General features: G+C 72.9%; 51 protein-coding genes, 1 pseudogene and 1 riboswitch (2 of these 53 cut by a window edge). Of the genes and pseudogenes, 28 read left to right on the top strand and 24 right to left on the bottom strand.

The window, feature by feature from the left end; all coding sequences use genetic code 11:
- Nucleotides 1-1,004, top strand: a pseudogene (locus ACWDUZ_RS21875) (M1 family metallopeptidase); it begins 407 nt to the left of the window's first position.
- Nucleotides 1,005-1,166: 162 nt separating this feature from the next.
- Here the strand turns inward: ACWDUZ_RS21875 and ACWDUZ_RS21870 are convergent.
- Nucleotides 1,167-1,697, bottom strand: coding sequence for a GNAT family N-acetyltransferase (locus tag ACWDUZ_RS21870; RefSeq protein WP_451633457.1), 531 nt, complete (start codon nt 1,695-1,697; stop codon nt 1,167-1,169).
- A 133-nt stretch (nt 1,698-1,830) separates the two neighbouring features.
- Nucleotides 1,831-2,406, bottom strand: coding sequence for a TerD family protein (locus ACWDUZ_RS21865; RefSeq protein WP_030164923.1), 576 nt, complete (start codon nt 2,404-2,406; stop codon nt 1,831-1,833).
- A gap of 175 nt (nt 2,407-2,581) precedes the next feature.
- On the opposite strand from ACWDUZ_RS21865, the gene arfB reads away from it, so the two are divergent.
- Nucleotides 2,582-3,019, top strand: coding sequence for an alternative ribosome rescue aminoacyl-tRNA hydrolase ArfB (gene arfB, locus ACWDUZ_RS21860; protein ID WP_451633456.1), 438 nt, complete (start codon nt 2,582-2,584; stop codon nt 3,017-3,019).
- A 142-nt stretch (nt 3,020-3,161) separates the two neighbouring features.
- Here arfB and ACWDUZ_RS21855 read toward each other — a convergent pair whose 3' ends face one another.
- Nucleotides 3,162-3,758, bottom strand: coding sequence for a flavin reductase family protein (locus ACWDUZ_RS21855; protein WP_451633455.1), 597 nt, complete (start codon nt 3,756-3,758; stop codon nt 3,162-3,164).
- A 380-nt stretch (nt 3,759-4,138) separates the two neighbouring features.
- Between ACWDUZ_RS21855 and cdgB the strand changes: the two genes are divergently transcribed.
- Together cdgB and ACWDUZ_RS21845 are read left to right on the top strand one after the other, a co-directional pair.
- A complete protein-coding gene (cdgB, locus tag ACWDUZ_RS21850; RefSeq protein ID WP_451633454.1) occupies nt 4,139-5,794 on the top strand; it encodes a diguanylate cyclase CdgB in 1,656 nt (551 codons plus the stop codon).
- Between the two features lie 119 nt (nt 5,795-5,913).
- Nucleotides 5,914-6,894 carry a carbohydrate-binding protein gene (locus ACWDUZ_RS21845; RefSeq protein ID WP_451633453.1) on the top strand — a complete coding sequence of 327 codons (981 nt, stop codon included), beginning with the start codon at nt 5,914-5,916 and terminating at the stop codon, nt 6,892-6,894.
- A 4-nt stretch (nt 6,895-6,898) separates the two neighbouring features.
- On the opposite strand, the gene ACWDUZ_RS21840 is transcribed toward ACWDUZ_RS21845, so the two are convergent.
- The 3 genes from ACWDUZ_RS21840 to ACWDUZ_RS21830 form a co-directional block, all read right to left on the bottom strand.
- Nucleotides 6,899-7,828 (bottom strand): 1-phosphofructokinase family hexose kinase, encoded by a 930-nt coding sequence (locus ACWDUZ_RS21840; protein WP_451633452.1) that lies wholly within the window; start codon nt 7,826-7,828, stop codon nt 6,899-6,901.
- 185 nt (nt 7,829-8,013) lie between these two features.
- Nucleotides 8,014-9,156 (bottom strand): N-acetylglucosamine-6-phosphate deacetylase, encoded by a 1,143-nt coding sequence (gene nagA / locus ACWDUZ_RS21835; RefSeq protein WP_451633451.1) that lies wholly within the window; start codon nt 9,154-9,156, stop codon nt 8,014-8,016.
- A gap of 7 nt (nt 9,157-9,163) precedes the next feature.
- On the bottom strand, nt 9,164-10,099 hold the full coding sequence (locus ACWDUZ_RS21830) for an ROK family protein (protein ID WP_451633450.1): 936 nt from the start codon (nt 10,097-10,099) through the stop codon (nt 9,164-9,166).
- Nucleotides 10,100-10,207: 108 nt separating this feature from the next.
- On the opposite strand from ACWDUZ_RS21830, the gene ACWDUZ_RS21825 reads away from it, so the two are divergent.
- From ACWDUZ_RS21825 to otsB, 3 genes are read left to right on the top strand one after another with little or no spacing between them, the layout of a single operon-like run.
- The gene (locus tag ACWDUZ_RS21825; protein ID WP_451633449.1) at nt 10,208-11,524 is read left to right on the top strand and encodes an ABC transporter substrate-binding protein; all 1,317 of its coding nucleotides are present in this window, start codon (nt 10,208-10,210) and stop codon (nt 11,522-11,524) included.
- Between the two features lie 52 nt (nt 11,525-11,576).
- Nucleotides 11,577-11,837 (top strand): DUF3263 domain-containing protein, encoded by a 261-nt coding sequence (locus tag ACWDUZ_RS21820; RefSeq protein WP_451633448.1) that lies wholly within the window; start codon nt 11,577-11,579, stop codon nt 11,835-11,837.
- Between the two features lie 36 nt (nt 11,838-11,873).
- The gene (gene otsB / locus ACWDUZ_RS21815) at nt 11,874-12,746 is read left to right on the top strand and encodes a trehalose-phosphatase (protein ID WP_451633447.1); all 873 of its coding nucleotides are present in this window, start codon (nt 11,874-11,876) and stop codon (nt 12,744-12,746) included.
- A gap of 151 nt (nt 12,747-12,897) precedes the next feature.
- Here otsB and ACWDUZ_RS21810 read toward each other — a convergent pair whose 3' ends face one another.
- The gene (locus tag ACWDUZ_RS21810; protein WP_451633446.1) at nt 12,898-14,334 is read right to left on the bottom strand and encodes an alpha,alpha-trehalose-phosphate synthase (UDP-forming); all 1,437 of its coding nucleotides are present in this window, start codon (nt 14,332-14,334) and stop codon (nt 12,898-12,900) included.
- A 172-nt stretch (nt 14,335-14,506) separates the two neighbouring features.
- On the opposite strand from ACWDUZ_RS21810, the gene ACWDUZ_RS21805 reads away from it, so the two are divergent.
- Nucleotides 14,507-15,178, top strand: coding sequence for a hypothetical protein (locus ACWDUZ_RS21805; protein ID WP_451633445.1), 672 nt, complete (start codon nt 14,507-14,509; stop codon nt 15,176-15,178).
- A 26-nt stretch (nt 15,179-15,204) separates the two neighbouring features.
- Here ACWDUZ_RS21805 and ACWDUZ_RS21800 read toward each other — a convergent pair whose 3' ends face one another.
- Nucleotides 15,205-16,167: a glucosyl-3-phosphoglycerate synthase gene (locus ACWDUZ_RS21800; RefSeq protein ID WP_451633444.1), complete on the bottom strand. Its 963-nt coding sequence runs from the start codon at nt 16,165-16,167 to the stop codon at nt 15,205-15,207.
- A 201-nt stretch (nt 16,168-16,368) separates the two neighbouring features.
- A riboswitch (SAM riboswitch) is annotated at nt 16,369-16,509 on the top strand.
- 18 nt (nt 16,510-16,527) lie between these two features.
- Here ACWDUZ_RS21800 and thrC point away from each other — a divergent pair.
- From thrC to ACWDUZ_RS21770, 6 genes are all read left to right on the top strand, one after another.
- Nucleotides 16,528-17,814, top strand: coding sequence for a threonine synthase (gene thrC, locus ACWDUZ_RS21795; RefSeq protein ID WP_451633443.1), 1,287 nt, complete (start codon nt 16,528-16,530; stop codon nt 17,812-17,814).
- Nucleotides 17,811-18,086 (top strand): MoaD/ThiS family protein, encoded by a 276-nt coding sequence (locus ACWDUZ_RS21790; protein ID WP_361031487.1) that lies wholly within the window; start codon nt 17,811-17,813, stop codon nt 18,084-18,086. The genes thrC and ACWDUZ_RS21790 overlap by 4 nt, the downstream gene beginning before the upstream one ends.
- 428 nt (nt 18,087-18,514) lie before the next feature.
- Complete coding sequence (locus ACWDUZ_RS21785; protein WP_009189266.1) at nt 18,515-18,718, top strand: cold-shock protein; 204 nt, start codon at nt 18,515-18,517, stop codon at nt 18,716-18,718.
- A 329-nt stretch (nt 18,719-19,047) separates the two neighbouring features.
- A complete protein-coding gene (gene groL / locus ACWDUZ_RS21780; RefSeq protein ID WP_451633442.1) occupies nt 19,048-20,670 on the top strand; it encodes a chaperonin GroEL in 1,623 nt (540 codons plus the stop codon).
- 213 nt (nt 20,671-20,883) lie between these two features.
- Entirely contained in the window at nt 20,884-22,047 is a 1,164-nt protein-coding gene (locus ACWDUZ_RS21775; protein WP_451633441.1) for an NADH:flavin oxidoreductase, read from the top strand.
- A gap of 197 nt (nt 22,048-22,244) precedes the next feature.
- On the top strand, nt 22,245-23,714 hold the full coding sequence (locus ACWDUZ_RS21770; RefSeq protein WP_451633440.1) for an MFS transporter: 1,470 nt from the start codon (nt 22,245-22,247) through the stop codon (nt 23,712-23,714).
- Nucleotides 23,715-23,723: 9 nt separating this feature from the next.
- Here ACWDUZ_RS21770 and ACWDUZ_RS21765 read toward each other — a convergent pair whose 3' ends face one another.
- The 3 genes from ACWDUZ_RS21765 to ACWDUZ_RS21755 all read right to left on the bottom strand — a co-directional run bounded on the left by ACWDUZ_RS21765 (nt 23,724) and on the right by ACWDUZ_RS21755 (nt 26,347).
- The gene (locus ACWDUZ_RS21765) at nt 23,724-24,308 is read right to left on the bottom strand and encodes a hypothetical protein (protein WP_451633439.1); all 585 of its coding nucleotides are present in this window, start codon (nt 24,306-24,308) and stop codon (nt 23,724-23,726) included.
- 38 nt (nt 24,309-24,346) lie between these two features.
- Nucleotides 24,347-25,282: an N-acetylmuramic acid 6-phosphate etherase gene (gene murQ, locus ACWDUZ_RS21760; protein ID WP_451633438.1), complete on the bottom strand. Its 936-nt coding sequence runs from the start codon at nt 25,280-25,282 to the stop codon at nt 24,347-24,349.
- Between the two features lie 117 nt (nt 25,283-25,399).
- On the bottom strand, nt 25,400-26,347 hold the full coding sequence (locus ACWDUZ_RS21755; RefSeq protein WP_451633437.1) for a MurR/RpiR family transcriptional regulator: 948 nt from the start codon (nt 26,345-26,347) through the stop codon (nt 25,400-25,402).
- A gap of 56 nt (nt 26,348-26,403) precedes the next feature.
- Here ACWDUZ_RS21755 and ACWDUZ_RS21750 point away from each other — a divergent pair, with 56 nt between their 5' ends.
- Both ACWDUZ_RS21750 and ACWDUZ_RS21745 read left to right on the top strand, forming a co-directional pair.
- Nucleotides 26,404-26,787, top strand: a complete 384-nt coding sequence (locus ACWDUZ_RS21750; RefSeq protein ID WP_451633436.1) for a hypothetical protein — start codon at nt 26,404-26,406, stop codon at nt 26,785-26,787.
- Nucleotides 26,788-26,824: 37 nt separating this feature from the next.
- Nucleotides 26,825-27,100 carry a DUF4031 domain-containing protein gene (locus ACWDUZ_RS21745; RefSeq protein ID WP_451633435.1) on the top strand — a complete coding sequence of 92 codons (276 nt, stop codon included), beginning with the start codon at nt 26,825-26,827 and terminating at the stop codon, nt 27,098-27,100.
- On the opposite strand, the gene ACWDUZ_RS21740 is transcribed toward ACWDUZ_RS21745, so the two are convergent.
- A complete protein-coding gene (locus ACWDUZ_RS21740) occupies nt 27,082-28,149 on the bottom strand; it encodes a GNAT family N-acetyltransferase (RefSeq protein WP_451633434.1) in 1,068 nt (355 codons plus the stop codon). The genes ACWDUZ_RS21745 and ACWDUZ_RS21740 overlap by 19 nt on opposite strands.
- Before the next feature lie 28 nt (nt 28,150-28,177).
- Entirely contained in the window at nt 28,178-28,831 is a 654-nt protein-coding gene (locus ACWDUZ_RS21735; RefSeq protein ID WP_451633433.1) for an HD domain-containing protein, read from the bottom strand.
- Nucleotides 28,832-28,878: 47 nt separating this feature from the next.
- On the opposite strand from ACWDUZ_RS21735, the gene ACWDUZ_RS21730 reads away from it, so the two are divergent.
- Nucleotides 28,879-29,565 (top strand): maleylpyruvate isomerase family mycothiol-dependent enzyme, encoded by a 687-nt coding sequence (locus ACWDUZ_RS21730; protein WP_451633432.1) that lies wholly within the window; start codon nt 28,879-28,881, stop codon nt 29,563-29,565.
- Nucleotides 29,566-29,653: 88 nt separating this feature from the next.
- Nucleotides 29,654-30,373 carry a copper homeostasis protein CutC gene (locus tag ACWDUZ_RS21725; RefSeq protein ID WP_451633431.1) on the top strand — a complete coding sequence of 240 codons (720 nt, stop codon included), beginning with the start codon at nt 29,654-29,656 and terminating at the stop codon, nt 30,371-30,373.
- 25 nt (nt 30,374-30,398) lie between these two features.
- Here the strand turns inward: ACWDUZ_RS21725 and ACWDUZ_RS21720 are convergent, their stop codons facing one another.
- Nucleotides 30,399-32,498, bottom strand: coding sequence for a HelD family protein (locus tag ACWDUZ_RS21720; protein WP_451633430.1), 2,100 nt, complete (start codon nt 32,496-32,498; stop codon nt 30,399-30,401).
- A 316-nt stretch (nt 32,499-32,814) separates the two neighbouring features.
- Between ACWDUZ_RS21720 and ACWDUZ_RS21715 the strand changes: the two genes are divergently transcribed.
- Nucleotides 32,815-33,009, top strand: a complete 195-nt coding sequence (locus tag ACWDUZ_RS21715; protein WP_451633429.1) for a hypothetical protein — start codon at nt 32,815-32,817, stop codon at nt 33,007-33,009.
- 32 nt (nt 33,010-33,041) lie between these two features.
- Nucleotides 33,042-34,211, top strand: coding sequence for a glycosyltransferase 87 family protein (locus tag ACWDUZ_RS21710; protein ID WP_451633478.1), 1,170 nt, complete (start codon nt 33,042-33,044; stop codon nt 34,209-34,211).
- Here ACWDUZ_RS21710 and ACWDUZ_RS21705 read toward each other — a convergent pair.
- On the bottom strand, nt 34,177-35,820 hold the full coding sequence (locus tag ACWDUZ_RS21705; RefSeq protein ID WP_451633428.1) for a DNA repair helicase XPB: 1,644 nt from the start codon (nt 35,818-35,820) through the stop codon (nt 34,177-34,179). The genes ACWDUZ_RS21710 and ACWDUZ_RS21705 overlap by 35 nt on opposite strands.
- An 87-nt stretch (nt 35,821-35,907) precedes the next feature.
- Nucleotides 35,908-38,583, bottom strand: coding sequence for a helicase-associated domain-containing protein (locus ACWDUZ_RS21700; RefSeq protein WP_451633427.1), 2,676 nt, complete (start codon nt 38,581-38,583; stop codon nt 35,908-35,910).
- Between the two features lie 163 nt (nt 38,584-38,746).
- Between ACWDUZ_RS21700 and ACWDUZ_RS21695 the strand changes: the two genes are divergently transcribed.
- Nucleotides 38,747-39,787: a hypothetical protein gene (locus ACWDUZ_RS21695; protein ID WP_451633426.1), complete on the top strand. Its 1,041-nt coding sequence runs from the start codon at nt 38,747-38,749 to the stop codon at nt 39,785-39,787.
- Between the two features lie 158 nt (nt 39,788-39,945).
- On the top strand, nt 39,946-40,635 hold the full coding sequence (locus tag ACWDUZ_RS21690) for an HAD family hydrolase (protein WP_451633425.1): 690 nt from the start codon (nt 39,946-39,948) through the stop codon (nt 40,633-40,635).
- Here ACWDUZ_RS21690 and ACWDUZ_RS21685 read toward each other — a convergent pair.
- Nucleotides 40,593-40,862 carry a hypothetical protein gene (locus ACWDUZ_RS21685; RefSeq protein ID WP_451633424.1) on the bottom strand — a complete coding sequence of 90 codons (270 nt, stop codon included), beginning with the start codon at nt 40,860-40,862 and terminating at the stop codon, nt 40,593-40,595. The genes ACWDUZ_RS21690 and ACWDUZ_RS21685 overlap by 43 nt on opposite strands.
- A gap of 165 nt (nt 40,863-41,027) precedes the next feature.
- Here ACWDUZ_RS21685 and ACWDUZ_RS21680 point away from each other — a divergent pair, with 165 nt between their 5' ends.
- On the top strand, nt 41,028-41,411 hold the full coding sequence (locus ACWDUZ_RS21680) for a cold-shock protein (protein WP_451633423.1): 384 nt from the start codon (nt 41,028-41,030) through the stop codon (nt 41,409-41,411).
- 42 nt (nt 41,412-41,453) lie between these two features.
- Here ACWDUZ_RS21680 and ACWDUZ_RS21675 read toward each other — a convergent pair whose 3' ends face one another.
- From ACWDUZ_RS21675 to ACWDUZ_RS21660, 4 genes are all read right to left on the bottom strand, one after another.
- Nucleotides 41,454-42,308 carry a 1,4-dihydroxy-6-naphthoate synthase gene (locus ACWDUZ_RS21675; RefSeq protein WP_451633422.1) on the bottom strand — a complete coding sequence of 285 codons (855 nt, stop codon included), beginning with the start codon at nt 42,306-42,308 and terminating at the stop codon, nt 41,454-41,456.
- Nucleotides 42,298-43,068, bottom strand: a complete 771-nt coding sequence (locus ACWDUZ_RS21670; RefSeq protein WP_451633421.1) for a futalosine hydrolase — start codon at nt 43,066-43,068, stop codon at nt 42,298-42,300. The genes ACWDUZ_RS21675 and ACWDUZ_RS21670 overlap by 11 nt, the downstream gene beginning before the upstream one ends.
- 16 nt (nt 43,069-43,084) lie before the next feature.
- Complete coding sequence (locus ACWDUZ_RS21665; RefSeq protein ID WP_451633420.1) at nt 43,085-43,552, bottom strand: DUF2771 domain-containing protein; 468 nt, start codon at nt 43,550-43,552, stop codon at nt 43,085-43,087.
- Nucleotides 43,553-43,816: 264 nt separating this feature from the next.
- Entirely contained in the window at nt 43,817-45,253 is a 1,437-nt protein-coding gene (locus tag ACWDUZ_RS21660; protein WP_451633419.1) for an MFS transporter, read from the bottom strand.
- A gap of 345 nt (nt 45,254-45,598) precedes the next feature.
- Between ACWDUZ_RS21660 and ACWDUZ_RS21655 the strand changes: the two genes are divergently transcribed.
- Together ACWDUZ_RS21655 and ACWDUZ_RS21650 are read left to right on the top strand one after the other, a co-directional pair.
- Nucleotides 45,599-46,525 carry a DUF3027 domain-containing protein gene (locus tag ACWDUZ_RS21655; protein ID WP_451633418.1) on the top strand — a complete coding sequence of 309 codons (927 nt, stop codon included), beginning with the start codon at nt 45,599-45,601 and terminating at the stop codon, nt 46,523-46,525.
- Nucleotides 46,526-46,678: 153 nt separating this feature from the next.
- Nucleotides 46,679-49,801 (top strand): sacsin N-terminal ATP-binding-like domain-containing protein, encoded by a 3,123-nt coding sequence (locus tag ACWDUZ_RS21650; protein WP_451633477.1) that lies wholly within the window; start codon nt 46,679-46,681, stop codon nt 49,799-49,801.
- Nucleotides 49,802-50,056: 255 nt separating this feature from the next.
- Here ACWDUZ_RS21650 and ACWDUZ_RS21645 read toward each other — a convergent pair whose 3' ends face one another.
- Entirely contained in the window at nt 50,057-52,471 is a 2,415-nt protein-coding gene (locus ACWDUZ_RS21645) for a cation-translocating P-type ATPase (protein WP_451633417.1), read from the bottom strand.
- Nucleotides 52,472-52,614: 143 nt separating this feature from the next.
- Nucleotides 52,615-52,902, bottom strand: a complete 288-nt coding sequence (locus ACWDUZ_RS21640; protein WP_451633416.1) for a DUF2530 domain-containing protein — start codon at nt 52,900-52,902, stop codon at nt 52,615-52,617.
- Between the two features lie 342 nt (nt 52,903-53,244).
- Here ACWDUZ_RS21640 and ACWDUZ_RS21635 point away from each other — a divergent pair, with 342 nt between their 5' ends.
- Nucleotides 53,245-54,696 (top strand): NCS2 family permease, encoded by a 1,452-nt coding sequence (locus ACWDUZ_RS21635; protein ID WP_451633415.1) that lies wholly within the window; start codon nt 53,245-53,247, stop codon nt 54,694-54,696.
- A gap of 88 nt (nt 54,697-54,784) precedes the next feature.
- Here the strand turns inward: ACWDUZ_RS21635 and ACWDUZ_RS21630 are convergent, their stop codons facing one another.
- The gene (locus ACWDUZ_RS21630) at nt 54,785-54,967 is read right to left on the bottom strand and encodes a ribbon-helix-helix protein, CopG family (RefSeq protein WP_358863641.1); all 183 of its coding nucleotides are present in this window, start codon (nt 54,965-54,967) and stop codon (nt 54,785-54,787) included.
- 157 nt (nt 54,968-55,124) lie between these two features.
- Between ACWDUZ_RS21630 and ACWDUZ_RS21625 the strand changes: the two genes are divergently transcribed.
- Together ACWDUZ_RS21625 and ACWDUZ_RS21620 are read left to right on the top strand one after the other, a co-directional pair.
- A complete protein-coding gene (locus ACWDUZ_RS21625; RefSeq protein ID WP_451633414.1) occupies nt 55,125-55,562 on the top strand; it encodes a MarR family winged helix-turn-helix transcriptional regulator in 438 nt (145 codons plus the stop codon).
- Nucleotides 55,563-55,647: 85 nt separating this feature from the next.
- Nucleotides 55,648-56,165: the start of an MFS transporter gene (locus ACWDUZ_RS21620; protein WP_451633413.1), read on the top strand. 853 nt of this gene lie beyond the right edge of the window; the window shows 518 of its 1,371 coding nt (coding positions 1-518); the start codon lies at nt 55,648-55,650; its stop codon lies off the right edge, out of view.

Below are 56,165 nucleotides of genomic sequence, written 5' to 3'. Positions count from 1 at the left end.
GCACCCCGCGGACCCTCACCGATGCCGACGGCAGCGAGGAGGGCTGGCTGTACTCCGCCGACGGCGCGCTGGCCCTCGGCGAACCGGTCGGATCGATGGCCTGGTTCCCCGGCAACGACCATCCCTCGGACAAGGCCGCGTACGACGTCGCCGTCACCGTGCCCAAGGGGCTCCAGGCCGTCTCCAACGGCGAGTTGCAGTCCACGACGACCGACGGGGACCGCACGACGTACCGCTGGCACACCGCCGAGCCGATGGCGAGCTACCTCGCCATGGTCGCGATCGGCCACTACCGGATCACTCGCTCGGTGCTGAAGGGCCACCTGCCGGTGTACTCCGCCGTGGACCCGAGCCAGGAGGCGGCGAGCCGCACGGTGCTCGCGCAGCTCCCCGAGATCCTCGAGTGGTCGCAGGACAACTTCGGTCCGTACCCCTTCTCCTCCACCGGCGTGGTCGTCGGGCGCGGCGAGGACGCCGGCTACGCCCTGGAGACCCAGACCCGACCCGTCTTCCCCGGCGCCCCCGACACCGGCACCCTCGTGCACGAACTGGCCCACCAGTGGTACGGCGACTCCGTCACCCCGGCGTCGTGGCGGGACATGTGGCTCAACGAGGGCTTCGCGACGTACGCGGAGTGGCTGTGGGAGGAGGACCACGGCGGCCCCAGCGCGCAGCAGACCTTCGACGCGCTCTACCGGGGCGAGGACGAGAACGTGGCTCCCGAGGAGCTGTGGGCCTTTCCGCCGGCCGGACCGAGCGACGCCGCGCACATCTCCGCCCACCCGGTCTACGAACGCGGCGCGATGGTCCTGCACAAGATCCGTCAGAAGGCCGGCGACGACGCCTTCTACGAGATCATCCAGGGCTGGGCCGCCGCCCACCGCCACGGCAACGCCACCACCGCCGACTTCACCGCCTACGTCGAGAAGAAGGTCCCGGCGAAGGACTTCGGCGAGATATGGAAGGACTGGCTGCTCGGCGACGGCAGACCGGCCCACCCCTGAGCCGGGCCCGCAGCCGTCACACCCGCCGCAGGTCCCGCCGCAGCGCCGCAGGGGCGGCCCACACGGCCCGTGCGTGTCTCAGCCGCGGCTCCCGGAGGCCGGCGGAGTCGGGCGGCGGGCCGCCGGTGGCGAAGGTCTCCAGCAAATCCGGCCGCGGCGCGGTCAGGCCGACTCGGGTCGGCCCAGTTCCTTGCGCAACACCGCACAGGGGCGGTGCAGTTCCCGGTCCGGCCGGTGGTCGATGACCTCGTAGCCGAGGGCCGTCCAGAAGGCGAGGGCGCGCGGGTTGTTCTCCAGCACGGCGAGGCGCACGGCGGTGCGGCCCGCGGCGCGGAAGCGGTCCTCGATCACGCCCGCCAGCCGCTTGCCGTGGCCTTGTCGTCGAGCCGTCGCGTCGACCATCAGCAGTCCGATCCACGGGTCCGGGTCGGCCGGGTCGGGGTGGTGGGCGAGAGTGATCGCGACGGCCACCGGACGGCCCTCGCTGCGGGCCAGCAGCACCTCCGCGTCCGGGTTGGCCAGATCGTCCGCCAGGGCGGCCGCCACCTGTTCCGGGCGGATGTCGTCCGGGTCCGGGAACTCGCCGCTGAGGGCGTGGAAGTCGCGATCGGACGCGTACAGCGCGGTGAGTTCGGTCAGCAGTTCGCCGGGCAGGCCGTGGTCCGGGGGGAGGGACAGGGACTCGATGATCACCCGCGCAACGTATCGCGGACCGTGCGGACGGGCGAGGCGTTCGGGCGCCCTCGTGGGAGGAGACGGGCGTGGGTACGGAGCGGGGCCCCGGCCTTTCGAAGGCCGGGGCCCCGCCGCCGCACATGGGCCGGTGTCAGACGTTGACGCCGAAGTCCTGGGCGATGCCCACCAGGCCCGAGGCGTAGCCCTGGCCGACCGCGCGGAACTTCCACTCCGCGCCGTTGCGGTACAGCTCGCCGAAGACCATGGCCGTCTCGGTGGCCGCGTCCTCCGAGAGGTCGTAGCGGGCGATCTCCGCGCCGCCGGCCTGGTTGACGATGCGGATGTAGGCGTTGCGGACCTGGCCGAAGTTCTGGCTGCGGTTCTCGGCGTCGTAGATCGAGACCGGGAAGACGACCTTGTCGATGTCGGCCGGGAGCGCGGCGAGGTTGACGTTGATCGCCTCGTCGTCGCCGGAGCCCTCGCCGGTGCGGTTGTCACCGGTGTGGACGATGGTGTTGTCCGGGGTCTGCTTGTTGTTGAAGAACACGAAGTGGGCGTCGGAGTACACCTTGCCCTGCGCGTTCACCGCGATCGCGGAGGCGTCCAGGTCGAAGTCCGTGCCGGTGGTCGTGCGGACGTCCCAGCCGAGGCCCACGGTGACGGCGGTCAGGCCCGGGGCCTCCTTGGTGAGCGAAACGTTGCCGCCCTTGGACAGGCTTACAGCCATGGTGGGGGAGTCCCTTCCCTCGTTGCGTGTGCGGATGAAGCTACCGCCACCCTAGGAACGCCGAGAGGGGTCCCCATGGTTCCGGATGTCTTTACCTTTTTTACCAAGCCGGTTCGAACGTCCCCCGGGCGGCCCCGTGAAAATCCGGTGACGTGACCGGGACGGGCGCGGGAACATGGACGGCATGTCCGGTCCCTATGTCATCCGCGGCTCCGTCGCGCTCCCCGAGGCCGAACTGGCCTGGCGCTTCTCGCGGTCCTCGGGGCCCGGCGGACAGCACGTCAACACCAGCGACACGCAGGTCGAACTGCGTTTCGACCTGGCGAACACCGAGTCCCTGCCCGAGGTGTGGAAGCAGCGCGCCCTGGACCGGCTGGCGGGCCGGCTCGTGGACGGGGTGGTCACCGTCCGCGCATCCGAGCACCGTTCCCAGTGGCGCAACCGCGAGGCCGCCGCCGTGCGGCTCGCCGCCCTGCTCGCCGAGGCGACCGCGCCCCCGCCCAGGACCCGCAGACCGACCCGTATCCCGCGCGGCATCAACGAGCGCCGCCTGCGGGAGAAGAAGCAGCGGTCGGAGACCAAGCGCGGCCGCTCCGGACGGGACTGGACTTGACGTGCTCCCTGGCCTGAAGTCGACAGCCTCGAGGGCGTCGTAGAAGCCCTGCGGACCGTCCGGCCCAGGCGCCGGATCATCCCCGTGGGCTCGCCCGACGCATCGGCCCGTCCCCCGTGGGATCGCCGCGTGCCCCGCCGGCTCACCTCAGTTGCCGGTACCTTCCCCGGAAGTACATCAGCGGGCCGCCGTCGGCGCTGGGGAGGCGGGCCGTGAGGACCCGGCCGACGACCAGGGTGTGGTCGCCGGCCGGCACCCGCTGCTCGGTGCGCAGTTCCAGGGTGGCCAGGGCGCCGCCCACCAGCGGGGCGCCGGAGACCTCGCCGCGGACGTAGGGGATGTCCTCGAACAGCAGCCGGTCGCTGATACGGCCCTTCATGGCGAAGCGGCCGGCGATGTGGCGCTGGCTCTCCGTCAGCACCGACACCGCCCACAGGGGCTGCTCGGCGAGCAGATCGTCCATGCGGCAACCCTCGCGCAGGCTGACCAGCACCAGCGGGGGGTCCAGCGACACCGAGACGAACGCCGTGGCGGTCATCCCCACGTCCTCGCCCCCGGGTGCCAGCGGATCGTCCGGGTCCAGCGGCGGTTCCTGCGCGGTCACCAGGACCACGCCCGCGGCCAGCCGGGTCATCGCGGCCCGGAACTCGTCGTTGCTCACCCCCTCAGCATGCCCGGCGGCGGTGACCGTGGCAGAGGCGGACGGCGAGGAGGACGGCGAGGGGAAGGTGTTCAGCACGCACCCCACGCTAATCACCGGCTCACGGCCCCCGCATCGGGCCTTGGCCCGAGCCCGGACCTAGGACCCGAGGACCACCGGAAGCCGGTGCCCGGTCTCTTTCCGCAGGGTGGAAGCTTCGATTCCAGCCCGCCCGGCAGGGCGCTGGTGCATCATGTGCACACACCCACAAAGTTTGCGTTCGGTAAACGTGCAGGGAAAATGCGGAAACTGCGCTCAATTGCTCACGTTCGGCTGTGACTTGAGTCACAAGAGGCTCGAATTGTTGACCCTGTGTACCGGGTGGGCTTCGCGCTGTGATTCAGTGGCGGAGACCGCACGGAACGATACGCCGAAGAGAACCCTTTGACGCACTGCGAGGTATCGGGGGGAGGGCGAGCATGGAGACCGAGTCGGAGCCCTACGTCCGTCTTGCGACCCTGCGACAACTGCACCAGGTCATGGCGGACATGAACACCGCACGAAGCCTGGCGGACACGCTGCAGACCGTCGCCGACGGCGTTGTGACCGGCCTCGGCTACGAGCTCGCGTGCGTCAACCTCGTGCGCTCCGACGGCGACCTCGTGGTGGCCGCGTTCTCCGGCAACCCCGCCGCCGAGGCCCTGATCACCGGCCGGGTCGGCTCCCGCGTGTCCTGGGAGCGCCGGCTGAACATGGGCGAGCAGTGGGGCGACCTGGTGTTCATACCCCACACCGAGGGCTGGGTCCTCGACGACGACGACGTCCCGCAGTGGTACACCGACGGGCCCGCCCCGCGCTTCGAGGACGAGTGGCACCCCTCCGACCGGCTCTTCGCGCCCATGTACTCGCCCGGCGGCCCCGGCGGCTCGGGCGAGCTGCTCGGCGTGCTCTCCGTGGACCGCCCGCGCAACGGCCGCCGCCCCGGCGCCTGGGGCCGCGAGGCTTTGCAGGTGTACGCGTTCCAGGCGGCCATCGCGATCAGCAACGCCCGGCTGCGCGCCAACATGCAGCGCGCCCTGGTCCGCCTGGAGCGTGAACAGCAGGCCCTGCGCGCCAGCGAGGAGAGCTTCCGCCAGGCGTTCGAGTACGCCCCCTCCGGCATGGCCATCGCCGAGATGGGCGGCGACCAGCACGGCCGGATCCTGCGCACCAACGACGCCCTGTGCCGGCTGCTCGGCCGTCCCGCCTCCGCGATGCGCCGCTACTCCTTCTCCGACCTGGTCCACCCCGAGGACATCGGCACACTGCTGCGGACCTCCGCCGAGGGCGGGCGGGCGGAGCTGCGCCTGGCCCGCCGCGACGGCACCTACGTCTGGGTGTCCCTGCGCAACTCCGTGGTCGCCGACGCCGCCGACGGGCCCCGCTTCCTGCTCACCCACGTCGAGGACATCGAGGAGCGCAAGCGCCGCGAGCTGCATCTCGCGCACCGCGCCTCCCACGACTCCCTCACCGGCCTGCCGAACTCCGCCGAACTGCGCTCCCGGCTCTCGGCCCGCCTGTGCCGTCGCCCCCAGTCGGCCGGCGAGCTGGACTCGCTGGACGCCGCCCACGGCCACCCCGCCTACGCCGCCGGCGGCAGCGGTCACGGCTTCGACTTCGCGCCCGGCCCCGCGGCCTACGACGCCTACGACCACCATGTGCACATCGTCGCCCCCGAGAACGACCGGGACGACGGCACCAAGGGGCTCGCGGTGCTCTTCTGCGACCTCGACGGCTTCAAGTCGATCAACGACCGGTTCGGGCACAACGCGGGCGACGCGGTCCTCATCGAGGTGGCCCGGCGGCTGTCGAACGGCGTGCGCGACGGCGACACGGTCGCCCGGCTCGGCGGCGACGAGTTCGTGATCCTCGCCGACGGGCTCGGCCGGGCCGACGCCCAGGACCTCGCCGTACGGCTGCGCAACGAGATCATCCAGCCGATCCGCGCCGAGGGCCGCGCCGTCCGGGTCGGTGCCAGCTTCGGCATCGGCTGGGCACATTGCGGCATGACGGCGGACGAAGTTCTGAAGTCCGCCGACGAACGGATGTACGTCGAGAAACGATCTCGTCCCAAACAACATCGCCGAGCGGGATGATCCGCAGGTCAGCGACTTGATACCGGTTGAGTCACCTGTTTGGGGCCACGGGAGCGGGTAGGCTCGCCATCCTGACGACGTACTGCACCCGACCCGCACCTGTTGAGGAGTACCTAGGGATGACGCCCGGCAACAACGGCGCGAGCACGCCCGAGGACGACGACCCGTTCGGCTACCTCTACGCCGACGGTCAGGCCAACGGAGCCCAGCCGCCGTCCGGCGGTTACGGCTACCCGAACTCGGTCAGCCGGGTCCGCACGGTCGGCCAGCGGCAGTACGGCCAGCAGCCCCCCACGGCGCCCTACGGCCAGGTCCCGCAGCAGCAGGGCCAGCAGGGCCAGCAGGGCTACGGTCAGCAGCAGGGCGCGTACGGCCAGCCGAGCGCCCACTACGCCGCGCCCGAGACCCTTCCCGGTGGCGCCCCGCCCGCCGGTCGCCGGCCCGCCCAGGGCGGCGGCACCGGCCGCCGCGGGCCGAACACCAAGGGCCTGCTGATCGGCGCCGTCGCCGTGGTCGCCGCCGTCGTCATCGGCATCAGCGTGGCCATGCTCGGCGACAAGGGCGACGACAAGGGCGGCGACAAGGCCGGCGGCGCCACGCCCGCGGCCTCCCAGAGCTCCCAGCCGTCCCCGTCCGCCAGCAGCAGCGTCGCGCCGGACGGCGAGCTGCCGAAGATCGACGCCAAGGCCCTGCTGCTGGGCGGCGGCGCCACCACCGCCTCCGACGTCAAGGGCGCCCAGGCCGACGGCGGCGTCTACGTGACGAACTTCAACAACGTCGGAGCCTCGGTCACCTGGACCGTCAACGGCATCCCCGAGGACGGCAAGTACACCGTCTTCGTCGGCTACGGCGTCCCCGGCAAGGACGGCACCGCCACCCTCACCGTGAACGGCACGGCGTCCACCACACCCGTCAACCTGAAGAACTACGCGGGTGCCCCCGCGGGCGACTACGAGAAGGGCTGGACCCACACCTTCAACTACGTCCAGCTCAACAAGGGCACGAACACCATCAAGATCTCGTGCGAGCAGGGCAACCAGTGCGACGCCAACCTCGATCAGCTCTGGCTGAAGAAGGGATGGGTCAAGTCCGGGGACTGACCCCTCAGGCCGCGGTGGCCTCTCCGGTCACCGCCACCCGTTCCAGCAGCTCCACGTAGGCCGTGCGGTCGAACTCGCCGGCCGCCTCGGACAGCACCGTCGCCGTGGACAGGGCGACCGCGCGGGCCAGCCGGTCCGGCCAGGGCAGGTGCTCCACCAGGCCGGAGAGCAGGCCCGCCACCGCCGAGTCACCGGCGCCGGTCGGGTTGCCGTGGACACGTGCGGGCGGGACGGCCCGCCACAGGCCCTCCGCCGTGTGCGCCAGGAGGCCGTCGACGCCCAGGGAGGCGACGACCGCGCGGGCGCCGCGCCGGCGGGCGGCCTGAGTGGCGCGCAGCGGCTCGTGCGCGCCGGTGAGTTCGGCCAGTTCGTCGGCGTTCGGCTTGATGATGTCGGGGCGGGCCGCTATACCGCGTCGCAGGGCCTCGCCGCTGGTGTCCAGCAGCACGGGCACGTCCGCGGCGCGCGCGGTGCGCACCAGGCCGGCGTAGGCGCCCACCGGCAGTCCGGGCGGCAGGCTGCCGCACAGCGCGACCGCCGAGACCGAGCCGAGCAGATCCTCGTAGACGTCCTGGAAGGCGGACCACTCGGGCGGGGTGATGACCGGGCCCGGCTCGTTGAGCTGGGTGGTGTCGCCGGTGCGCTCGTCGACGACCGCGACCGTGCGCCGGGTCGTGCCGGACACCGGGACCAGCGCGTCCACCACACCGGGCGTCGCCGCGAGCCGCTCGTGCACCTCGCGCCCGGTGGGGCCGCCCGCGAAGCCGGTGACGGTCACCTGGTGACCGAGGGCGGCCAGCACCCGGGCCACGTTGACGCCCTTGCCGCCGGGCCGCTCGGTCACCTCCGTCACCCGGTGGGAGACGTGGGGCTTCAAGGACGGCACCCGATAGGTGATGTCGAGAGCGGTGTTCAGCGTGACCGTGAGGATCACGTGGGCCGGACCTCCCCCGAGTAGGTGCGCCTGTCACGGCGTACGCACGCCTGTCATGACCTCCCGGACGTCCGCCGGGACTTCGATCATGCCAAACGGACGGCGCACCGCCCAGCCCTCGGACCGGCCATCCGGCCGACGGCCGGCCGGAGGGCGTCCGAAGGCCGGGGCGCAGGCCGGACGGATCAGCCCAGTCGGGGATCGACCACCCATTCGCCGCGCCGCATCACGCCCTTGAGCGCGAAGTCCTCGTCCAGCAGCACCAGATCCGCGTCCTTGCCGGGCTCCAGGGAGCCCACCCGGTCGTCCATCCCGAGCAGCCGGGCCGGATTGGCGGACAGGGCCCGTACGACGTCCTCGACCGGCAGCCGGTCGACCGTCACCGCACGCCGGAACGCCCGGTCCAGGGTGAGCGTCGAACCCGCGATCGAGCCGCCCTCCACCAGCCGCGCCACGCCGTCCGCGACCTCGACCTCCAGCGGGCCGAGCATGTAGCGGCCGTCACCGTTGCCGGCGGCGTCCATGGCGTCGGTGATGAACGCGACCCGGGCCGCGCCCGCGTGGTGGAACGCCAGCTCCAGAGCGGCCGGGTGCAGGTGCACCCCGTCGTTGATCAGCTCCACCGTGACCCGCTCGTCCTCCAGCAGCGCCGCGATCGGGCCGGGCGCGCGGTGACCGAGCGTCGGCATCGCGTTGAACAGGTGGGTGGCGACGGTGGCCCCGGCGTCGATCGCCTCCACCGTCTGCTCGTAGTCGGCGTCCGTGTGCCCGATCGCCGCGATCACCCCCTGGTCGGCGAGCATCCGCACGGAGTCGAGGCCGCCGGGCAGTTCGGTGGCGAGCGTCACCATCTTCGCCTGCCCGCGGGCGGCGTCGATCAGCTTGCGCACGTCGGCGGGGTCCGGGTGGCGCAGCAGCGCCTCGGAGTGCGCGCCCTTGCGGCACGGCGAGATGAACGGCCCCTCGAAGTGGATGCCCGCGATCTCGCCCTGCTCGGCCAGCTCAGACAGCAGCCCCGCCTGCTTGGCGAGGACGCCCATGTCGTCGGTGACGGTGGAGGCCACGACGGTGGTGGTGCCGTGCCGCCGGTGGGCGTGCACGGCGGTCAGCGCGTCCTCGGCCGAACCGGAGAAGGAGGCCCCGCCCCCGCCGTGGTTGTGGATGTCGACGAAGCCGGGGACCAGCCAGTGCCCGGAGACGTCGAGGGTCTCGGCGTCCGCGGGGGCCCTGTCGGCGATCCGGGTGCCGTCGACGATCACACGGCCGCCGTCCGCGGTCCCGATGGGCAGTACCACCCGGGCTCCGGTGAGAACCTTGCTAGGGGCCATCAGCTGGCTACCTCCGGGAAGTCGTAGAAGCGTTGAGGAGATCCCAGGCGAGGAGCCCCGCGCCCAGGCATCCGGCGGTGTCCCCCAGGGCCGCGGGGACGATCGACGGCGGTTTCTGGAAGGTGACCCGCCGCCGGACGGCCTCCCGCAGCGGAGCGAACAGGGTCTCCCCCGCTTCGGCGAGCCCGCCGCCGATGATCAGCGTCCCCGGGTCCAGCAGGGTGAGCGCGGTGACCAGCCCGTCGGCGAGCGCGTCCACCGCCTCCTGCCAGACCTTCTGGGCGCGGGCGTCACCGGACGAGACCGCCTTGGCACAGTCCGCCGCGTCCGAGTCCGGGCCCCCGCACGCCTCGGCCCAGGCCTGGCTGACCGCAGAGGCGGACGCGTACCGCTCCAGACAGCCGCGCTGACCGCACGGGCACGGGGTGCCCCCGGGGCGCACGACGATGTGGCCGATCTCGCCGGCGAAGCCGTGCGCGCCAGCCTCCACCCGGCCGTCGATGCCGATGGCGCCCGCGATCCCGGTGCCCAGCGGTACGAAGAAGAACCGGTCGGCGCCCTGGCCCGCGCCGATCCGGCCCTCGGCGAGACCGCCGGTGCGCACGTCGTGACCGAGCGCGACCGGGGTGCCGAGCCGCTCGGCGAGCAGGTCGCGCAGGGGTACGTCGCGCCAGCCGAGGTTGGCGGCGAAGGCGGCGATGCCGCGTTCCTCGTCGACGATGCCGGGCACGGCGACGCCGGCGGCGGCCGAGGGCTCGCCGAAGCGCTCGGCGCCGTACGCGCGCAGCTCGGCGGCGAAGCCGAGGATTCCCTCGACGACGGCGTCGGGTCCGCGTTCCCGGCCGGTCGGGCGGCGCGCCTGGTGGAGGAGGTCGCCCTCCGCGCCGACCAGTGCGGCCTTCATCCCGGTGCCGCCCACATCGAGAGCGATGACGTGTCTCACGGAGAACAGTGTGGCCCGTCGACCCGCAAGAGGTCTAGTCCACTCACGTGGTGTAGACCTGTCGTGTCCGCATGGTGAACACGACAAGGGTTGGGGCTGAACACAGCAGTGCAGCGGCGTAGGACAGGAATGATCGCGGTGGTGTCCGCGCTGGGCATGACGACGGTCCTCGGCGGCTGCGGAAGCAACGGCTCCTCGGACGTGACCCTCGAGCTGGTCGCGGCCGACTACGGCAACTCTCCGGCCAACACCTCGCAGAAGTACTGGGACCGGCTGGCCAAGGACTACGAGTCCCGGCACCCCGGTGTGAAGGTCCAGGTCAGCGTGTACTCCTGGACCGACGTCGACCGCAAGGTCAAGGAGATGGTCGACGCCGGCGACCCGCCGGACATGGCGCAGATCGGCGCCTACGCCGACTACGCCGACCAGGGGCTGCTCTACAAGGCAGACGACCTGCTCTCCATCCCCGTCCAGGCCGACTTCCTCGGCCAGCTCTCCGAGGCCGGACAGGTTCGGCACGTCCAGTACGGCATCCCGTTCGCGGCCTCCACCCGGGTGCTCTTCTACAACAAGACGCTCTTCGACCAGGCCCACCTCACCCCGCCCCACACCTGGGACCAGCTCGCCGCCGACGCCGAGGCGCTGAAGGCCAGGGGCGTGACGTACCCGTACGCGCTGCCGCTGGGGCCCGAGGAGGCGCAGGCGGAGACCATGTTGTGGCTGCTGAGCGGCGGCTCCGGCTACACCGACGACATCGGCACCTACACCCTCAACTCCCCGCAGAACACCGAGACCTTCACCTGGCTCAAGGACGAACTGGTCGGCAAGGGCCTGACCGGCCCCGTCGCCCCCGGCAAGCTCGATCGCGCGGACGCCTTCGCCGCCTTCGCCAAGGGCGACGTCGGCATGCTCAACGGCCACCCCACGCTGATGCAGCAGGCCGCGAAGAACGGCGTGAAGTTCGGCATGGTCCCGATGCCCGGTCGCAACGGCACGCCCAAGTCCACCATGGGCGTCACCGACTGGATGATGGCCTTCAAGAAGAACGGCCACAAGGACCAGGTCGGCGACTTCCTCGACTTCGTCTACAGCGAGAAGAACGTCCTCGACTTCTCCCGCGAGTACGACCTGCTGCCCGTCACCACCTCCGCCTCCGACGCGATGGCCGCCGCCCAGCAGGACAAGGCTCTGTGGCCGTTCCTGGAGGAGCTGCCGCTCGCGCAGCTCTATCCGGTCGGCAAGACGTCCTGGGCCGGGATCAGCGCGGACATCAAGAAGCAGATCGGCCGGACGGTGAGCCCCGGAGGCGACCCCACCGCGGTTCTGAACCGGCTCCAGGAGAAGGCGTCGGAGGAGGAGAGCGCGGAGAGCGGGCGGACCGCGCGAGGCGCGGACGACGCGGGCAGCGCGGAGAACGCGGGCTAGCGGGACCGCCGGGCCGGGCCTCGTTGTCCGTGGCAGGAGCTACGGTGCACCCATGGACGACGCGGGCGACGAGCGGGAGGGGCCGGCGAGGAGCCTGGACCGCAGGGAACGGGACATCCTCGCCCTGGAGCGACGCGGCTTCGCCGGCCCCGGCGCGAAGGAGCGCGCCATACGCGAGGAGCTGGGCCTGTCACCCGTTCGCTACTACCAGCTGCTCAACGCGCTCCTCGACGACACCCGTGCCCTGGCGCACGACCCGGTGACGGTGAACCGGCTGCGCCGGGTGCGCGAGGCGCGCCGGTCGGAACGCTGAGGAGTGGCCGCGGCCCGCGGTGGATAGGTTCGGCACATGGGCAGCCAGGACAGTCACCAGACGAACCCGACCGACGCCGGCCACTCCCTGCCGACCCCCGCCACACGGGCCGGAAGGGACGGACTGGCCGCGCTGCTGGCGCACCCGGAGAAGGCGGTGATCGCCCTCGACTTCGACGGCACGCTGGCCCCGATCGTGGCCGACCCGGACCAGGCCCGCGCGCACCCGGAGGCGGTGCCCGCGCTCGCCGCGCTCGCGCCGAAGGTGGCCGCCGTCGCGGTGGTCACCGGCCGCCCGGCCGGCGTCGCGGTCCGCCACGGCGGCTTCGCCGGCGTACCCGGCCTGGAGCATCTCGTCGTCCTCGGCCACTACGGCGCCGAACGCTGGGAGGCCGCCACCGGCAGGCTCACCGCACCGGCCCCGCATCCGGGAGTGGCCGCCGTGCGTGCCGAGCTGCCGGGCTTCCTCGACCGGATCGGCGCCTGGCACGGCACCTGGACCGAGGAGAAGGGCCGCTCCCTCGCGGTCCACACCCGCCGCGCGGACGACCCCCGGGCCGCGTACGAGCTGCTCCGCGAGCCCCTGGCGGAGCTGGCCGCCCGCCACGGCCTGATCGTCGAACCGGGCCGCATGGTCCTCGAACTGCGCCCGCCGGGCATGGACAAGGGCGTGGCCCTGTCGGACTACGTCCGCGCCCTGGGCGCCACCTCGGTCCTCTACGCGGGCGACGACCTCGGCGACCTCCCCGCCTTCGCCGCGGTCGACAAGCTACGCTCCGACGGAGTGCCCGGCGTGCTGGTGTGCAGCGGCAGCGCGGAGGTCACCGAACTGGCCGAGCGGGCGGACCTGGTGGTGGACGGCCCGGCGGGCGTGGTGGCGCTGCTGCGGACACTGGCGGCGTGGCTGTAGGACCCGCGGGCGGCCGTGCGAAGCCGCGGCCCGCGGGCGGCCGTGCCACGCGCCCTGCGGGCCGTCGTGCGGCAGGGCGGCTCGGGTGGGCGCCGGTCCCCTGCGGGGAGCCCCCGAGCGGGCAGGCGCACCCACCCCACAGCACCCCCGCCTACCCCAGTCGGTCCAACTCCCGCAGCTGATCCAGGAACCACTGGGCCGGCGGCAACGCGGTCGCCGCCGCGGCCAGCCGCTTCGTCCGCTCCGCACGCTCCGCCCCCGGCATGCTCAACGCCTGGTGCAGCGCCTGCGCCGTCCCCACCACGTCGAACGGATTCACGGCCACCGCGTCCTCCCCCAGCTCCTCGTACGCCCCCGCCTCCCGCGACAGCACCAGCGCGCACCCGGAGTCCGAGACGACCGGCACCTCCTTGGCGACCAGGTTCATCCCGTCCCGGATCGGGTTGACCAGCGCCACGTCCGCGATCCGGTACGCCGCCAGCGACCGCGCGAAGTCGTCCTCGACGTGCAGCACGACCGGCCGCCACCCGGCGGTCCCGTACCGCCCGTTGATCTCGTCCGCGAGCCGCCGCACCTCCGCCGTGTAGTGCCGGTACACGGCGAGGTCCTGCCGCGAGGGGTAGGCGAACGCGAGATGCACCACCCGTTCGCGCCACTCCGGGTGGTGCTCCAGCAGCTGCCGGTACGCCAGCAGGCCCCGCACGATGTTCTTCGACAGCTCCGTACGGTCCACCCGCACGATCGTCCGGCGCGGGCCGCCGTCCGGGGCCGCGCCGATCTCCTCGCGCAGCGCCGCCATCCACTCGAAGACGTCCGCCCGGTGCGAGCGCTCCCGCAGGAACTCGGCGTCCGCGCCCAGCCCGTGCACCCCGACCCGGGTGTCCCCGAGCCCGCCCACGAGCGCCTCGCAGCACCCGGTGAACGCGTCCGCCCACCGCCGGGTGAGGAAGCCCAGCCGGTCGGCGCCCAGCATGCCGCGCAGCACCTGCCCGGCGACGTCGTCGGGCAGCATCCGGAAGTAGTCCGCCGGGGCCCACGGCGTGTGCGAGAAGTGACCGATGCGTACATCCGGCCGGAGGTCGCGCAGCATCCCCGGCACCAGGGTCAGGTGGTAGTCCTGCACCACCACGGCCGCGCCCTCGGCCGCCTCCTGGGCCAGCGCCTCGGCGAAGGCCCGGTTGTAGGCCTCGTAGGACGCCCACCGGCGCCGGAACTCCTGGTCGAAGACGGGCTCAAGCGGCGTCTGGTACAGCATGTGGTGGACGAACCACAGCACCGAGTTGGCGATGCCGTTGTAGGCGTCGGAGAACACCTTCGGGTCGATGTCCAGCATCCGCACCCGCTGTCCGCCGGTCGCCTCCGACGGCAGTCGGCGTTCACACGCGTAGCGGCGTACGGCCTCCCGGTCGGCGTCGTTCAGCGCGGCGCACACCCATACCGCGCCCGCGTCCGGTCCGATCGCGGACAGCCCGGACACCAGTCCTCCGCCTCCGCGTCGGGCCTGGAGCGAGCCGTCCTCGCTGATCCCGTACGAAACCGGCCCGCGATTGGACGCGACCAGCACCTCGGCACCGTGCGTTGCAGCCATGGTCCTCAACCTAGCCCGCCCCTGGAACGCTCAAACGTGGCCGGGGATCACTCGGCACGGATCCCGCCGCCGAAGACTTGTGAAGAACATGTGATGGACATGAGGATGTTGGGTGTCTTCTGGTGATCTCCGTCCGGGCAGGGTGCCGGACGGTCCGTGAGGGGTGGGGTTCGTGCATTTCATACGCGTGCGCCGGTTCGGCCCGGTGCTGCTCCTGGCCGGCGCGCTGGTGCTGGCCGGCTGCGACGACGGTGACTCCGGGACGCCGAAGGCGGCACGTTCGGCCCCGGCGACCGCGGCCGCCGGAGCGCAGCAGTCCGAGGAGCCGGCGAGCACGGAGCCCGCGAGCCCCACCCCTACCCCGACGCCCACCCCCACCCCGACGCCGACCCCCACGCTGCGCGACTACACCGGCGCCCGCATCGGCACGGCCATCGCCGCCGCCAAGGCGAGCGGCGTCGGCTACGTCGTCCGGCTCCAGGGCACCGGCCGCCGGGCCTCGTCCTGGAGAGCGAGCGAGAAGGTCTGCGACCAGCGCGCCCACGCCGGCGAAGTGACGTTCACCCTGGCCCGCGACGGTCGCGACTGCGCCGGCCGGCTGCTGTACACCCCGGCGCCCACGCCGACCGCCTCCACCGCCCACGGCGGCGGGGGAAGCGGCGGCAGCGGTGGCGGCGGCACGGCCTGCGCGATCACCAGCCCGGCCGGCAACTGCTACGCCGACGGCCAGTTCTGCGCCCAGCGCCACCACGGCATGAGCACCTACGGCAAGGGCGGCGAGTACCTGACCTGCGAGCGGGACGCGGCGGGCCGCTGGCGCTGGTCGGACGGTGTCGCCGGCTGACGGCCGGGCCCCGGCCGAACCCGCGCTCAGGCCACCTTCCGGGTGGCGTACTCCGCGATCTCGTTCATCGGCGGGCGCTCCTCGGTGTCCACCGAGTACGTGCGCGGCTCGAAGCCGTCCTCACCGCGCTCGAACTGGGTGAGGGCGGGGCGGATCAGATGGCCGCGGGCCAGGCGCAGCTGGGCGGTGCGGTAGATCGCGGCGGCCATCCGGCCGAGCGCCTGGCCGTCCTGGTGGCGGTGCTTGCGTACGCCCACGTCGACCTGCGCGAGGGCGTCCAGGCCGACCAGGTGCAGCGCGTCGACCAGCATGCCCAGCTCGACGCCGTAGCCGACGGGGAACGGCAGCTGTTCGAGCAGGGAGCGGCGGGCGGCGTACTCGCCGCCGAGCGGCTGCACGAAGCCGGCCAGCTGCGGCCAGTGCATGTTGAGCAGCGGGCGGGCCATCAGCTCCGTGACCCGGCCGCCCTGCCCGGTCGGGGCGCCGCCGGTGCCCGGCACGGTCAGCGGACGGTCGTACATCGCCTTGACCAGGTGCACGTCCGGGTCGGTGAGCAGCGGGCCCACGATCCCGGTGACGAAGTCGGAGGAGAACTCCCTCAGGTCGGCGTCGACGAAGCAGATGACGTCCCCTCGGGTGACCAGCAGGGAGCGCCACAGCACCTCGCCCTTGCCGGGGACGGCCGGGATGCGGGGGAGTACGGCGTCGCGGTGCACGACCCGGGCGCCCGCGGCGGCGGCCCGCTCGGCGGTGCGGTCGGTGGAGCCGGAGTCGACGACGACGATCTCGTCCACGAGCGGCGCCCGCACCACCAGGTCCCGGCGGACGGCGGCGACGATGTCGCCGACCGTCTCCTCCTCGTTCAGCGCGGGCAGCACCACACTGATGGAGGAACCGGTCGCGCGTTTTGCGGCCAGGAGTGTCTGGAGCGGGCGATCGGTCACGGACCAGGAGCGCGTGCTCAGCCAGCGCTCGACTTCTTCCAGCACGATCGACGGCTCCTCACTCCTGCTCGGCTCGCTGGCCGGGACCGGCGGTGTCCGGATCGCGGCGTGGATCACATCTTCGTGTGATCCGTCTCGCGGTTCGGACGTCCCCCTCTCACTGTCCCGGCCGTCGGTTACAGTCTTGAACAACGCGGATGACCATCGCATGCCGGGGGTCATCACCCGCGACTCACAACCGAATACCGCTCATCCAGAGGGGCAGAGGGACACGGCCCGACGAAGCCCCGGCAACCCCCCTGAGCCGGACTCGTCTCCGCGAGGCGCCAGGCCAGGGAAGGTGCCAATTCCGTCTCACGGCGAGATGCGTCGTGAGGAAGATGAGGAGAAAGGGCCTCGCCTCACATGGCTGTGCAGACTGTCGCAAGCAGCACCTCCGGATCCACCGTCGACCTGGGCCCCGCCGCGGCCCTGAGCTGTCGCGAGTGCGGTCACCGCGTCCCCCTCGGCCCGGTCTTCGCCTGCGAGGAGTGTTTCGGCCCGCTGGAGATCGCCTACGACTTCTCGGCCTACGACACCGAGGAGCTGCGCAAGAAGATCGAGGCCGGCCCCGCGAACATCTGGCGCTACGCGCCGCTGCTGCCCGTCCCGGCGGACGTGGCGGACAAGCCGAACCTCAACCCCGGCTGGACCAAGCTCGTCAAGGCCGACCGCCTCGCCCGTGAACTCGGCGTCACCGGCGGGCTGTACGTGAAGGACGACTCCGGCAACCCGACGCACTCCTTCAAGGACCGCGTGGTCGCCCAGGCCCTGGAGGCCGCCCGCGCCTTCGGCTTCACCACTCTGTCCTGCTCCTCCACCGGCAACCTCGCGGGCGCCGTCGGCGCCGCGGCCGCCCGCGCCGGCCTCCGCTCCTGCGTCTTCATCCCGCACGACCTGGAGCAGGGCAAGGTCGTCATGGCCGCGATCTACGGCGGCGAACTCGTCGGCATCGAGGGCAACTACGACGACGTGAACCGCTTCTGCTCCGAGCTGATCGGCGACCCGGCCGGCGAGGGCTGGGGCTTCGTCAACGTCAACCTGCGGCCGTACTACGCCGAGGGCTCCAAGACGCTGGCGTACGAGGTCTGCGAGCAGCTCGGCTGGCGGCTGCCGGACCAGATCGTCGTCCCGATCGCCTCCGGCTCCCAGCTCACCAAGGTCGACAAGGGCCTCCAGGAGCTGATCAGGCTCGGGCTGGTCGAGGACAAGCCGTACAAGATCTTCGGCGCCCAGGCGGAGGGCTGCTCGCCGGTGTCCACGGCCTTCAAGGCCGGGCACGACGTGGTGCGCCCGCAGAAGCCGAACACCATCGCCAAGTCGCTGGCGATCGGCAACCCGGCCGACGGGCCGTACGTGCTGGACATCGCGCGCCGCACGGGCGGTGCGGTGGAGGACGTGACGGACCAGCAGGTGGTCGACGCGATCAAGCTGCTCGCCCGCACCGAGGGCATCTTCGCGGAGACCGCCGGCGGCGTCACGGTCGGCGTCACGAAGAAGCTGATCGACAGCGGAGCCCTCGACCCGACGAAGACCACCGTCGTCCTGAACACCGGCGACGGCCTGAAGACGCTGGACGCGGTGGCCGGCACCGGCCTGACCGCCACCATCCGCCCGACCCTGGACTCCTTCCGAGAGGCTGGCCTCGTATGAGCGTGACCGTTCGCATCCCCACCATCCTGCGCACCTACACCGGCGGACAGGCCGAGGTGAACGCCGAGGGCGCGACCCTCGCCGAGGTCATCTCCGACCTGGAGAAGAACCACACGGGCATCGCCGCGCGCGTCCTGGACGACCAGGGCAAGCTGCGCCGCTTCGTCAACGTCTACGTCAACGACGACGACGTCCGCTTCGAGCAGGGACTGGAGACGGCCACCCCGGACGGCGCGGGTGTGTCGATCATCCCCGCGGTCGCCGGCGGCTGACCATTACCCTCGGTAATTCGATTACCGATTGTTCACGGAACGGCCCCCTCCGTAAGGGAAGCGGAGGGGGCCGTTCTGAGTGATTGAGCGCGGTAGAGTTGGGGAACGCGCCCCCGGTCCACGGATCGGTAAGTCCTGGTTTCCTGCCGCACGCCGATAAGAAGTAGCCAAAGTGTGCGGGCTTTTCGCGGCATTTGTCTTGTTTGTGGGGCCCGACTTGCCCTGAATCAAGCTGAATTCTCGTCATATTCCGGACCCCGTCCGTCCAGAATTCTCGTCCGATTGACCTGTTGCAGACGGCAGTTGGACAGATACATTCAGCCGCGGTCGACGCGTTCCGGCGCACGCCCCCGTCCACGGGGGGTGAGGTCTGACCCGGGTCCGCGAAGTGTGGATCTGTGCAAGGGCCAGTAATAGGGGAGTTAGGCATGGCTCAGGGCACCGTCAAGTGGTTCAACGCGGAGAAGGGGTACGGCTTCATCGCGGTCGACGGTGGTGCGGACGTCTTCGTCCACTACAGCGCGATCCAGATGGACGGCTACCGCTCGCTGGAAGAGGGCCAGCGGGTCGAGTTCGAGATCTCGCAGGGTCAGAAGGGCCCGCAGGCGGACATGGTCCGCGTCACGGCCTGATTCGCGCGACCACCGCAAGCGATCAGCTTTCGAGGGGCCCGCACCTCCACCCGGGGTGCGGGCCCCTCGGCGTGTCGCCGTACGCGTGGGCCGCCACCCCGGCCGTCGCGCCCCGAGGAGGCTCGCTTCGCGAGCACGCCTTGCACTCGGGTGGGTCGAGTGCTAATCATTGGCGTTAGCACTCTGAAGGTGAGAGTGACAGCGAAGGACCGGGTCGGTGAGGCCCGCGGGCCGGGTGGGGCAAGGAACCACGAGGCCGGCGAGCCGTCCGTCGCGGGCGCGGGCGCGGTCCGAAGGAATCACCCCCAGTCCTGGAGGGACCACTTCACATGGCCAAGATCATCGCGTTCGACGAGGAGGCGCGGCGCGGCCTCGAGCGCGGCATGAACCAGCTCGCGGACGCCGTCAAGGTGACCCTCGGCCCCAAGGGCCGCAACGTCGTCCTCGAGAAGAAGTGGGGCGCCCCCACGATCACCAACGACGGTGTCTCCATCGCCAAGGAGATCGAGCTCGAGGACCCGTACGAGAAGATCGGCGCCGAGCTGGTCAAGGAAGTCGCCAAGAAGACGGACGACGTCGCCGGTGACGGTACGACCACCGCGACCGTTCTCGCCCAGGCCCTGGTCAAGGAGGGCCTGCGCAACGTCGCCGCCGGTGCCAACCCGATGGCTCTGAAGCGCGGTATCGAGAAGGCCGTCGAGGCCGTCTCCGCCGCCCTGCTCGACCAGGCCAAGGAGGTCGAGACCAAGGAGCAGATCGCCTCCACGGCCTCCATCTCCGCCGCCGACACCCAGATCGGCGAGCTCATCGCCGAGGCCATGGACAAGGTCGGCAAGGAAGGCGTCATCACCGTCGAGGAGTCGCAGACCTTCGGCCTGGAGCTCGAGCTCACCGAGGGCATGCGCTTCGACAAGGGCTACATCTCCGCCTACTTCGCCACCGACATGGAGCGCATGGAGTCGTCGCTCGAGGACCCGTACATCCTCATCGCGAACTCCAAGATCTCCGCGGTCAAGGACCTGCTCCCGCTGCTGGAGAAGGTCATGCAGTCGGGCAAGCCGCTGCTGATCATCGCCGAGGACGTCGAGGGCGAGGCCCTGTCGACCCTGGTCGTCAACAAGATCCGCGGCACCTTCAAGTCCGTCGCCGTCAAGGCCCCGGGCTTCGGCGACCGCCGCAAGGCCATGCTCGGCGACATCGCCATCCTCACGGGCGGCGAGGTCATCTCCGAGGAGGTCGGCCTCAAGCTGGAGAACGCGTCTCTGGACCTGCTGGGCCGCGCCCGCAAGGTCGTCATCACCAAGGACGAGACCACGATCGTCGACGGCGCCGGCTCCACGGAGCAGGTGCAGGGCCGGGTGAACCAGATCCGCGCCGAGATCGAGAACAGCGACTCCGACTACGACCGCGAGAAGCTCCAGGAGCGCCTGGCCAAGCTCGCCGGCGGTGTCGCGGTCATCAAGGCCGGTGCCGCCACCGAGGTCGAGCTCAAGGAGCGCAAGCACCGCATCGAGGACGCCGTCCGCAACGCCAAGGCGGCCGTCGAGGAGGGCATCGTCGCCGGTGGTGGCGTGGCCCTGCTCCAGACCACCAACGTCTTCGAGAAGCTGGAGCTCGAGGGTGACGAGGCGACCGGCGCCCAGGCCGTGAAGCTCGCCCTGGAGGCCCCGCTGAAGCAGATCGCCGTCAACGCCGGCCTCGAGGGCGGCGTCGTGGTGGAGAAGGTGCGCAACCTGACCCCGGGTCACGGCCTGAACGCCGCGACCGGCGAGTACGTCGACCTGGTCAAGGAAGGCATCATCGACCCGGCGAAGGTGACCCGTTCCGCGCTGCAGAACGCCGCCTCCATCGCCGCGCTGTTCCTGACCACCGAGGCCGTCATCGCCGACAAGCCGGAGAAGGCCGCCGCGCCGGCCGGCGGCGGCATGCCGGGCGGTGACATGGACTTCTGATCGACCGGTTCCGGTTGATCGACCGTCCTTCACACCGAGGGCGGCACCCCCTGGAGACAGGGGGTGCCGCCCTCGGGCGTGTTCCGGGTCGCTTCGGCGGGGCGCCGGGCGGGACGTAACACATCTCACGGCCGACACCACTGTACGTGTTCCATGCGTGTGCACATACCATGCGGTATCCGTGCCGCAGACCTGTCCCGCAAGGAGCCCCCCATGACAGTCACCGCCTCCGGACCGGCCCCCGAGTCCGGGCCCGCCGCCCCGGGATCCGCCTCCCGTACGGCCTCGGTCCTGTCCCGTCCCGTCACGCCGAACGGCCTGAGCGTCCCCAACCGGATCGTGATGGCCCCGATGACCCGCAGGTTCTCCCCGGGCGGCATCCCCGGCGAGGACGTGGTGTCGTACTACGCCCGCCGGGCCGCGGCCGGTGTGGGTCTGATCGTCACCGAGGGCACCTACGTCGGGCACCCGTCGGCCGGTGAGAGCAGCCGGGTGCCGCGGTTCCACGGCGAGGAGCAGCTCGCCGGCTGGGCGAGGGTGGCCGAGGCCGTGCACGCGGCGGGCGGGACGATCGTCCCGCAGCTGTGGCACATCGGCATGGTCCGCAGGCCGGGCCGCCCGCCGTTCGCGGACGCGCCCCCGGTCGGCCCCTCCGGGCTGCGCGTCGGAGAGTCCGAGGTCACCGGCAAGGCCATGACCCGGCAGGACCTGGACGACGTCGTCGCCGCGTTCGCCGAGTCGGCCGCGGCGGCGGAGCGCATCGGCTTCGACGGCGTGGAGCTGCACGGCGCCCACGGCTATCTGCTGGACCAGTTCCTGTGGGCGGGCACCAACCGCCGCACGGACGCCTACGGCGGTGATCCGGTGGCCCGGACGAGGTTCGCGGCGGAGGTCGTCGCGGCGGTCCGTGCGGCCGTCTCGCCCGGCTTCCCGGTCATCTTCCGGTACTCGCAGTGGAAGCAGGAAGCCTACGACGCCCGTCTCGCCGAGACGCCCCAGGAGCTGGAGGCCGTTCTGGCCCCGATCGCGGCGGCCGGAGTGGACGTCTTCCACGCCTCCACCCGCCGCTACTGGCTCCCCGAGTTCGAGGGCTCGGACCTCAACCTGGCGGGCTGGACGAAGAAACTGACGGGCAAACAGGTCATCACCGTGGGTTCGGTCGGCCTGAACGGCGACTTCCTCAAGGCCTTCCAGGGTGAGGGCGCCGCGCTCGGCAGCCTGGACAACCTGCTGGACCGCCTGGAGCGCGACGAGTTCGACCTGGTGGCCGTGGGCCGTGCGCTGCTCCAGGACCCGGAGTGGGCGGCGAAGGTCCTGGGCGACCGCTTCGACGAGCTCGAGCCGTACGACGCGGAGGCCCTGAAGACGCTGAGCTGAGGGCCGTCACCCGACGGCGGTGGCACGGGATCGGGCCGCACACGACCGGGCCGCAGGAGGCCGGCGCCCGCCCGCGCACGTGACGCGAGCGCGGGAGGCGCCGGCCTTCTTTCCGGCCGAAATTAGCTTGCTTAAGTCAATCAAGTCCAATTAAGGTTGCCTGAGTCAAGTACATCTGCTCGACGGAGACACTCTTCATGTCCGACGCACTCGCCCCGCCGGCCGGCGCCGGGGCACCACCCAGACCCGACGTCGTGGTGGCCGTGCTGGCCCTCGGCGGCATCGTGGTCTCGCTGATGCAGACCCTGGTGATCCCGATCGTCCCGGAGCTGCCGAAGCTGCTGCACGCCTCCGCCTCGGACGCCGCCTGGGCCGTCACCGCCACCCTGCTCGCCGCCGCCGTGGCCACCCCCGTGACGGGCCGCCTCGGCGACATGTACGGCAAGCGCCGCATGCTCCTGCTGAGTCTGGCCATGCTGGTGATCGGCTCCGCCACGGCCGCGCTGAGCGACTCCCTCACGCCGATGATCGTCGGGCGGGCCATGCAGGGCCTCGCCTCGGGCGTGATCCCGCTCGGCATCAGCATCATGCGCGACGAACTGCCCGCCGAGCGGCTCGGTTCGGCCACCGCGCTGATGAGCGCCTCCCTCGGCGTGGGCGGCGCCCTCGGCCTGCCCGCTGCCGCCGTGATCGCCGAGAACTTCGACTGGCACATGCTGTTCTGGACCTCGGCGGCCCTGGGCCTCCTCGCGGCGGTCCTGGTCCTGTTCCTGGTGCCCGAGTCGAGGGTGCGCACCGGCGGCCGCTTCGACGGCGTGGGCGCGGCCGGCATGGCTGTCGGCCTGGTCTGCCTCCTGCTGGCCGTCTCCAAGGGCGCCGACTGGGGCTGGGGCAGCGGCACCACCCTCGGCCTGTTCGCGGCGGCCGTCGTGATCCTCGTCGCCTGGGGCGCCTTCGAACTGCGCGTCGAGGCCCCGCTGGTGGACCTGCGCACCACGGCCCGCCGCCAGGTCCTGGTGACCAACCTGGCCTCCGTCGCGATCGGCTTCGCGATGTTCTCGATGTCGCTCGTCGTCCCGCAACTGCTCCAGATGCCGAAGCAGACCGGCTACGGCCTGGGGCAGTCGCTGCTCGCCTCCGGCCTGGTGATGGCCCCCTCCGGTCTGGTGATGATGGCCGTGGCGCCCGTCTCGGCGGCCGTCTCGCGGGCGCGGGGCCCGAAGACGACCCTGATGACCGGCGCCCTGATCGTGGCCGCCGGCTACGGCCTGAACATCGTCCTGATGGACCAGGTCTGGCACTTCGTCCTGGCGTCCTGCGTCATCGGCGCCGGAATCGGCTTCACCTACGGCTCGATGCCCGCGCTCATCATGGGCGCCGTTCCCGCCTCCGAGACCGGCGCGGCCAACAGCCTCAACACCCTGATGCGTTCGATCGGCACCTCCACCGCCAGCGCGGTCGCCGGCGTGGTCCTCGCGCACATGACCACGACGTTCGGTTCCTCCGCGCTGCCCTCCGAGAACGGCTTCCGCACGGTCCTCGCGGTCGGCGCGGGCGCCGCCCTTCTCGGCTTCGCCGTCGCCTCCTTCATCCCGAGGCAGCGGGTCACCTCGCCGGGCGGGCCGTCGGCGGCGGCGGAGGCGGAGGTGCCCGCGTCGAAGGCGTAGGGCGGGCGGCTACAGGTTGCCCAGCGGCTCGATGTCGATCCGTACCGGGGTTCCCCAGACGCGTACGACCTCGTAGTCGGTGAACTCGTGCACCAGCCGGTAGGCGGTCGCGGCGCGCGGTCCGCGCCGCTGGGCCGCGATGAACAGTTCGGCCTCGCGCCGGTCCCGGCGCGGGGTGCCGCACAGTTGCCACTCCTGTCCGTTCCACAGCTCCGGCAGCCACCGCTGCTGGGGCTGCGGCCGTTCCTCACGCGTGCCGTAGCGGGAGGGGGCGGGGGAGGAGGCGGGCGGTTCGCCGGCCGGCCGGCCGTACGACGGCCCGTACAGGTCCGTTCGGCGGGCGATGCGCCGCCGGGTCTCGCAGAGCAGGCAGCGGTCGGGCGCGCTGTCGTCCACGGGGCCGTTGGGGTGCTCGGGGCACCGGGTGGCGGGGGCCGCGCCGGCGACGCTCTCCTCCAGCAGGTCGAGGGCGCGCCTCAGGTCCCCCCTGACCTCGTGCAGCTTGGCGTCGGGCGTGTCGACGGTGAGCGCCTCGCCGTGCTCGCCGAGAAGACGGAGAGCCCGGCCGAGTGCGGTGAGCTGGGCGTGATTCATCGTGCCCTCCAGCGTACGGCCGGGGACCGCCCCGGCGGTCAGGCGCGGGCCCGGTCCAGGGCGGCGCGGAGGTGGCCGGCCGAGTCCTTCAGGAGGTGGTCCGCCGTCCCCGCGTCGACGCCGGACAGCAGGACCAGGATCGCGTTCTTCACCTCGCCGTCGGTGGCCGCGAGCGCCCGCTCGATCTCCTCGTCCGCCGCGCCCGTGGCGAGGGCAACGATCCGGCGGGAGCGGGCGCGCAGCTTGTCGTTGGAGGCGCGTACGTCGACCATCAGGTTCCCGTAGGTCTTGCCCAGCCGGATCATCGTGATCGTCGAGATCATGTTCAGGACCAGCTTCTGGGCCGTGCCTGCCTTCAGCCGGGTGGAGCCGGTGAGCAGTTCGGGGCCGACCACGATCTCGATGCCGTGCTCGGCGGCCGCGGCCAGCGCGCTGCCCGCGTTGCAGGCCAGGCCGATGGTCAGGGCTCCGCGCGCGCGGGCGTGCTCGACCGCGCCGATGGCGTACGGGGTGCGTCCGGAGGCGGAGATGCCGACCACCGTGTCGTCCGCGGTCAGCCCGAGGGCGTCGAGCGCCTGGACGGCCAGCTCCCGCGAGTCCTCCGCGCCCTCGACGGAGGTCACCATCGCCTCCGGGCCGCCCGCGATCAGGCCGACGACCTGGGACGGCTCGGTGTTGAACGTGGGCGGGCACTCCGAGGCGTCCAGCACCCCGAGCCGCCCCGCCGTCCCCGCGCCCGCGTAGACCAGCCGCCCGCCGCGTGCCATCCGCTCGGCGACCGCGTCGATCGCGGCGGCGATCTCCGGCAGTCGCTTCGCCACCGCGGCCGGCACGGCGGTGTCCTCGGTGTTCATCAGCCGCGCGATCTCGAGCGTGGGCAGCCGGTCTATCTCGGCCAGCTCGGGGCGGAACGCCTCGGTCGTCAGCGACTCCAACTGGGCGCGCAGCTCACGGAAGGGGGACGTGGAGGTCATGAAGGGCGGCTCTCTTCGGAACTCTCTGGGCTGGGGCGATGCGGTACGGCCGGCGGTGCCGGTCGGCCTCGCCGGCTCGGGGCGTCGTCCGGCCGGCGGACGCGGCCCCGCCGGTGGCTACGAACGCCGGCTGCCACCGCGTGGACTGTGCCGGTGGGCCAGCGCCTCGTACGACGCCGCGAGGGCCGGTGCCGCCGTCTCGTACGTGCGCTGGGCGACCCCCACGAACAGGCAGTCCACCACCAGAAGTTGGCTGGTGCGGGAGGACATCGCCGCGGGGCGCAGCTCGCTCTCGCGGGAGGTGGAGGTGGTCAGGACGTGGTCGGCGTACTGAGTGACGGGCGCGTCGGGGCGGCCGGTGATGGCGACGGTGGTCGCGCCGCGCTCGAAGGCGACCCGCAGCGGCTCGATCACGTCTCCGGTGGAACCCGAATGGGTGATCGCGATCGCCATGTCGCCGGCGCGCAGTTGCACGGCGTTGGTGACGGCGAGGTGCGGGTCGCTGGGCGCGTGGGCGATCAGCCCTATCCGCAGCAGCTTCTGGGTCAGGTCCTGGGCGACCAGGCCGGAGGCCCCTATCCCGTAGACGTCCGTGCGGTGGGCGGCGGCCAGCGCGGCGACGGCGGCGCCGAGTTGGACGGTGTCCAGGCCGGCGGCGGTGTCGGCGAGGGTCTGCTGCTCCTCGTAGGCGAGTTTGGCGACGACGTCGGCGATGGGGTCGTCCACCGCGATGTCGGTCGTGATGGCGGGCGCGCGACCGGACTGCTGCTGGGCGGCCAGGCCCGCGAGAGCGAGGCGCAGATCGCGGTAGCCGGGGTAGCCGAGCAGCCGGGCGGTGCGCACGACGGTCGCCTCGCTGGTGCCGGTGAGCTCGGCGAGGCCGGTGACCGTGAGGGCCGCGCAGCCGGCCGGGTCGTGCGCCACGGCCTCGGCGACGCGCTGCATGGAGCGGGTCATGGAGGGCGCGAGCGTGCGAACCTTGGCCGCGAGGGCGGCGGGTGCGGGGGGTGCGCCGATCGCCGGGCCGCCGGTGGGGGCGAAAATTTCCTTCACGTCCTGGGTCACACCCTGAAAGATATTTTCCGATCGGACATGTGGTCAAGAGTGCGCACAATGGAGGCATGGAGCCCATCAGCCCCCTGGAGCAGGCCCTGCACGCCGCCCGCGCCCTCATCCTGGCCGATCTGATCGCCGCCGAGGTCGCCGAGGCGGACGTGGTCTCGCTCGTCGAGGACTCCGTCGCCCAGCGCCGCTGGTGGGTGGAGCAGTGGCCGGACGGCGCGCGGTACGTGGCCGGACTGGTCGCCCAGGACGTGCAGGACGCCCTCCTGGAGCGCTACGGACGCTGGCCGCTGTGCCCCGTCTGCGGTTACGGCGACCCGCACGCGCTGGATGTGGAGCCGGAACTCGGACCGGACCCGCACTGGGTGTGCTCCAAGGCGGGCGTGAAGGTGGCGCCGGTGGGAGCGCTGGGGACGGCGACGGGCGGAGAATCCCTGTCGTGAGGGACGAGCGAACCGCCCTCACCCGGACGGCGGCGTCATGATCTACATCGACCCACCCACCTGGCCCGGCCACGGCCTGATGTGGTCGCACCTGGTCAGCGACGTCTCCTACGAGGAGCTGCACGTGTTCGCCGCGCGGTTGGGCGTGGCCCGCCGCGCCTTCGAACGCGACCACTACGACCTGCCCTCCCACCGCTACGCCGACGCGGTCGCGGCCGGTGCGCTGGAGGTCAGCAGCCGCGAGGTGGTACGGCTGCTGTACGCCTCCGGCCTGCGCCTGCCCAAGCACGGCCGTCAGCGCCGCAGTTCGTAGGCGAGTGCCTCCCCGTCGTCGTCCGCCCGGACGAAACCGGCCCGGGCGACCACCCGTTGGGAGGCGGCGTTGTCCCGGTCGATCCGCGCGTACAGCCGCCGCACGTCGTCCCGAGCCAGGGCCCACGCCGCCAGCGTGCGCAGCGCCTCGGTGGCGTAGCCGTGGCCGCGGGCCGGCTCGGTGAGGTCGTATCCGACCTCCGCCCGGCCCTGCCCGTCGGGCGGCCCGTGGAAGCCGATCGCGCCGACGGCGCCCCCGTCCTCCCGCCGCACCAGCACGAACATCCCCCACTCGGGCCGGTGGTCCCCGCTCTCGTACTCCTTCACCACCATCCCGGCGGCCTCCCGCGTGCCCTCGTAGGGTCCGCCGCCGACCCACGCGAACCCGCCGTCCCCGCCGCGGTCGAGATCACGGGCGGCGGCGGGGGTGACACCGTGGAGGGTGAGCCGCTCGGCGGGGATCACCAGGGGATTGCTCCACCGCCACTCGGTGACCGGGGCGCGGCCGGGCAGCTCGCCGCGGCCGGTGGCCCACAGCAGGGTCGGCCAGGGGGACGGTCCCGGCCGGACGTGCGGGAAGAGCCGGGTCAGCACGTCCTCGCACAGCTCGGCGGGCGGCTCGTGGTCCAGCCCCAGCCCCTGGGCGATGTCGTGCGTGTGCAGCAGCACCTCCGCGACGCCCATCGCCGCGAAGCCCTCGCGGTCCGCGCCGCGGAAGGGGTACGGGTGGAAGGCCCGGACGTCCCGCGGAGTGGTGCGGACGGCGGCGGCGAGCAGGGCGCCGGTCGTCTCGATCACGTCCACGGCGCCCGCGTTGTCGGTGCCCTCGTCGAGGGTGATCTCGAAGGGGACGTACGCGCTCTGCGCACGGCCCGCCAGCTGCCCGGCGTAGGCGATGAGATCGCCCGCCACGTGCTCGGCGGTCTGCCGGCAGCTCCACGTCAGCCGCCCGGCCCTCACCCTTTCCCAGTCCCGGTCCGTCGCCGTCCGCAGCAGCGCCACCGCGTCCGCGACGGCCTGCTCCACCTGGTCCCCGCCCCATGCCCGCATAGGCCGCAGCGTAGGGGCGAAGGCGCCCTCAGAGCGACAGCATTTCCAGTTCGGAGGTGATGTTGTAGCGGGCCGTCGCCTCCCAGTGCCGTTGCGCGTACGGGGTGCGGAACAGGTGGGGCAGCGCGAGGAGCTGGCGCAGGACGCCGGCCCGGCCCTCGCGGAAGGCCTCGTTCGGCACGAAGTGGTACTCCTCGCGGACGGCGGTGGCGTAGGCCGCGTACCCCGACGGGGCGGAGGCCAGGATCGCCAGGTCGGCGTCGCACAGAACCTGGCCGTCCGTGTCGTCGTCGGCCGGATCGTGGGTGACCGTGAGGCGCACCAGCCGGGCCACCTCGGCGGTCTTCGCCTCCGGCACACCGGCCTCCGGCAGCGCGCGCTCGGCGAGGCGGGCGGAGCGCTCCTCGTTCTCGGACCGCTCCGGCAGGTAGACGGCGTCGTGGAACCAGGCCGCCAGCCGGACCACGTCCGGATCGGCGGCGTACTCCTCCAGTACGTCCACGTGCTCCAGGACGGCGGTCAGGTGGGTGAGCGTGTGGTAGTGCCGCTGCGGCTCCTGCCACCGGGCGAGCAGGTTGTCGGCGTACGGCACCGGGTCCGGGCCCCCGCCGGAGCCCCGGGCGCCCTCCAGGGCACGGGTCCAGCGGGCGCGCAGCGCGTCGAGCTCGGCGTGATCGGCCATGCGTTCATTCTCCCGTCGTGGGGGGCGAGAGCCCTAGCGTGGTCGGCATGACTTCTGCCGAACTGCACGAGGTACGGGACCCCGAGCTGCCCGGGCGGCTGCTGGCCATGGAGCGCGACGCGCTGATCCCGCTGCTGCGGGCGCGACCGGAGGCGGACTTCGCGCTGCCGACCGCCGCGTGTCCGGGGTGGACGGTGCGGGACGTGCTCGCGCACTGTTCCGCCGCGCTGACGAGGGTGTTGGAGAGCAGGTTCGAGAGGGGGGTGTTCTCGCCGGAGTCCAACGCGCGGGACATCGCCGAGCGGGCGGGCTGGACGAACGCGCGGGTGGTGGACGAGCTGGAGCGCGGGATGACCGACGCGGGCCCGTTGATCGCCGAGGCCGGCGGGGTGCTGGACATGATCGCGCTGGGCGAGTGGGTGCACGCGGGTGACGTGCGCGACACCTTCGGCGCGCCGGGGGCCTACGCCGGCGCGGGGTTGTCGTACGCCCTTCCGCTGCTCGTCCGGGTCACCCGCGAGAAGGCGCACCTGCCGCTGCACGCCGACCTGGACGACATGGACGAGCCGCTGCGGCTCGGTGACGTGAGCGGTGAGCGGCCCCCCGCCCGCTACATCGGCGACGCCGCCACCCTCGTACGGCTCTACGCGGGCCGGCCGGTTCCGTCGGCGGGGGACGGTGCGGGCTACGAGCTCGCGGGCGCCGAGCGGGCGGAGCTGAACATCTTCCGGTGAGGCGGTTGTCGGCCGTGAACCCCGTCCGGCGTACCCTGATATTGGACTAGACCTGTCAGCCCCAGGGGAAACCGAGGAAAGGGTTCCTATGAGCATGCGTACAGTCCTGGAGGTGATCGCCCTCGACGTCGAGGACGCGGTCGCCGCCCAGGCCGGAGGCGCGGACCGCCTCGAGCTGGTCACCGACATGGCGGCCGACGGGCTCACTCCGCCGCTCGACACCGTCGCCGGGATCCGCGCCGCCGTCGGCATCCCGCTGCGCGTGATGGTGCGGCTGACGGACGGTTTCGCCGCGGGCGGTGCCGGGGGCGTGGACAGGCTGGCCGCGGTCGTCGGGGAGCTGCGGGCGGCCGGGGCCGACGAGTTCGTGCTCGGGTTCCTCGACGCGGACGGCGCGGTGGACCTGGGGGCCGTGGAGCGGGTGGTCGCCGCACTGGACGGCTGCCCCTGGACCTTCCACCGCGCCATCGACCGGGCCGCCGACCGCGACGCGCTGCGCAAGCAGCTGGACGGGCTGCCCGGTCTCGACACGTACCTGACCGCCGGCGCGGCCGGCGGTGTGGACGACGGCCTGCCCACCCTCCTCGCGGAGGTGGCGCGCGGCGGGCAGCCCGGCTACGAGCAGCAGATCATGGTGGGCGGCGGTCTGCGCCTGGACCACGTACCCGCCCTGCGGGCCGCCGGTATCGACGCCTTCCACATCGGCGGCGCGGCCCGCCCGGACGGCTGGGCGGGCCCGGTCTCGGTGGACGCGGTCGCGCAGTGGCGCACGGTGCTGGACGCGGAGACCGTCGGGTCCGCCGTCTGAGCGGGTCCGTGCCCGTGCCGTCCGGTCAGGCCAGCTGGGGCGGGAGTGCCGCCTTGTGGGTGATGATCAGGCCCGAGACCGCTCGGGTCAGGGCCACGTACAGGCGGCGCAGGCCGGTGCGTTCGTCGGGTTCGCCGTCGACCACGGCCTGCGGCTCGTCCAGCACCACGTAGTCGTACTCCAGACCCTTGGCGAGCGAGGCCGGGACCAGGGTGAGACGGGTCTCGGCCGTCGTCTCCCGGCCGGGGGACAGATACGTCAGTCCGGCCGCCGTCAGCGCCTCGGCGAGGGCCGGGACGCGGGCGTCGGCGGCGATCAGGCCGGTCGAGCCCTCGTTGCGCAGCAGCTCCGCGCAGGCGGCGACCACGCCGGCGTCCCCGGCCGAGTCCGCCCCGGTGGGACGGATCTCGAAGAAGCCGGGGCTCTCGCGGACCGACGCCACCGACGTCAGGCCGGGCGCGATGTGCGGCAGCAGCCGGGAGGCGTAGGCGATGACGTCCGTCGGCACGCGGAAACCGGCCGTGAGCTCCTCGACGACCCCGTCGGACTTGCCGAGGTGCGCCAGCGCCTCCTCCCAGGTGCGGGTCGCCCACGGCGTGGTGCCCTGCGCCAGGTCGCCCAGGACGGTCGCGGAACCGGTGCTGCAGCGCCGGCCGACCGCCCGGTACTGCATGGGGGACAGGTCCTGTGCCTCGTCGAGGACCACGTGGCCCAGGGAGTGGGTGCGTTCGACGAGATCGGCGGCCTCGTCGATCAGCACGGCGTCGGCCGCCGACCACTTCGCCGACCGCACCGACCGTACGGGCCTGGCCCACAGGATGGTCTTCTGCTCCTGCTCGGTGAGGATGCCCTCGGCGTGCGCGGCCAGGAAATCCGCGTCCGTCAGCAGTCGCAGCACCAGCTTGGCGGGATCGACGGCCGGCCAGACCGCCTTGACGGCCGCCTTCACCGCCGCGTTGCGGGCGACCGCGTCCTGCACCCGGTCGTCCGGTGCCTCGCCCGCCCGTTCCATCTGTACCAGCACCGCGTGCGCGATCCGCTGCGGCAGGGCCTCGCGGGCCGCGCCGTAGCGGATGCCCCGGTCCAGCAACTCTCGGACGAGATCCTCCAGTTCGTACGCCGGGACCCGCCAGCGGCGGGATCCGCGCACCACCACGACCGGTTCGGTGGGCATCGTGACGTGCGAGTACACGGCCCTGTGCAGCACCTGGGCCATGCGCGCGTCGCCCTTGACGATCGCGGCCGGCGCGTCGTCCGTGCCCCGCACCTCCACGTGGGCCACCAGGTCGTCGACGGTCGCCTGCCGGACCGTCAGCTCGCCGAGTGCCGGCAGCACCTGCTCGATGTAGTGCAGGAAGGACTTGTTCGGGCCGATGACCAGCGTGCCGGTGCGGGCCAGCCGCTCCCGGTGGGCGTAGAGGAGGTAGGCGACCCGGTGCAGGCCGACGGCGGTCTTCCCGGTGCCGGGGCCGCCCTGCACGCAGACCGTGCCGCCCAGTCCGGACCGCACGATCTCGTCCTGCTCGGGCTGGATGGTCGCGACGATGTCGCGCATCGGACCGACGCGCGGACGCTCGATCTCCTGCTGGAGCAGCTTGCTGGCGGTGGCCTCCTCGGCGGGGTCGGACAGGTGCTCGTCCTCGTACGCGGTGAGGCCGCCGCCGGTGTAGCCGAAGCGGCGGCGCAGCCCGACGTCCATCGGGTCCTTCCGGGACGCCCGGTAGAACGGCTGGGAGACCGGTGCGCGCCAGTCGATGACCATGGGATCGCCGTCGGCGTCGTGCACATGCCGCCGCCCGATGTAGAAGCGCTCTCCCGCGGCGCCCTCCGCCTGTTCCGCGCCGGGTGCGTGCAGGTAGTCGAGGCGGCCGAAGAACAGCGGGGTGTCGCTGAGGTCGGCCAGCGCCTTGATGCGCTCGTCGATCTGGCGGGCGAGGACCTCGGCGTTGACCCAGTTCGCGGTGACGTCGCGGATGTCGAGCGACTCGACGTCCTCGCGCATGGCCCGCAGCGCGGCGCGGGAGGCGGCCAGATGGAACCGCTCGCGGGCCAGCGGATCGTCGGTGTCGGCCGGGCGCGCCTCGGTGTCGGCGGGATGCGCGGCGGGTTCGGCGGGCGTGGACAAGGGGGTGCCTCCGGAAGACCTACGGGACAGACAGCCGGTGTCTGGACGGCCGGGCCGTGCGGCTGCGGGATCTGCCGGCCGGTTTCCGTCCGGTCGGCGGCGCTCCATGGAGGGAGGCGGGCAAGAGCGGAGATTCTAGGTCGCAGGAGGGCACGGATGCCAACCGGTTTATTCGGACTCGGTCGATTCCGCGCCCCCTAGGGGGCGCCGTCCGACGGGTGTAGGGGATCCGGTCCCCCCAGAGGGGTACGTGAAGGCTTCCAGGTTGGCTCCGCGGAGTGATGCCGGCCGCAGGGCTCTGATCGACCATGGAGTCATGAGCGCAGCAACCGTCCATCCGGCTCCCGCCGCCCGTCCGGCCGGTGGCCCGGCCGTCCCCGGCGGCCGTGACCTCGGCCGTCGTCATCGTCTGGGCGACGCCCTGCACGCCGTCAAGGTGTTCGTGGGCGCCGCGTTCGACGTGGTCCTCCTCGGGGAGTACGTCGAGAAAGCAGGCATACGCCACAAGTAACCGATTAGGGTCGGTTCGTGACAGAACGGACGATGGCCCTCCGGTCGCAGGCGGCTACCCCCCTCGTCCTGCTCGCCGTCTCCTTCACCGCCCTGGCGATCCTGCTCGCCGTCTTGGGCGTGCCCATGCCCGACGCGCTGGTCTACCAGGCCGAGGGCGCGGCCGTCGTCCACGGCCATGACCTGTACGGCTTCACGATCACGGTGGGGCGACTGCCGGCCACCTACCCGCCGTTCGCGGCCCTGCTGTTCGTGCCGACGGCATGGCTCGCGACGCCGGCGCTGAAGCTGGCGTTCCTCGCGGGCAACGCGCTCCTGCTCGCCTGGCTCGTCTCGCTGTCCGCCCGGCTCGCGGGCCGCCGGCCCGGGCCCGCCCCGCTGTGCGTCGCGACGGCCCTCGCCCTCTGGCTGGAGCCGGTCTTCCAGACCTTCGTGTTCGGGCAGATCAACCTCGCGCTCGCCTGTCTGGTCCTGTGGGACCTCACCCGGCCGCCCGGCGCGCGCGGGAAGGGGGCCGCGATCGGGGTGGCGACCGGCATCAAGCTCACCCCGGGACTCTTCGTCGTCTATCTGCTGCTGCGCGGGCGCCGGCGGGAGGCCGTCACGGCGCTGGCCGCGTACGCCGCGACCGTCGCCGCGGGCGCGCTCGTCCTGCCCGCGGCCAGCGTCGAGTACTGGACCCGTCTCGTCTTCGACACCGACCGGGTGGGGAAACCATGGATCATCGACAACCAGTCCCTCCAGGGACTGATCGCCCGGGCGCTGCACGATCCGACGCCCGGACCGGCCTGGCTGGTCCCGTCGTGCGTGGCGGGTGCCGTCGGCCTGTGGGCAGCCCGACGCCAGCGGCGGGAGCGGTGGGGCATCGTGCTGACAGGCCTGACCGCCCTCCTCGTCTCGCCGATCAGCTGGTCCCACCACTGGGTGTGGTGCGTCCCGCTGCTCGCCGTGCTGCTGGCCGAGGGCCACCGCGTCTGGGCGGTGGCCACCGTGCTCTGCTTCACGGCCCGCACGATGTGGCTGGTGCCCCGAGCCGGCGACGCGGACCTGCACCTGCGGTGGTGGCAGCAGCCCCTGGCATCGCCCTACGCGCTGCTGACCTGCGTGCTCCTGGCGTGGATCGTGCTGGGGCGTCGGCGGGCCGGGCCGCCGGAGGGAAGGCGTTCGCTCAGTTCTCCGCCAGCAACTCGTCCGCGTCCATGATCCGGTAGGCGTAGCCCTGTTCGGCCAGGAAGCGCTGACGGTGGGCGGCGAAGTCCTGGTCGATGGTGTCGCGGGCGACCACCGAGTAGAAGTGGGCCTGGTGGCCGTCGGCCTTGGGCCGCAGCACCCGGCCGAGGCGCTGGGCCTCCTCCTGGCGGGAGCCGAAGGTGCCCGAGACCTGGATGGCGACCGTGGCCTCCGGCAGGTCGATGGAGAAGTTCGCGACCTTCGACACCACCAGCACGTTGATCTCCCCCTCGCGGAAGGCGTCGAAGAGCTTCTCCCGCTGGGCGTTGGACGTCTCCCCCTTGATGACGGGGGCACCGAGATGCTCGCCCAGCTCGTCGAGCTGGTCGATGTACTGGCCGATGACGAGGATCTGCTGCCCGGCGAAGCGGCGGACGATCGCCTCGGTGACCTTCCGCTTGGTGTCGGTGGTCGCGCAGAAGCGGTACTTCTCCTCGGTCTCGGCGGTGGCGTAGGCGAGCCGCTCGGAGTCGGTCAGGTTCACCCGGACCTCGACGCAGTCGGCGGGCGCGATGTAGCCCTGCGACTCGATCTCCTTCCACGGCGCGTCGAACCGCTTCGGCCCGATCAGGGAGAACACGTCCGACTCACGGCCGTCCTCGCGCACGAGCGTCGCGGTCAGCCCGAGGCGGCGGCGCGCCTGGAGGTCCGCGGTGAACTTGAAGACCGGCGCGGGCAGCAGATGCACCTCGTCGTAGACGATCAGGCCCCAGTCCCGGGAGTCGAACAGCTCCAGGTGCGGGTAGACGCCCTTCCGCCTGGTGGTGAGGACCTGGTACGTGGCGATGGTGACGGGCCGGATCTCCTTCCTGGTCCCGCTGTACTCGCCGATCTCGTCCTCGGTCAGCGAGGTCCGCTTCACCAGCTCGTGCTTCCACTGCCGGGCGGAGACGGTGTTCGTCACCAGGATCAGGGTGGTCGACTTGGCCTGCGCCATCGACCCGGCGCCGACCAGCGTCTTGCCCGCCCCGCAGGGCAGGACGACGACACCGCTGCCGCCGTGCCAGAAGTTCTCCACGGCCTGCTTCTGGTACGGCCGCAGCGCCCAGCCGTCCTCGCGCAGCTCGATCGGGTGCGCCTCGCCGTCGACGTAGCCCGCCAGGTCCTCGGCCGGCCAGCCCAGTTTCAGCAGCACCTGCTTGATCTGGCCGCGCTCGGACGGATGCACCGCCACGGTGTCCGGATCGATCCGGGCCCCGACCAGCGGGGCGATCCGCTTGGACTTCAGCACCTCCTCCAGCACCGGCCGGTCGGTGGTGGACAGCACCAGCCCGTGCGCCGGGTGCTTGGTCAGGGTCAGGCGGCCGTAGCGGTCCATCGTCTCGGCGATGTCGACGAGCAGCGCGTGCGGCACCGGATAGCGGCTGTACTGCACCAGCGCGTCGACGACCTGCTCCGCGTCGTGCCCGGCGGCGCGGGCGTTCCACAGGCCGAGAGGGGTGACGCGGTAGGTGTGGATGTGCTCGGGCGCCCGCTCCAGCTCGGCGAACGGCGCGATGGCGCGACGGCAGTCGTCGGCCCGCTCGTGGTCGACCTCGAGCAGCAGGGTCTTGTCCGACTGGACGATCAGGGGACCATTCACGCGCAGCGCCCTTTCCGTGTGACCAAACGTCCAGTGTGCCCTACGTACCGCCGATCACGGCCGTGACGACGGTCGCACGGCAGGCCTTCAGGCCCCTTCGTCGGCGAGCTCGGCCACCCCTGTGATCCGGTGCAGCGGATACGTCCGCACCTCGTCGGCGGTGTGGTCGTACGCCGTCACGAAGCCGCCCTCGACCCGGATCGGGGCGATGACCCGCTGGCTGGCGGCGCCCTCGGCGTTGACGTACCCGATCCACAGGGCCTCACCGGTGAGCACGGCGGCCTGCACCGTGGCCAGGGTCTCGGCGGCGCCGGTGCGGGGCAGCTCGCCGCCCGCCACGGGGTCCGCGGTCGGCTTGCGCGGGGCGATGGAGGCCAGGTCGCCCGCCCGGATGGCGCGGATCGCCGCCGACAGAAGAGTGGCGTCCGGGGTGGGCGGACCCTCCGGGACGGGTTCGGGGGCGGTGCGCGGCGGGGTGCGGTAGGAGTCCGCCCGGGTGATCAGGACGTCGCCCTCCGCCGACTCGGCGGCCGGGGCGTAGCCCATGGCGCGCAGGCCTTCCAGAAGCGTGCCCGGGTCGGCCTGGGTGGCCAGCAGGGTCGGCGCGAGACGGCGCAGCCGCAGCCCGGCGGACCGCTTGTCGGCCAGGATCTCGTTCAGCAGCGCGTCGTCGTCACAGCGCACATACGCCGAGGCGGCCCCGACGCGCAGATGCCCGTGGCGCCGGGCCACGTCGTCGACGAGGTAGGACAGCGGCTGCGGCACCGGCGTACGGGAGTGTTCGGCGAGGAACGCGTGCAGGTCGGCGGCGGTCCGGCCGGCGTCCAGGGCGCGGCGCACGGAGGCCGGGGTGAACCGGTACACGGTCGCGCCGCCCTTGGACTCCACGTCCGCGAGCACCCCCAGCGTCTCGGCCAGCGGGCGCTGCAACGGTCCGGGCGCCACCGCCGTCAGATCCGCCTGGAGCAGCACGTGGTCCAGGGGTTCGGGCAGCAGCGGGGCGAGCAGACGGGCGGCCGCGGCGGTGGCCGTGGCCTGCTCGGCGGGGGAGAGGGGCTCCCGGGCGGTCAGGGGGTCGGGGACCACGGCGGACGGGTGGTGCCGGTGGACGGGCAGCTTGTCCCCGGGACCGGAAGCGGGACCGCCCCGGCCCACGGGCGCGGCCTCCGGCGCGGGCACCGTGCGCCCGCGCGCCGCGGGCGCCGGGTGCGGGAGAACAGGCTGCGCGGGAACGGGGTGCGCGGGAACGGGTGGTGCGGAGGCCGGGGCCGGCGGCGCGCCCAGCAGCGCCCGTCCGTGCGCCGAGAGAGCACCCCGGCCGGTGACGCCCAGCTGCTCCGCCTCGGACAGTGTCCACCGGGCGAGCCGGCCGCGCAGGTCGTGCTCCTGATCGCGCTGCGGGCCGCGCAGCGGGCGTTCCCAGCGCAGCCGGGCCAGCACCGACTCGGCCGACGGCTCGGTTCCCTCGGGCAGTCCGGCGAGCAGGGTCAGCACCCGGTGCCGTACCTCCGGCGCGGCCGAGCGGTCCAGGCCGGGGCCGAGCGCGGACAGCGTGCGGTCCTTGGCGTCGCGCCCGCCGACCAGGCCCGGCGTCCGCGTCCCGGTCAGCCAGGCCTCCGCCAGCCGGGCCCAGCGCTCGGCGGGGGGCCGGTCCAGCCACTCGTCGTAGGCCGGGGTAGCCGCGTACCGCTCGTCCGCCTCCCCGTCGGAGGCCAGCAGTCCGGCCGCGTGGGCGAGCTCCACCCAGAAGGCGGCCACCGGTTCGGAGACGTCCAGGGCGACCGCGGTGCGCTTGAGGTCGCGCACGCTCAGACCACCTGCGCGCAGCACGCTCGGTCCGCCCTCGTCCCAGTCCTTGAGCAGTTCTTCCACGGTGGCCAGCGCGGTGTACGCCTGTCCGGCCGCCGTCGCGTCCACCACCTCTGGACGGTGCGTCGCGGCCGCCTCCACGGCGGGCGGCAGCGGCTCGGGCGCGCGGTGCGCGCGGCCCGCACGCAGATGCAGCGCCACCTCGCGCGGCAGGACGACCGTGCCGGGCGCGGTGGGCAGCAGCAGACCCCGGTCGAGCAGCCGCCGCAACCGGGGCGCGGGATCGGCGGTGACCTGGCCGTACGGCGGCCCCCACACCAGCCGTTCGAGCACGTCGAGCGAGTCTGCCGGGATCTCGGCGAGCAGCGCGGCCATCCGCTCGCGGTCGGTGAACAGGGCGGTCAGCGAGGCCACCGCGGAGACCGAGTCGTGGGTCGATGGAAGCCCCGTGGCGGTGAGGATCTCCTGGATGCGCCCCGGCGACATGCCCGCCGTCGCCTCCTGCACGCTCGGTCCGAGCCCGGTCGGCGACGGGTGCTGCGGCGAGGGCGCCAGCAGTTCGCGGGCGGTGCGCACCAGGCGCAGCCGGTCGTCGCCGCCCCAGACCAGGGCCTGCTCGCGCAGCGTGGCGACGGCCCGGGGCAGGGCGGTGGCCACGGCGGGATCACCGGCGTCCCCGGCCATCAGGCCGAGGAGTTCCGCGTACGTCGCCGGGTCGCCGGCCACCGCCAGCGCCTCCGCGGTCTGGAGCGCGAACCGGTCCAGCCGTTCCAGAGCGCGCACCACCGAGGCGCGGGTCCCGGCGCGGGTGGCGAGCTGGGTGAGATCCGTCGGGACCGGCGTGATGAGATCGGGCCGGCTGCGCAGCAGCGTGGCCAGGGAGGCGTCGTCGCGCGCGCGAAGCGCCTCCGCGAGCGAGCGGGGGGCCGGTGCCGGTTTCTCATCGCTGCTCATCCGAACCACGGTAGCGGGTGGATGTGCGCGTTTGACCGCTCGTTCGCCCGCGGGGCGCTCGTCCGTTCCCGTAGCGGCGCGCCCGCGAGCCGCTACGACGACTGCGGAGCACGCGGTACCTTCGTCCCCACGGATTCGAGGACAGCCGCCCCGGAGGGGTTCCGTGGGGATCGAGAGCGACCAGGTCGTCTACGAGTATCTGAGCCGTGTCGGGGACGTCGCACAGCAGCGGCAGCTGTCCTCGGCGACGCGGATGCGACTGGTCTCGGAGCTGCGCGACGAGATCGACCGGTGCCGGGCCAGGGCCGCCGTGGACAGCCCCGCGGCGGTGCGGCGCATCCTCGACCGGCTCGGCAGCCCCGACGAGATCGTCGCGGAGGCGGGCCGGAGCGGCGACGCCCGTGCGCGGACCGGGCGGGCGCCGCAGGCCCCGCCCGCCGCCGTGCCCGTGCAGCGCGAGACCGGGGCGCCGGAGACACCCGACGCGGAGGAGGAGCGGCCGAAGGGGCTGCGCCGGGTCGTGCCGCGTCCACGCCCCGCCCGGCCCCCGGCGGGTCCGCCGCCCTCGGGCGCCGCCTCCCCACCGCACCTGGCGACCGCCGACGAACTCGGCGCCGTGTCGGCCCGCCCCGACGGGTGGACCGCGGACGACAGTCCCTTCGGGATCGGCGACGACGTGCCGGGCTTCGTCGGCGGCGTGGAGATTCCGGAGCTGCTCAAGCCCCCGCCGCGACAGGACCCCGCCCGGCAGGCGGACCCCGCGCGGGCGGAGGCCGCTCCCGCCGCGGAGACGGACGCGGCGACCGCCGACCCCGAGTCCCCGCCCCGCCGTCGGCTCCTCGCCCTGCCGGCCCGGCGCACCGGTGGCTGGAGCAACCCGCTCCTCCTGATCGCCGCCGGGCTGCTGGTGGCCGGCGCGGTGCTCGGCAACTGGTTCGCGCTGCTGCTGGGCTGGATCATCGCCTACGGCTCGCGGCGCCTGACCCCGGCCGAGTCCAAGTGGGCCGTCATGGGCCTGCCCGGCCTGGCGCTCGCCGCCGGGCTGCTGTGGCTGTGGGGCCGCAGCAACGACCGGTGGGGCACCCCCATCGCCCAGGGCCACATGAACGACGCCATCGCCCAGACCTGGCCGTGGGTGGTGCGCGCCGCGGCCGTGCTGTCGGCGCTGTTCCTGCTGTGGCGTTCGCAGCGGCGGCGCCAGTAGCCGGCCACCGACAGTGGGCCGACCGCAGACCTGCGGCCGGCGGCCGTACGCGCGGCGGCTGACCTGTCCGCCGGTGGCCGACCTGTCCGCCGGCGGCCGGACGTACGTCACACCGGCCGGTGCCTCGGGCCCGTACGGCCCCTGGGACAATGGCCCATATGACTTCTCGCCCGCTGACCGTCGGCTTCGACCTCGACATGACCCTCATCGACTCCCGCCCCGGCATCCGCGCCTGCTACGTGGCGCTGTCGGAGCGGACCGGCACCCACATCGACGCCGACCTGGCGGTCACGCGGCTCGGCCCGCCGCTCGCGGAGGAGCTGATCAACTGGTTCCCGGCCGAGCGGGTCGCGGCCGTGGCCGATCTGTACCGCGAGATGTACCCGTCGTTCGCCGTCGCCCCGACGCCGGCCCTGCCCGGCGCGCGCGAGGCGGTCGCGGCCGTGCGGCGGGCCGGGGGGCGGGCCATCGTCGTCACCGCCAAGTACGAGCCGAACGCCAAGCTGCACCTGGAGCACCTCGGCATCGAACCGGACGCGGTGATCGGCGACCTGTGGGCGGAGCAGAAGGCCGAGGCGCTGCGCGAGTACGGTGCGCGGGTGTACGTCGGCGATCACGTGGGCGACGTACGGGGCGCCCGGGCGGCCGGTGCCCTGTCGGTGGCGGTGGCCACCGGGCCGTGCGGCGAGAGGGAACTGCGGGAGGCCGGCGCGGATGTCGTCCTCGCCGATCTGACCGGATTCCCGCAGTGGTTTTCGGACCATGACGCGCGCTTTTCGGCCGAGGACGCGCGCCTCGGCGCCGACTACCGCGACGGGGCCGCCGACTCGGCGCCGCCGCGCGCCTGACGGCGCTGCGCGGCGATCGACCGCAGCACTCCGGCGCCCGCGATCAGGAAGCCGACGCCCATGAGCATGCTCAGTCCGAACATATAGGTGGGAAACGGCCTCACCCCGAGGAACAGCGGGGCCACTGTGACCAGAGTGGCCGCCGCACCGATGAAGAACACGATGGCACCGGCACGGATCAGGCCGTCACCGGCCGCGGCGGAATTCGTTTGGGTTTTGTCACGCACCGGACCAGGGTAGTTCCCAGCCCGAGGGAACAACCGGGCGACGTCTTGCCACCCGCCCGAAGACCATTAGCCTTGGTACCGGCGGGTCGGGCGCGACCCGCCCCAGTGTTATCCAGAGCCGTTTCCGATGCAGTTTCCCGACGAGTACGAGGGACGAGGACAGACGTGCCCACCGGCAAGGTCAAGTGGTTCAACAGTGAGAAGGGCTTCGGCTTTCTCTCCCGTGACGACGGCGGTGACGTCTTCGTCCATTCCTCGGTCCTGCCCGCCGGAGTGGACACGCTCAAGCCGGGACAGCGCGTGGAGTTCGGCGTGGTCGCCGGGCAGCGCGGTGACCAGGCGCTCTCGGTGACGGTCCTGGAACCGGCCCCCTCGGTCGCGGCCGCGCAGCGCAAGAAGCCGGACGAGCTGCTCTCCATCGTGCAGGATCTGACCACGCTCCTGGAGAGCGTCGGCCAGACCCTGGAACGCGGCCGCTACCCCGAGAAAACCTCCGGCAAGAAGGTCGCCGGACTGCTCCGCGCGGTCGCCGACCAACTGGACGTGTGACCCGCTCGGAGGAACCGCCTCGATGTCCCCGCGAGGCCGCCCTCAGGGGAAGGCGAGCGCGTCGGGACCGAGGGGCGGAAGGAGTCCCTCGGCCGCCGCGCGGGTGAGCAGCCCGCGGATCGCCGCGTAGCCGTCGGGGCCGAGGTCGGCGGTGAACTCGTTGACGTACAGGCCGATGTGCTGGTCGGCGACGGCGGGGTCCATCTCCTGGGCGTGCTCCATGACGTACGGCCGGGACGCCTCGGGGTCGTCCCAGGCGGCGCGCACGGACGCCCGGATCGAGTCGGCGAGCCGGGTCAGCGTCCCGGTGCCCAGGGACCGCTTGGCGATGATCGCGCCGAGCGGGATCGGCAGGCCGGTGGTGTCCTCCCAGTGCTCGCCCATGTCGGCGAGCTTGTGCAGGCCGTAGTTCTGGTACGTGAAGCGGGCCTCGTGGATGACCAGCCCGGCGTCCACCTTCCCGTCCCGCACGGCCGGCATGATCTCGTGGAACGGCATGACCACGATCTCCCCGACCCCGCCGGGGACGGTGTCCGCGGCCCACAGCCGGAACAGCAGGTACGCCGTCGACCTCTCGCTCGGCACGGCGACGGTACGGCCCGTCAGTTCGGCCTGCGGCTCGCGGGTGAGCACCAGCGGCCCGCAGCCCCGGCCCAGCGCGCCGCCGGCGGGCAGCAGCACGTACTCGCCGAGGACGTAGGGCAGCACGGCGTACGACACCTTCAGCACGTCGAACTCGCCGCGCTCGGCCATGCCGTTGGTGATGTCGATGTCGGCGAACGTGACGTCCAGCGCGGGCGCGTCCGGGACGCGGCCGTGGGCGAGGGCGTCGAAGACGAAGGTGTCGTTGGGGCAGGGCGAGTAGGCGATCCGCAGTCGCCGGTGCTCAGAGTTCATGGGGGTTCCAACTCTCCAGTACGGGGGCGATCTTCCCGAAGCCCTCGGTCAGGGCGGTCAGGGCGGCGCCGATCCGCCAGGCGGCGCGGTCGCGCGGGCCCACGGCGTTGGAGACCGCGCGCAGTTCCAGCACGGGGACGCCGTGTGCCGCCGCCGCCTCGGCGACGCCGAAGCCCTCCATGGCCTCGGCGAGCGCGTGAGGGTGGCGCGCGCGCAGGTCCCCTGCGCGGGCGGCGGTGCCGGTCACGGTCGAGACGGTCAGCACGGTGCCGGTGGCCGCGCCGGTCGCGGCCGCGATCGCCCGTACGAGTGATTCGGGCGGGCGGTGCGTGATGGTGCCGAAGCCGAGTCCGGTCACCGGCAGGAACCCGTCGCCGGTCTCGGCGCCCAGATCGGCCGCGGTGATCTCGTCGGCGACGACGAGCGACCCGACGGGGGCCCCGGACGCCGCGCCGGGCGCCCGTGCGGCGGTCGCGTCCGGCGCGAAGCCGCCCGCGATACCGGCGGACACGGCGAGATCGTACGGGGCGCCGGTCAGCGCGGCGGCGGTGAGCGCCGTGGCGGTGGAGGCGGCGGCGAGCGCCGGGCCGACCCCGGCGGCCAGCAGGTCGAACCGGCAGGAGCCGGCCGGTCCCGCGAGCCGGTGCAGCGTCGCCCCGGGCAGCGGCACCTCCCGCGCGGCCGGCCCGGAGAACGCCTGTGCCACCGCGTCCCGCTCGGCCGGGACCGCGGTGGCGACGAGGACACGTACGAAGGTCACCGAGGGCGGGACCCGGTCAGGAGGCCTTCTGCAGCTTGAAGGACCACACGCCGGTGGGGCTCTTCTCGCCCTGCGCGATGGCCACCCACGTCGAGTCGCCGCTGGCGCCGTACTGGGCGTTGAAGAACACGCTGCCCGGAATGGTCTGGTAGGTCTTCTTGGTGGACTCGACCAGCGGCTGACCGTTCATCAGGATGGTCCAGCCCTTGTCCGCGATGTCGGGGTCGACACCGAACCGGACGGTCTCGGTGGGGTCCACCTTGATCGTCTCGTCCGACTTCAGGCACTTCGGCAGGTCGGAGGTCTTGATCGCCTTGCCGTCGTTGTAGCAGGTGGCTTCCGAGTGCACCGAGTCGTCGCCGACGGTGATCGTGGCGATCGGCGTCGGCTCGGAGCAGGCCGACAGGGCGAGCAGTCCGGCGGATACGGCACCGGCGGCGGCGACGGCGCGGCGGCGTCGCACAGCGGATTGCAGCGAGGTCATGGCCGAAGGCTATCGGGCACCTCCAGCCGCCCGGCCACGCGGGGGTACGGCGTGCCGCACCCCGACCGGAGGAGCCGACGCCACCGCCGCGCAGCGACCCGCCCCGGGGCGGGCGTGCGCCGTGCCGTCGGGCCGTTCCGGAGCGGTGGCAGGCGTGGGCGAGGGCCCGTGGTGCAAGGCCGGCGTGGCCCGGGGCTGTCGCCTGGGGCTGTCGCCTGGGGCTGTCGCCTGGGGATGTTCCCAGGTGCGGCCGGGCGGTGGCGGTCAGGCCGGCTCGGGGCGGCGGGCGTTGTGGTGGCGGGCCGAGGCCAGCAGACCGCGGACCGTGGGGATCCAGCCGGCGGCGACGATCGCGGCGCCCACCGACAGGCCCAGCACCCCGTTGAGGGGCAGCACGATGCCGATCGCGCCGCCGAACACCCAGGACATCTGCAGCAGCGTCTCGGAGCGCGCGAACGCCGACGTGCGCACCAGCTCCGGCACGTCCCGCTGGATCAGGGCGTCCAGGGACAGCTTGCCCAGCGCCTGTCCGAAACCGGCGATCGCGGCCAGGCAGGTCACCAGGAACGTGCCGAACAGCACCGCGGCCGTGATCGCCGCGCCCAGCACGACCGCGACGACCGTCACGATGATGATCTCCGGGGCCCGCGACCGCAGCCACGCCCCGACCGCCGTGCCGAGCGCGTTGCCCGCGCCCGCCGCGACCCCCACTATGCCCAGCGACACCGCCGCGCTCTGACCGGCCAGCGGGTGCTCCCGCAGCAGGAAGGCCAGGAAGAAGATCAGAAAGCCGGACAGGCAGCGCAGCGCGGCGTTGGCGGCCAGGGCGTGCGTGACGGCCGGCCCGACGGTGCGCAGCCCGGGCCGCCTGGGCGGCCTGGTGCTCGGCCCGTGCAGGTGCTGCTCGTCCGCCGAGAGCAGCGCCCGGTCCTCACCCTTGGCCGAGTCGACCTTCGGTGGCAGGGAGAACGACAGGAACGTCCCCGCGACGAAGATCACAAACGCGCCGTAGAGCGGCCAGCGGGGACCGAGCAGATGCAGCCCCGCCCCGACCGGCGCGGCCACCCCGGTGGCGAGCAGACCCCCGAGGGTCACCCGCGAGTTCGCCTTCACCAGGGAGAAACGCGGCGGCAGCAGCCGTGGCACGACAGCGCTGCGGACCACCCCGTACGCCTTGGACGCGACCAGGACGCCCAGCGCCGCCGGATACAGCTCCAGGCTGCCGCCGGCCGCCGCGCCCGCGATGACCAGCGCGAGCAGCGCCCGGGCGAGCATCGCGGCGGCCATCGCGGCGCGCCGCCCGTGCGGCAGCCGGTCCAGCAGCGGGCCGATCACCGGCGCGAGCACCGTGAACGGCGCCATCGTGATGGCGAGGTAGAGCGCGACCCGCCCGCGGGCCTCGTCGGTGGGGACGGAGAAGAAGACGGTGGAGGCGAGCGCGACGGTGACCATGACGTCCCCGGCGCCGTTCACCGCGTGCAGTTCGATCAGCTTGCCGAGCCCGGACTCACCCGCGCCGTGCGCGTGGGTGACCCGGCGGATGCCGCGGACGGTCGCCGCGACCGGACGGCGCAGGGCACGGCCGACCGCGCGGACGGGCCCGCCGAACCGGCCCGAACCACTCCCCCGGCTGCTGCTCCCGTTCAACCCCTCCGGCTCACCGAGCCCGGCGGTCTCCTGGGGCGTCCTCGCGGCTGCCACTCCGTCATAGTGCCCCGAGACGGCCGCAAGTAGCGCCATTACGTCATGGATCGGGCCGACCGGCCCCCGACGGGCCCAGCCCCGTACCCCCGGAAACCGCTCGTCGGCCGGTGGCGAGTCAACCGCCGGTGTAGGCCCAGCGGCAGCGAGAAGGTAGCGTGCGTAGCGCGCCGTGGCGAACGTTCTCGGCCGCGCGCCTTACGTGCATACCGCAGAATGGATGACGTAGGTGCGCCCGAGCGCGATCGGGCGCGGACGTCGACGCGGTCCACGGGTCCGCTCCGCCCGCCCCGCCGCCTTCAGGCCGGCGCACCCGGAAGACGGCGTAGGAGAGAAGCGATACCTGTGAGCGCAGCGAGCACGCGAAGCCGCACCCCCGACCGCCTGTGCGCCGAGGCCGTCGACCTCGCCCGCGCCGCAGCCGAGGAGGCGGCCGCGCCCGGCGTCGTCGGCGAGCAGGTGGGCCTGGTCTCGGAGGGCGACCGGGTCGTCACGCACTTCTTCGAGTGCAAGGAGTTCGGCTACCGGGGCTGGCGCTGGGCGGTGACGGTGGCCCGCGCCTCCCGCGCGAAGATCGTCACCCTGGACGAGACCGTCCTGCTGCCCGGCCCCGACGCGCTCCTGGCCCCCGAGTGGGTGCCGTGGAGCGAGCGGCTGCGCCCCGGCGACATGGGCCCCGGCGACCTGCTGCCCACCGACGCCGATGACCTCCGGCTGGAGCCCGGTTTCTCCGGCGAGGACGAACCCGCGCCGAACGCCGCCGTCTCCGGCGACATGGCCGAGCTGGCGGAGGCCGAGGACGCCGACGTCACCGCCGGCCCGCCGAAGAACCTGCCCGCGGCGCCCTCGCGGGGCTCCATCGCGGCCGTCGCCGAGGAACTGGGCATGCGCCGCGCCCGGGTCCTGTCCCGCTACGGCCTGCATGTCGCGGCCGACCGCTGGGAGGAGGCGTACGGCGCGAAGACCCCGATGGCGCAGGCGGCCCCGGCGTCCTGCGTGACCTGCGGCTTCCTGGTGCCGGTCGGCGGCTCCCTGGGCCAGGCCTTCGGGGTGTGCGCCAACGAGTTCTCCCCGGCCGACGGGCACATCGTGTCGCTGGCCTACGGCTGCGGCGGACACTCCGAGGCCGCGGTCATGCCGAAGCCGCCCCGGCCGGCCCCGCCGGTGATCGACGAGACGCGGGTGGACCCGTTCCCGCTGCGGCCGGCCAAGGATTCCGGCTCGGTGCCCGACGTCTCCGACGAGGACACGGCGGAGCTGGGACACTCGTAGCCCCGGTGCGTTTCTCCCGCGGGTGCGTCTGCGCGGATGCGTCGCGGTTCGTGTCCCTGGGGGCGCTGCCCCCAGCCCCCCGTCGGCCTCGACGGCCTCGTCCTCGAGCGCCGGACGGGCTGCTCTCTCGTGAGGAGAATGAACAACGTGAGCATGTTGGTGCAGCCGTCCGCCGGGGGCGATCCGTTCGGGACCGTGCGCCTGCGGCGCGGTGTGCTGGACGCCTGGGCGGCCAGCCCGGCCCGGTTCCGCGAGGACGCCAACGCCGAGGAGGACCTGGTCCTCGGCGGCTACCGGGACCGGCTCGTGGTCGAGCTGGCGCAGAACGCCGCCGACGCCGCCGCCCGCGCGGGCGTGCCCGGCCGGCTGCGCCTCACGCTGCGCGACGGCGTCCTCCTCGCCGCCAACACCGGCGCCCCGCTGGACGCGGCCGGCGTGGAGTCGCTGGCCACGCTGCGCGCCTCCGCCAAGCGGGACACCGCCGGCGCGGCGGCACCCTCCGTGGGCCGCTTCGGCGTCGGCTTCGCCGCCGTCCTCGCCGTCACCGACGAGCCCGCGGTGGTCGGCCGGCACGGCGGGGTGCGCTGGTCCCTGGCCGAGGCCCGCGACCTGGCCGAGGAGACCGCCCGGCACAGCCCCGGCCTCGGCGACGAGATCCGCCGCCGCGACGGGCACGTGCCGCTGCTGCGGCTGCCGTTCGCCGCCGAGGGCACCGCCCCCGACCCCTACGACACGGTCGTCATCCTGCCGTTGCGCGACACGGCCGCCGCCGACCTGGCCGAACGGCTGCTGCACGCCGTCGACGACGCCCTGCTCCTCGCCCTGCCCGGGCTGGAGGAGGTCGTGGTGGAGATCGGCGACGAGGCCCCGCGCACGCTGAGCCGGCGCACCGACGGCGCGTTCACCGTCGTCGAGGACGGCCGCGACGGCATCACCCACTGGCGCACCTCCTCCGCCCACGGCCCCCTCACGCCCGACCTGCTCGCCGACCGCCCGGTGGAGGAGCGGCTGCGCCCTCACTGGTCGGTCACCTGGGCCGTGCCCGTCGACGCCTACGGCAACCCGGTCCGCCCGCGTACCGGCCCCGTGGTGCACGCACCCACCCCGAGCGACGAGCCGCTGGGCGTCCCGGCGCTGCTCATCGCCTCGTTCCCGCTGGACACCACCCGCCGGCACACCGCGCCGGGACCGCTCACCGACTTCCTGGTGCAGCGCGCCGCCGACGCCTACGCCGGTCTCCTCGCCGAGTGGCGTCCGGTGGCCGAGGGCATCATCGACCTGGTGCCCGGCCCGCTGGGCAAGGGCGAACTGGACGGGGCGCTGCGGCAGGCGATCCTCGAGCGGCTGGCCCGCACCTCGTTCCTGCCGCCCGCCGCACCGCCCAGGGCGCACGAGACCGACCTGCCCGAGTCGCTGCGGCCGCGCGACGCCGAGGTGATCGAGGGCGCGGGCGCCGACACCGTGCGCGTGCTCGCCGGGGTGCTGCCCACCCTGCTGCCCGCCGGGCTGGAGCGGCGCGCGGAGCTGCGCACGCTGGGCGTGGCCCGGCTGCCGCTGACCGACGCGATCGACCGGCTGGCCGGCCTGGAGAAGGAGCCGGGCTGGTGGCAGCGGCTGTACGACAGCCTGGCGGGCGTCGACCCCGACCGGCTCTCCGGGCTGCCGGTGCCCCTGGCCGACGGCCGTACGACGATCGGGCCCCGGCAGGTGCTGCTGCCCACCCCCGACGACGCCCCGGCCGACCCGGAGGTGCTGGCCCGGCTCGGGCTGAAGGTCGCCCACCCCGACGCCGCCCACCCGGTCCTCCAGAAGCTCGGCGCCCTGCCCGCGACCCCGCGGGCGGTGCTCACCACCGCGCAGGTGCGGGCCGCGGTCGCCGCCTCCCTCGACGAGGACGCCGGCGGCTGGGACGAGGACACCCCGGACGCCGAGGAACTCGCCGACACCGTGCTCACCCTGGTCCGGGACGCGGGCCTGGAGCCGGGCGACGAGCCCTGGCTCGGTGCGCTCGCCCTGCCCGACGAGGACGGCGAACTGGCCCCGGCCGGTGAACTGGTCTTCCCCGACGGCCCGTTCGCCCAGGTCATGCGCGAGGGCGAGCTCCCGTCCGTGGACCGGGAACTGGCCGACAAGTGGGGGGAGCGGCCGCTGGCCGCCTGCGGCGTCCTGGTGGACTTCGCGCTCGTCCGGGCCACGGACGTCGTCCTCGACCCGGACGAACTGGAGCCGCGCGAGAGCGACTTCCCCGAGCCGGACGACCCCGGACTGCTCGACGCCGTCGACGTGTGGTGCGAGGACGTCCTGGACCGTTTCCCGGACACCCCGGTGCCGCCGGTCGCCACCGAGATCGTCGCCGTGCGCGACCTGGACCTCGTCGACGACGACCAGTGGCCCCGGGCCCTGGCGCTGCTGTCCCGGCCCCCGCTGCGGGACGCGCTCGTCCAGCCGGTGCGGATCCTGCTGCCGGACGGCACCCACGAGGTCGTACGGTCGTACACCGCCTGGTGGCTGCGCGGGCACCCGGTGCTCGGCGGGCGCCGCCCGGCCGGCCTGCGCGCCGCCGGATCCGACCCGCTGCTGCGCGGCCTGTACGACGAGGCCGACGCCACCGGCTTCGACGACGAGCAGGTGCTGCGGGCGCTCGGCGTGCGCACCTCCGTCGCCGCGCTGCTCGACGAGCCGGGCGGCGCCGCCGAACTCCTCGACCGGCTCGCCGACCCCGGTCGGCCGGTGACCTCCACGCAGTTGCACGCGCTCTACGGCGCACTCGCCGAGCTGGACCCGGAGCAGGTGACCCTGCCCGACGAGTTGCGGGCCGTGGTCGACGGGCGGGTCGAGGTCGTGGACGCCGCCGACGCCGTGGTGTGCGACTCCCCGGACCTGCTGCCGTTCACCTCCGGCGTTCCGCTGCTGCCGGTACCGCCGTCACGGGCCGCCGAGCTGGCCGAACTGTTCCAGGTGCGGCGGCTGAGCGAGTCGATCACCGGGTCCGTGGACTCCGAGGGCACCGAGCACGACGTACCGGACGCGGTGCGGGTCCTGCTCGGCCCGCGCACGCCCGCCACGTACGTCGAGCACGAGGAACTCGTCGTCGACGCCACCGAGCTGGACTGGCGTCTCACCTCCGACGGCGTCCTGCACGCGGCCACCCTGGAGGGCGTCGCCGCCGGTCTCGCCTGGGCGTCGGGCCAGTGGCCCCGCCGCTTCGAGGTGGCCGCCCTGCTGGAGGACCCGACCCGCACGGAGGAACTGGCCCGCGACCGCTGGTTCGACTGAGGCTCTGAGTTCGTGCCGGGCATGGGAGTGGTCGCGGTGAGTGGGGGGTCCCTGTGAGGGCGTCCGCCCAGAGCCCGGGCGTCGCGCAGGGGGCGGACGCCGGTCAGAGGCTGGGATCCGGGTAGCGGTCGGACCTCGGGTCGGGGGCGGGCGCTGGGGGCCGGACGGGCGTTGTCGAGGCGGTCGAATTCAGCGGCCGGGGTCCCGCCGACCCGGCGGACATGAGCGAGATCGGCTGCGGGCGGTAGGCACACCTCAGACGGGGAAGTGGCGGCCGGCCCGCTTCCACAGGAACTCCAGGACGATCGCCGCCACCACGGCGGTGCCCACCGCGAGCCAGGGCATCGCCGTCCCCACCAGCCGCAGCGCGAAGAAGTGCTGGAGCGCGGGCACGGCCAGCACGCACACGAAGGCCACGCCCATCGCGGCCACCAGCGCGATCCGCCACCAGGTGTAGGGGCGGGCGATGATCGCCAGCACCCACATCGCGACCAGGAAGAGGGTGAGCGTGGCGGCGCTGGTCTCCGCGTCGAGCGCGTCCGGCCCGGTGTAGTGGTGGCGGGCGATCAGATACGTCGCGAACGTCGCCGCGGCCGCCACCAGCCCGCCGGGCACCGCGTAGCGCATGACCCGCCGGACGAAGTGGGGCCGGGCCCGTTCCGTGTTCGGGGCGAGCGCCAGGAAGAAGGCGGGGACACCGATGGTGAGCGTGGACAGCAGGGTCAGGTGCCGCGGCAGGAACGGGTACTCCACCTGTGAGCACACCACCAGCACGGCCAGCAGCACCGAGTAGACCGTCTTGACCAGGAACAGGGTCGCCACCCGGGTGATGTTGCCGATCACCCGCCGCCCCTCCGCGACCACCGACGGAAGCACGGCGAAGCTGTTGTCCAGCAGCACGATCTGGGCGACCGCCCGGGCGGCCTCCGAACCCGAGCCCATCGACACACCGATGTCGGCGTCCTTCAGGGCGAGGACGTCGTTCACGCCGTCACCGGTCATCGCGACCGTGTGGCCGCGCGACTGGAGCGCGCCCACCATGTCCCGCTTCTGCTGCGGGGTGACTCGCCCGAACACGGTCCCCTCGTCGAGATCGCGCGCCATCGCCTCCCGTTCGGCGGGCAGCCGGCGGGCGTCGACGGCGGTGCCGGCGAGACCGACCTTGGCGGCCACCGCGCCCACGGAGACCGCGTTGTCACCGGAGATCACCTTGGCGCGGACGTCCTGCTCGGCGAAGTAGCGCAGGGAGTCGGCGGCGTCGGGCCGCAGCCGCTGCTCCAGGACGACGAGCGCGGCGGGCACGGCGTCGCGGGCGACCTCGGTGTCGTCCAGTTCGCGGACGGCGCGGGCGAGCAGCAGGACGCGCAGGCCCCGCTCGTTCAGCTGGTTGGTCTGGGCGAGGGCGGGGTCGTCGGCGGGGAGGAGGACGTCCGGCGCGCCCAGCAGCCACGTACTGGACTCGCCGTTGCCCTCGAAGCCGGCCCCGCTGTACTTGCGGGCGGAGGAGAAGGGGAGCGACTCCACACACCGCCACTCCTCGGTGTTCGGGCAGGCGTCGATGATCGCCTGGAGGGAGGCGTTCGGGTGCGGGTCGGACTCGCCGAGGGCGCCGAGGACCTGGCGTACGTACGACTCCTCGTGGCCGTTCAGCGTCCTCAGCTCGGTGAGGTCCATGCCGCCCTCGGTGAGCGTGCCGGTCTTGTCCAGGCAGACGGTGTCCACGCGGGCCAGCCCCTCGATGGCGGGCAGTTCCTGGACGAGGCACCGCTTGCGGCCCAGCCGGATCACACCGATGGCGAAGGCGACCGAGGTGAGCAGGACCAGCCCTTCGGGGACCATGGGCACGATGCCGCCGACGGTGCGGGCCAGGGAGGCCTTCAGGTCGGTGTCCTTGACCACGAGCTGACTGATGACGAGCGCGACGGCGGTCGGCACCATCATCCACGTCACGTACTTGAGGATGGTCGAGATGCCGGTGCGCAGCTCGGAGCGGACCAGGGTGAAGCGGGAGGCCTCCTCGGCGAGCCGGGCGGCGTAGGCCTCGCGGCCGACCCGGGTGGCCTGGAAGGCCCCGCCGCCCGCGACGACGAAGCTGCCGGACATGACGTGGTCGCCGGGCCGCTTGACGACGGGGTCGGCCTCGCCGGTGAGCAGCGACTCGTCGATCTCCAGCCCGTCGGCCTCGACGCAGGCGCCGTCGACGGCGACCTTGTCCCCCGGTCCGACCTCGATCACGTCGTCGAGGACGATCTCGGAGGTGGAGATCGCGACGGCGGTGCCGTCGCGGCGGACCGTCGGGCGCGCCTCGCCGATGACGGCGAGCGAGTCGAGGGTCTGCTTCGCCCGCCACTCCTGGAGGATCCCGATGCCGGTGTTGGCGAGGATGACGAAGCCGAAGAGGCTGTCCTGGATCGGGGCGACGCACAGCATGATCAGCCAGAGCACGCCGATGATCGCGTTGAAGCGGGTGAGGACGTTCGCGCGGACGATGTCGGCGAGGGAGCGACTGCTGCGCACCGGTACGTCGTTGACCTCGCCGCGGGCGAGACGCTCGGCGACCTCGGCGCCGGTCAGCCCCTCCGCCCGCGTCACCTGGTTCGGCGGAACGGGATGAGGCACGGGGACGGGGTGCACGGGGTCCAGTTCCGCGCCCGCGTCGGTGTGGGCCATGCAATCGACGGTACGTGCGGACGCGTGCCTTCACTCGTTGACCTTCGCCCGCTCGCCGTACTCGTCGGCCGGGACGGGGCCGGCCTTCCGGCGGGGACGGGGCCGGCTCTCCGGCGGGGTCCGCTCCGGGAGGCCGCGGGGGGTTACTCCGCCGACGCCGGACGCTGCGGGCGTGGGGCTTCGGGGGCGGAGGCCGCTCGCTTGATCGCGGCGTCGCGCTTGCGGACGTACCAGATGCCGATCAGGCCGAGGCCCGCACCGGCCAGGCAGGTCCAGAGCCACCAGGCGTGGCCGCGGTCGGCGAACCAGTCGTAGAAGGGGAGCTGCACCAGGAAGAGGACGAACCAGACGATCGTGCCGCCGGTGATGGTGGCGACCACGGGGCCCTCCAGGGGCTCCGGCGCCTCGTGCTTGGGGGTCCACTTCGCCATGCGCTCAGCTTACGGCCCGCCACCGGGCCGGCAGGCCCGGCCCCGGGGCCCGCATCTGGGGTCCGCTCCGGGCGGTACGTGGGCCCGCCCCCGGGTCGGCCCGTGGGGCCCGTGCGTCCACCGCGGTCCGAGGGCCCAGGCGTATCTACGCGCGCAGATTAGCCATTTGCCGGTTCATATGTTCATACTGAAACGGTCTGAGTCTGGCCGCTTTTCTTCGTATGAAACCCCAACAGCAACGTGGGGGAGACCTGTTGGTGATCGAAGACGGCGAGACTCGATCGCGTTTGCATCTGTTCCACCTCCGGTACCCCGTACTTCCGCATCCCTGAGGTCATCTGCATGTCCACCTCGGCCACCGCCAAGGTCCCCGCCCCCGAGAAGCCGGGAACGCCGCCCGCGTACGGCGCCCTCGACCGCTACTTCAAGATCTCCGAGCGCGGCAGCTCGCTGCCCCGGGAGATCCGAGGCGGCTTCGCCACCTTCTTCGCGATGGCCTACATCATCGTGCTGAACCCGATCATCCTCGGCAGCGCGAAGGACATGTACGGGCACCAGCTCGACAACGGCCAGCTCGTCACCGCCACCGCCCTGACCGCGGCCTTCACCACCCTCCTCATGGGTGTGGTCGGCAACGTGCCGATCGCGCTCGCGGCCGGACTCGGCGTCAACACCGTCGTCGCACTCCAGCTCGCGCCCCGCATGACCTGGCCCGACGCCATGGGCATGGTCGTCCTGGCCGGGTTCGTCGTGATGCTGCTCGTCGCCTCCGGGCTGCGCGAGCGCGTCATGAACGCCGTGCCGCTCGGTCTGCGCAAGGGCATCTCCATCGGCATCGGCCTGTTCATCATGCTGATCGGCCTCGTCGACTCCGGCTTCGTCTCCCGGATCCCGGACGCCGCCCACACCACGGTCCCGCTCCAGCTGGGCGCCGACGGTCACCTCAACGGCTGGCCGGTCCTCGTCTTCGTGCTGGGCGTGCTGCTCACCCTCGCCCTGATCGTGCGCAAGGTGCCCGGCGCGATCCTGCTCTCGATCGTCGCCATGACCGTCGTGGCCGTCGTCGTCAACGCCGTCGCCCACATCCCGTCCTGGGGCCTGACCACCCCGAAGTGGCCCGGCAACCCCGTGTCCACCCCCGACTTCGGCCTGATCGGCAAGGTCAGCCTGTTCGGCGGCTTCGACCGGGTCGGCGTACTGACCGGCGTCCTGTTCGTCTTCACCGTGCTGCTGTCCTGCTTCTTCGACGCCATGGGCACGATCATGGGCGTCGGCGACGAGGCCAAGCTGACGGACGCCCAGGGGCAGATGCCGGGCATCGGCAAGGTCCTCTTCGTCGACGGCGTCGCCGTCGCCGCCGGTGGCGCCAGCTCCTCCTCGGCCACCACCTGCTTCGTGGAGTCGACGGCCGGCGTCGGCGAGGGAGCGCGCACCGGCTTCGCCAACGTCGTCACCGGCGCGCTGTTCGCGGTGGCGCTCTTCCTCACCCCGGTCGCCACGATGGTGCCGTCCCAGGCGGCCACCCCGGCCCTGGTCGCGGTCGGCTTCCTGATCATGTCCGGCGCAGTCAAGGAGATCGACTGGGCGGACTACACGATCGCCGTCCCGGCGTTCGTGACGATGCTGATGATGCCGTTCACCTATTCGATCACCAACGGCATCGGCATGGGCTTCATCACCTTCGTGGCGCTGCGCCTGTCCGCCGGCCGCGGCCGCGAGGTCCCGGGGGCGATGTACGTGGTGGCGGCGGTGTTCGCCTTCTACTACCTGATGCCGGCGCTCGGCCTGACCTGATCCCGGCGGCCGGGGCGACCCGGGCCGTCGAGGACGATCCCGGCCGGTGCCGGGGTCCCCGCCGCCGAGGGGATTCCGGCGCCGGGGGTCAGGGAACGCCGTAGAAGCGCTCCGTCTCCTCGACGGCGGCCTGGAACCGCTCGTCGAAGTCATTGCGGATGAGCGTCCGGACGACATAGTCCTGGACGCTCATTCCTCTTTTCGCGGCATGGCACCGGAGCCGCTCCAGCAGCTCGCGGTCCATGCGCAGGCTGAGCACATCGGTTCCCATGCAGTCGAGGGTCGCGGCACACTTCCACGCGGTGTGTCACGTTCCGCACGTGGATCACCCATATGAGTGACGTTTGTGACCGGTAGTGGTCAGAGTCACCGCACGCGTGCGTGTCTCCGGTGGTCTTTAGCGAGAGTAATGAGTTACTCTAAAGAACATGCCGGACCTTAGCCATGGCGACGACGCCGCCGCCGTGAACTCCCTGCGATCCGCTGTGATGCGGTTGTCCCGTCGGCTCAAGCACCAGCGCGTCGACGAGTCGCTCAGCCCTACCGAGATGTCGGTGCTGGGCACCCTCTCCAGATGCGGCAGCGCCACGCCGGGCGAGCTCGCCCGCAAGGAGCACGTGCAGCCGCCGTCGATGACCCGCATCGTGGCCCTGCTGGAGGCCAAGGGGCTGGTCCGGCTGGAGCCGCACCCCGAGGACCGGCGCCAGAAGGTCGTCACCAGGACCGAGCAGGCCGAGACCATGCTCGAGGAGAGCCGCCGCAAGCGGAACGTCTTCCTGGCCGGCCTGATCGAGGCCCTCGACGAGGACGAGTGGGCGAAACTGCGCGCGGCCGCCCCCGTGCTGGAAAAGCTCGCGCATCTGTGAAGCACGTAGGCCGGCGAGTGGGCCGCGGGGACGTACGGAGCACGTCCCCCGAGGCGCACGAGCGGCCAGAAGGAGGCGAACCCCTTTGAGTACGGGACCCGGAGCAGCTTCCGTCCCCGCACCGAACCCCTACGACTCCTCGCACACCCACGACTCCCCGGACACCTCCCGTGCCGCCCGCGGGACCTCGATGTTCAGCTCACTGAAGGTCAGGAACTACCGCCTGTTCTTCCTGGGCCAGGTCGTGTCCAACACCGGTACCTGGATGCAGCGCATCGCCCAGGACTGGCTGGTGCTCTCCCTCACCGGCTCCTCGGCCGCCGTCGGCATCACCACGGCCCTGCAGTTCCTGCCGATGCTGCTCTTCGGCCTCTACGGCGGCGTCCTCGTCGACCGTCTGCCCAAGCGGCCCGCGCTGCTGGTCACCCAGTCCTCGATGGCCCTCACCGGCCTGGTGCTCGCCGTGCTCACGCTCACCGGCCACGTCCAGGTCTGGCACGTCTACCTGGCCGCCTTCGCCGTCGGCCTCGCCACTGTCGTCGACAACCCGGCCCGCCAGTCCTTCGTCTCGGAGATGGTCGGCCCGAAGCAGCTGCAGAACGC

This window comes from Streptomyces sp. NPDC003393, from assembly GCF_053589015.1.
Note: the sequence above shows the minus strand (reverse complement) of the source record. Positions and strands in the feature narration are given on the sequence as shown.

Coding starts and splice junctions, on each gene's coding strand:
- ACWDUZ_RS21865 (WP_030164923.1), bottom strand. CDS start 2,406: ATGGCTGTAAGCCTGTCCAAGGGCGGCAACGTTTCGCTCACCAAGGAG.
- arfB (WP_451633456.1), top strand. CDS start 2,582: ATGGACGGCATGTCCGGTCCCTATGTCATCCGCGGCTCCGTCGCGCTC.
- cdgB (WP_451633454.1), top strand. CDS start 4,139: ATGGAGACCGAGTCGGAGCCCTACGTCCGTCTTGCGACCCTGCGACAA.
- ACWDUZ_RS21845 (WP_451633453.1), top strand. CDS start 5,914: ATGACGCCCGGCAACAACGGCGCGAGCACGCCCGAGGACGACGACCCG.
- nagA (WP_451633451.1), bottom strand. CDS start 9,156: ATGGCCCCTAGCAAGGTTCTCACCGGAGCCCGGGTGGTACTGCCCATC.
- ACWDUZ_RS21820 (WP_451633448.1), top strand. CDS start 11,577: ATGGACGACGCGGGCGACGAGCGGGAGGGGCCGGCGAGGAGCCTGGAC.
- otsB (WP_451633447.1), top strand. CDS start 11,874: ATGGGCAGCCAGGACAGTCACCAGACGAACCCGACCGACGCCGGCCAC.
- ACWDUZ_RS21810 (WP_451633446.1), bottom strand. CDS start 14,334: ATGGCTGCAACGCACGGTGCCGAGGTGCTGGTCGCGTCCAATCGCGGG.
- thrC (WP_451633443.1), top strand. CDS start 16,528: ATGGCTGTGCAGACTGTCGCAAGCAGCACCTCCGGATCCACCGTCGAC.
- ACWDUZ_RS21790 (WP_361031487.1), top strand. CDS start 17,811: ATGAGCGTGACCGTTCGCATCCCCACCATCCTGCGCACCTACACCGGC.
- ACWDUZ_RS21785 (WP_009189266.1), top strand. CDS start 18,515: ATGGCTCAGGGCACCGTCAAGTGGTTCAACGCGGAGAAGGGGTACGGC.
- groL (WP_451633442.1), top strand. CDS start 19,048: ATGGCCAAGATCATCGCGTTCGACGAGGAGGCGCGGCGCGGCCTCGAG.
- ACWDUZ_RS21775 (WP_451633441.1), top strand. CDS start 20,884: ATGACAGTCACCGCCTCCGGACCGGCCCCCGAGTCCGGGCCCGCCGCC.
- ACWDUZ_RS21770 (WP_451633440.1), top strand. CDS start 22,245: ATGTCCGACGCACTCGCCCCGCCGGCCGGCGCCGGGGCACCACCCAGA.
- ACWDUZ_RS21765 (WP_451633439.1), bottom strand. CDS start 24,308: ATGAATCACGCCCAGCTCACCGCACTCGGCCGGGCTCTCCGTCTTCTC.
- murQ (WP_451633438.1), bottom strand. CDS start 25,282: ATGACCTCCACGTCCCCCTTCCGTGAGCTGCGCGCCCAGTTGGAGTCG.
- ACWDUZ_RS21750 (WP_451633436.1), top strand. CDS start 26,404: ATGGAGCCCATCAGCCCCCTGGAGCAGGCCCTGCACGCCGCCCGCGCC.
- ACWDUZ_RS21745 (WP_451633435.1), top strand. CDS start 26,825: ATGATCTACATCGACCCACCCACCTGGCCCGGCCACGGCCTGATGTGG.
- ACWDUZ_RS21740 (WP_451633434.1), bottom strand. CDS start 28,149: ATGCGGGCATGGGGCGGGGACCAGGTGGAGCAGGCCGTCGCGGACGCG.
- ACWDUZ_RS21735 (WP_451633433.1), bottom strand. CDS start 28,831: ATGGCCGATCACGCCGAGCTCGACGCGCTGCGCGCCCGCTGGACCCGT.
- ACWDUZ_RS21730 (WP_451633432.1), top strand. CDS start 28,879: ATGACTTCTGCCGAACTGCACGAGGTACGGGACCCCGAGCTGCCCGGG.
- ACWDUZ_RS21725 (WP_451633431.1), top strand. CDS start 29,654: ATGAGCATGCGTACAGTCCTGGAGGTGATCGCCCTCGACGTCGAGGAC.
- ACWDUZ_RS21715 (WP_451633429.1), top strand. CDS start 32,815: ATGAGCGCAGCAACCGTCCATCCGGCTCCCGCCGCCCGTCCGGCCGGT.
- ACWDUZ_RS21710 (WP_451633478.1), top strand. CDS start 33,042: ATGGCCCTCCGGTCGCAGGCGGCTACCCCCCTCGTCCTGCTCGCCGTC.
- ACWDUZ_RS21700 (WP_451633427.1), bottom strand. CDS start 38,583: ATGAGCAGCGATGAGAAACCGGCACCGGCCCCCCGCTCGCTCGCGGAG.
- ACWDUZ_RS21690 (WP_451633425.1), top strand. CDS start 39,946: ATGACTTCTCGCCCGCTGACCGTCGGCTTCGACCTCGACATGACCCTC.
- ACWDUZ_RS21675 (WP_451633422.1), bottom strand. CDS start 42,308: ATGAACTCTGAGCACCGGCGACTGCGGATCGCCTACTCGCCCTGCCCC.
- ACWDUZ_RS21665 (WP_451633420.1), bottom strand. CDS start 43,552: ATGACCTCGCTGCAATCCGCTGTGCGACGCCGCCGCGCCGTCGCCGCC.
- ACWDUZ_RS21650 (WP_451633477.1), top strand. CDS start 46,679: ATGTTGGTGCAGCCGTCCGCCGGGGGCGATCCGTTCGGGACCGTGCGC.
- ACWDUZ_RS21645 (WP_451633417.1), bottom strand. CDS start 52,471: ATGGCCCACACCGACGCGGGCGCGGAACTGGACCCCGTGCACCCCGTC.
- ACWDUZ_RS21640 (WP_451633416.1), bottom strand. CDS start 52,902: ATGGCGAAGTGGACCCCCAAGCACGAGGCGCCGGAGCCCCTGGAGGGC.
- ACWDUZ_RS21635 (WP_451633415.1), top strand. CDS start 53,245: ATGTCCACCTCGGCCACCGCCAAGGTCCCCGCCCCCGAGAAGCCGGGA.
- ACWDUZ_RS21630 (WP_358863641.1), bottom strand. CDS start 54,967: ATGGGAACCGATGTGCTCAGCCTGCGCATGGACCGCGAGCTGCTGGAG.
- ACWDUZ_RS21625 (WP_451633414.1), top strand. CDS start 55,125: ATGCCGGACCTTAGCCATGGCGACGACGCCGCCGCCGTGAACTCCCTG.